This is a genomic window from Bacteroides sp. LFL-34, assembly GCF_027257075.1.
GTDB classification, from domain to species: domain Bacteria; phylum Bacteroidota; class Bacteroidia; order Bacteroidales; family Bacteroidaceae; genus Bacteroides; species Bacteroides ovatus.
The window spans coordinates 115,344-173,014 of the sequence record NZ_JAPQKZ010000007.1; the positions used below are offsets into that span (position 1 = coordinate 115,344).

46 protein-coding genes and 1 pseudogene (1 of these 47 only partly in view) are annotated in these 57,671 nt (G+C 41.9%); 20 read left to right on the forward strand and 27 right to left on the reverse strand.

Annotation, left to right across the window (positions count from 1 at the left end; translation table 11 throughout):
• Positions 1-1,170, forward strand: the 3' portion of a protein-coding gene (locus N5O98_RS06050) for a transglycosylase domain-containing protein (protein ID WP_004311960.1). The gene continues 780 nt to the left of window position 1, outside the view; 1,170 of the gene's 1,950 nt are visible here — the last part of the coding sequence; the start codon falls outside the window, past its left edge; its stop codon occupies positions 1,168-1,170.
• Between the two features lie 30 nt (positions 1,171-1,200).
• Here the strand turns inward: N5O98_RS06050 and N5O98_RS06055 are convergent, their stop codons facing one another.
• The 4 genes from N5O98_RS06055 to N5O98_RS06070 all read right to left on the reverse strand — a co-directional run bounded on the left by N5O98_RS06055 (position 1,201) and on the right by N5O98_RS06070 (position 4,898).
• Positions 1,201-2,547, reverse strand: a complete 1,347-nt coding sequence (locus tag N5O98_RS06055) for a hypothetical protein (protein ID WP_022200088.1) — start codon at positions 2,545-2,547, stop codon at positions 1,201-1,203.
• Between the two features lie 14 nt (positions 2,548-2,561).
• Entirely contained in the window at positions 2,562-3,245 is a 684-nt protein-coding gene (locus N5O98_RS06060; protein WP_004306992.1) for a DUF4476 domain-containing protein, read from the reverse strand.
• A gap of 26 nt (positions 3,246-3,271) precedes the next feature.
• Positions 3,272-3,943 (reverse strand): DUF4476 domain-containing protein, encoded by a 672-nt coding sequence (locus tag N5O98_RS06065; RefSeq protein WP_022200089.1) that lies wholly within the window; start codon positions 3,941-3,943, stop codon positions 3,272-3,274.
• A gap of 115 nt (positions 3,944-4,058) precedes the next feature.
• Positions 4,059-4,898, reverse strand: coding sequence for a CvfB family protein (locus N5O98_RS06070; RefSeq protein ID WP_004311957.1), 840 nt, complete (start codon positions 4,896-4,898; stop codon positions 4,059-4,061).
• A 185-nt stretch (positions 4,899-5,083) separates the two neighbouring features.
• Here N5O98_RS06070 and N5O98_RS06075 point away from each other — a divergent pair, with 185 nt between their 5' ends.
• Entirely contained in the window at positions 5,084-6,085 is a 1,002-nt protein-coding gene (locus N5O98_RS06075) for a malate dehydrogenase (protein WP_004296217.1), read from the forward strand.
• Positions 6,086-6,374: 289 nt separating this feature from the next.
• On the opposite strand, the gene N5O98_RS06080 is transcribed toward N5O98_RS06075, so the two are convergent.
• The 8 genes from N5O98_RS06080 to rpoN all read right to left on the reverse strand — a co-directional run bounded on the left by N5O98_RS06080 (position 6,375) and on the right by rpoN (position 16,309).
• Positions 6,375-6,797 carry a Fur family transcriptional regulator gene (locus N5O98_RS06080; protein WP_004296218.1) on the reverse strand — a complete coding sequence of 141 codons (423 nt, stop codon included), beginning with the start codon at positions 6,795-6,797 and terminating at the stop codon, positions 6,375-6,377.
• Positions 6,798-6,804: 7 nt separating this feature from the next.
• Positions 6,805-8,751: a heavy metal translocating P-type ATPase gene (locus tag N5O98_RS06085; protein WP_004311956.1), complete on the reverse strand. Its 1,947-nt coding sequence runs from the start codon at positions 8,749-8,751 to the stop codon at positions 6,805-6,807.
• Between the two features lie 66 nt (positions 8,752-8,817).
• A complete protein-coding gene (locus tag N5O98_RS06090; RefSeq protein WP_004306987.1) occupies positions 8,818-9,453 on the reverse strand; it encodes a porin family protein in 636 nt (211 codons plus the stop codon).
• 1,780 nt (positions 9,454-11,233) lie between these two features.
• Entirely contained in the window at positions 11,234-13,075 is a 1,842-nt protein-coding gene (locus tag N5O98_RS06095; protein WP_004311955.1) for a 4-hydroxy-3-methylbut-2-en-1-yl diphosphate synthase, read from the reverse strand.
• A complete protein-coding gene (gene purE, locus N5O98_RS06100; RefSeq protein WP_004296231.1) occupies positions 13,075-13,584 on the reverse strand; it encodes a 5-(carboxyamino)imidazole ribonucleotide mutase in 510 nt (169 codons plus the stop codon). Before purE ends, N5O98_RS06095 begins: the two co-directional genes overlap by 1 nt.
• Before the next feature lie 91 nt (positions 13,585-13,675).
• On the reverse strand, positions 13,676-14,056 hold the full coding sequence (gene gcvH, locus N5O98_RS06105; RefSeq protein WP_004296232.1) for a glycine cleavage system protein GcvH: 381 nt from the start codon (positions 14,054-14,056) through the stop codon (positions 13,676-13,678).
• Between the two features lie 29 nt (positions 14,057-14,085).
• Positions 14,086-14,757 carry a phosphatase PAP2 family protein gene (locus N5O98_RS06110; RefSeq protein ID WP_004296233.1) on the reverse strand — a complete coding sequence of 224 codons (672 nt, stop codon included), beginning with the start codon at positions 14,755-14,757 and terminating at the stop codon, positions 14,086-14,088.
• Positions 14,758-14,821: 64 nt separating this feature from the next.
• Positions 14,822-16,309 (reverse strand): RNA polymerase factor sigma-54, encoded by a 1,488-nt coding sequence (gene rpoN / locus N5O98_RS06115; protein ID WP_004296234.1) that lies wholly within the window; start codon positions 16,307-16,309, stop codon positions 14,822-14,824.
• A 138-nt stretch (positions 16,310-16,447) separates the two neighbouring features.
• Here rpoN and N5O98_RS06120 point away from each other — a divergent pair, with 138 nt between their 5' ends.
• Positions 16,448-17,821, forward strand: coding sequence for an aminopeptidase P family protein (locus N5O98_RS06120; protein WP_118161254.1), 1,374 nt, complete (start codon positions 16,448-16,450; stop codon positions 17,819-17,821).
• A gap of 218 nt (positions 17,822-18,039) precedes the next feature.
• Positions 18,040-19,350 carry an acetylxylan esterase gene (locus N5O98_RS06125; protein WP_004311952.1) on the forward strand — a complete coding sequence of 437 codons (1,311 nt, stop codon included), beginning with the start codon at positions 18,040-18,042 and terminating at the stop codon, positions 19,348-19,350.
• A 4-nt stretch (positions 19,351-19,354) separates the two neighbouring features.
• Here the strand turns inward: N5O98_RS06125 and N5O98_RS06130 are convergent, their stop codons facing one another.
• Together N5O98_RS06130 and N5O98_RS06135 are read right to left on the reverse strand one after the other, a co-directional pair.
• Positions 19,355-19,756: a hypothetical protein gene (locus N5O98_RS06130; RefSeq protein ID WP_004306977.1), complete on the reverse strand. Its 402-nt coding sequence runs from the start codon at positions 19,754-19,756 to the stop codon at positions 19,355-19,357.
• A gap of 217 nt (positions 19,757-19,973) precedes the next feature.
• Positions 19,974-21,647: a nucleoside kinase gene (locus tag N5O98_RS06135; protein ID WP_004296239.1), complete on the reverse strand. Its 1,674-nt coding sequence runs from the start codon at positions 21,645-21,647 to the stop codon at positions 19,974-19,976.
• A gap of 82 nt (positions 21,648-21,729) precedes the next feature.
• Between N5O98_RS06135 and N5O98_RS06140 the strand changes: the two genes are divergently transcribed.
• A complete protein-coding gene (locus tag N5O98_RS06140; protein ID WP_004296240.1) occupies positions 21,730-23,427 on the forward strand; it encodes a Na/Pi cotransporter family protein in 1,698 nt (565 codons plus the stop codon).
• A gap of 89 nt (positions 23,428-23,516) precedes the next feature.
• On the opposite strand, the gene N5O98_RS06145 is transcribed toward N5O98_RS06140, so the two are convergent.
• Positions 23,517-24,239, reverse strand: coding sequence for a hypothetical protein (locus N5O98_RS06145; RefSeq protein ID WP_022200092.1), 723 nt, complete (start codon positions 24,237-24,239; stop codon positions 23,517-23,519).
• Positions 24,240-24,354: 115 nt separating this feature from the next.
• Positions 24,355-24,519, reverse strand: coding sequence for a rubredoxin (gene rd, locus N5O98_RS06150; RefSeq protein ID WP_004306971.1), 165 nt, complete (start codon positions 24,517-24,519; stop codon positions 24,355-24,357).
• 222 nt (positions 24,520-24,741) lie between these two features.
• On the opposite strand from rd, the pseudogene N5O98_RS06155 reads away from it, so the two are divergent.
• The 5 genes and pseudogenes from N5O98_RS06155 (at position 24,742) to N5O98_RS06175 (ending at position 31,167) form a co-directional block, all read left to right on the forward strand.
• Positions 24,742-25,918, forward strand: a pseudogene (locus N5O98_RS06155) (sensor histidine kinase).
• Between the two features lie 90 nt (positions 25,919-26,008).
• Entirely contained in the window at positions 26,009-28,714 is a 2,706-nt protein-coding gene (locus N5O98_RS06160; RefSeq protein WP_004311947.1) for a calcium-translocating P-type ATPase, PMCA-type, read from the forward strand.
• Positions 28,704-29,327: an HAD family hydrolase gene (locus N5O98_RS06165; RefSeq protein ID WP_004296245.1), complete on the forward strand. Its 624-nt coding sequence runs from the start codon at positions 28,704-28,706 to the stop codon at positions 29,325-29,327. The genes N5O98_RS06160 and N5O98_RS06165 overlap by 11 nt, the downstream gene beginning before the upstream one ends.
• 10 nt (positions 29,328-29,337) lie before the next feature.
• Entirely contained in the window at positions 29,338-30,285 is a 948-nt protein-coding gene (locus tag N5O98_RS06170) for a bifunctional riboflavin kinase/FAD synthetase (RefSeq protein ID WP_004311946.1), read from the forward strand.
• A 102-nt stretch (positions 30,286-30,387) separates the two neighbouring features.
• Complete coding sequence (locus N5O98_RS06175) at positions 30,388-31,167, forward strand: CPBP family intramembrane glutamic endopeptidase (protein WP_004311945.1); 780 nt, start codon at positions 30,388-30,390, stop codon at positions 31,165-31,167.
• A 13-nt stretch (positions 31,168-31,180) separates the two neighbouring features.
• On the opposite strand, the gene N5O98_RS06180 is transcribed toward N5O98_RS06175, so the two are convergent.
• The 4 genes from N5O98_RS06180 to N5O98_RS06195 all read right to left on the reverse strand — a co-directional run bounded on the left by N5O98_RS06180 (position 31,181) and on the right by N5O98_RS06195 (position 34,502).
• Entirely contained in the window at positions 31,181-31,606 is a 426-nt protein-coding gene (locus N5O98_RS06180; RefSeq protein ID WP_004296248.1) for a SufE family protein, read from the reverse strand.
• 109 nt (positions 31,607-31,715) lie between these two features.
• Positions 31,716-32,711 (reverse strand): M20 family metallopeptidase, encoded by a 996-nt coding sequence (locus N5O98_RS06185; protein ID WP_004311944.1) that lies wholly within the window; start codon positions 32,709-32,711, stop codon positions 31,716-31,718.
• 70 nt (positions 32,712-32,781) lie between these two features.
• Positions 32,782-33,690 carry a S66 peptidase family protein gene (locus tag N5O98_RS06190; protein WP_004311943.1) on the reverse strand — a complete coding sequence of 303 codons (909 nt, stop codon included), beginning with the start codon at positions 33,688-33,690 and terminating at the stop codon, positions 32,782-32,784.
• A gap of 8 nt (positions 33,691-33,698) precedes the next feature.
• Entirely contained in the window at positions 33,699-34,502 is an 804-nt protein-coding gene (locus N5O98_RS06195; RefSeq protein WP_004311942.1) for a glycoside hydrolase family 16 protein, read from the reverse strand.
• Between the two features lie 179 nt (positions 34,503-34,681).
• Here N5O98_RS06195 and N5O98_RS06200 point away from each other — a divergent pair, with 179 nt between their 5' ends.
• The 3 genes from N5O98_RS06200 to N5O98_RS06210 all read left to right on the forward strand — a co-directional run bounded on the left by N5O98_RS06200 (position 34,682) and on the right by N5O98_RS06210 (position 39,427).
• Positions 34,682-35,641 carry a phosphate acyltransferase gene (locus tag N5O98_RS06200; protein WP_004296252.1) on the forward strand — a complete coding sequence of 320 codons (960 nt, stop codon included), beginning with the start codon at positions 34,682-34,684 and terminating at the stop codon, positions 35,639-35,641.
• 25 nt (positions 35,642-35,666) lie between these two features.
• Complete coding sequence (gene buk / locus N5O98_RS06205; RefSeq protein WP_004306947.1) at positions 35,667-36,728, forward strand: butyrate kinase; 1,062 nt, start codon at positions 35,667-35,669, stop codon at positions 36,726-36,728.
• A gap of 416 nt (positions 36,729-37,144) precedes the next feature.
• Positions 37,145-39,427 carry a GH92 family glycosyl hydrolase gene (locus tag N5O98_RS06210; protein ID WP_022200093.1) on the forward strand — a complete coding sequence of 761 codons (2,283 nt, stop codon included), beginning with the start codon at positions 37,145-37,147 and terminating at the stop codon, positions 39,425-39,427.
• A 215-nt stretch (positions 39,428-39,642) separates the two neighbouring features.
• On the opposite strand, the gene N5O98_RS06215 is transcribed toward N5O98_RS06210, so the two are convergent.
• Positions 39,643-41,400, reverse strand: a complete 1,758-nt coding sequence (locus N5O98_RS06215) for an ATP-binding protein (RefSeq protein ID WP_022200094.1) — start codon at positions 41,398-41,400, stop codon at positions 39,643-39,645.
• A 29-nt stretch (positions 41,401-41,429) separates the two neighbouring features.
• Positions 41,430-41,903 (reverse strand): helix-turn-helix domain-containing protein, encoded by a 474-nt coding sequence (locus N5O98_RS06220; protein ID WP_004296256.1) that lies wholly within the window; start codon positions 41,901-41,903, stop codon positions 41,430-41,432.
• 219 nt (positions 41,904-42,122) lie between these two features.
• Here N5O98_RS06220 and N5O98_RS06225 point away from each other — a divergent pair, with 219 nt between their 5' ends.
• Positions 42,123-42,386 (forward strand): hypothetical protein, encoded by a 264-nt coding sequence (locus N5O98_RS06225; protein ID WP_008644935.1) that lies wholly within the window; start codon positions 42,123-42,125, stop codon positions 42,384-42,386.
• Between the two features lie 698 nt (positions 42,387-43,084).
• Here the strand turns inward: N5O98_RS06225 and pnp are convergent.
• A complete protein-coding gene (gene pnp / locus N5O98_RS06230; RefSeq protein WP_004311937.1) occupies positions 43,085-45,211 on the reverse strand; it encodes a polyribonucleotide nucleotidyltransferase in 2,127 nt (708 codons plus the stop codon).
• A 196-nt stretch (positions 45,212-45,407) separates the two neighbouring features.
• Here pnp and N5O98_RS06235 point away from each other — a divergent pair, with 196 nt between their 5' ends.
• The 3 genes from N5O98_RS06235 to N5O98_RS06245 all read left to right on the forward strand — a co-directional run bounded on the left by N5O98_RS06235 (position 45,408) and on the right by N5O98_RS06245 (position 47,649).
• Positions 45,408-46,559 (forward strand): TlpA disulfide reductase family protein, encoded by a 1,152-nt coding sequence (locus N5O98_RS06235; RefSeq protein ID WP_004306934.1) that lies wholly within the window; start codon positions 45,408-45,410, stop codon positions 46,557-46,559.
• A gap of 181 nt (positions 46,560-46,740) precedes the next feature.
• On the forward strand, positions 46,741-47,205 hold the full coding sequence (gene greA / locus N5O98_RS06240; RefSeq protein WP_032844195.1) for a transcription elongation factor GreA: 465 nt from the start codon (positions 46,741-46,743) through the stop codon (positions 47,203-47,205).
• Positions 47,206-47,256: 51 nt separating this feature from the next.
• Positions 47,257-47,649 carry an HIT family protein gene (locus tag N5O98_RS06245; protein ID WP_004311936.1) on the forward strand — a complete coding sequence of 131 codons (393 nt, stop codon included), beginning with the start codon at positions 47,257-47,259 and terminating at the stop codon, positions 47,647-47,649.
• A 52-nt stretch (positions 47,650-47,701) separates the two neighbouring features.
• Here N5O98_RS06245 and N5O98_RS06250 read toward each other — a convergent pair whose 3' ends face one another.
• Positions 47,702-48,601, reverse strand: a complete 900-nt coding sequence (locus N5O98_RS06250; RefSeq protein ID WP_004296266.1) for a DMT family transporter — start codon at positions 48,599-48,601, stop codon at positions 47,702-47,704.
• Between the two features lie 3 nt (positions 48,602-48,604).
• Positions 48,605-49,861 (reverse strand): MFS transporter, encoded by a 1,257-nt coding sequence (locus N5O98_RS06255; RefSeq protein ID WP_004311935.1) that lies wholly within the window; start codon positions 49,859-49,861, stop codon positions 48,605-48,607.
• A gap of 595 nt (positions 49,862-50,456) precedes the next feature.
• Between N5O98_RS06255 and N5O98_RS06260 the strand changes: the two genes are divergently transcribed.
• Positions 50,457-51,899, forward strand: coding sequence for a glutamate decarboxylase (locus tag N5O98_RS06260; protein WP_004311934.1), 1,443 nt, complete (start codon positions 50,457-50,459; stop codon positions 51,897-51,899).
• An 8-nt stretch (positions 51,900-51,907) separates the two neighbouring features.
• Entirely contained in the window at positions 51,908-52,873 is a 966-nt protein-coding gene (glsA, locus tag N5O98_RS06265; RefSeq protein ID WP_004311933.1) for a glutaminase A, read from the forward strand.
• Between the two features lie 410 nt (positions 52,874-53,283).
• On the opposite strand, the gene N5O98_RS06270 is transcribed toward glsA, so the two are convergent.
• Positions 53,284-54,066, reverse strand: coding sequence for a potassium channel family protein (locus N5O98_RS06270; RefSeq protein WP_004311932.1), 783 nt, complete (start codon positions 54,064-54,066; stop codon positions 53,284-53,286).
• A 216-nt stretch (positions 54,067-54,282) separates the two neighbouring features.
• On the opposite strand from N5O98_RS06270, the gene gadC reads away from it, so the two are divergent.
• Positions 54,283-56,010, forward strand: coding sequence for a putative glutamine/gamma-aminobutyrate antiporter GadC (gene gadC / locus N5O98_RS06275; RefSeq protein WP_004296275.1), 1,728 nt, complete (start codon positions 54,283-54,285; stop codon positions 56,008-56,010).
• Positions 56,011-56,240: 230 nt separating this feature from the next.
• Here gadC and N5O98_RS06280 read toward each other — a convergent pair whose 3' ends face one another.
• Positions 56,241-57,509, reverse strand: coding sequence for a sensor histidine kinase (locus N5O98_RS06280; RefSeq protein WP_004311931.1), 1,269 nt, complete (start codon positions 57,507-57,509; stop codon positions 56,241-56,243).
• Positions 57,510-57,671 lie beyond the last annotated feature (162 nt).

Genomic DNA, 57,671 nt, shown 5'->3' on the forward strand with positions numbered 1-57,671 from the left:
CGTGCATCCAATCAACTGCTCCTCAAAGGAAAAGCGAGAGTGAACGGACTTGACGTATTTCATAAAGCTCTCTCTCCTGAAGTAATTCATCTCAATCGTGGACAACTCTGTTACGAGATGAACATAAGCGGGCACTCACTCGAGCTGGATAGCACGACCATTGTTGATTTCAACAAACTCCAGTTTCATCCTTATTTGCGAGCCGAGAAAGAGAAAGGAAACTGGCATTTCACTGCTGCGGTCAACAAATCCTGGTTTCCGGCAGATGATCTGTTCAGCTCTCTCCCCAAAGGATTATTCAGCAATCTGGAAGGCATCAAGACAAGTGGCGAGTTGACCTATCATTTTCTATTAGATATTGATTTTGCACAACTAGATAGTCTCAAACTGGAATCCGAACTGAAAGAGAAAGACTTCCGCATCACAAGCTATGGAGCCACTTCACTCTCCAAAATGTCCGGCGAGTTCATTTATACAGCTTATGAGAATGGAATACCGGTGCGGACTTTTCCTATTGGTCCCTCGTGCAAACACTTTACACCATTGGATAGCATTTCACCCATCCTAAGAATGTCCGTTATGCAAAGTGAAGACGGAGCATTCTTTTACCATCGCGGTTTCCTGCCCGACGCCCTACGGGAAGCATTGATTTACGACCTGCAAGTGAAACGCTTTGCACGTGGAGGAAGCACGATCACCATGCAACTCGTAAAGAATGTATTCCTGAACCGTAATAAGAACTTTGCACGTAAATTGGAAGAGGCATTGATTGTATGGCTAATAGAAAATGAAAGATTAACTTCTAAAGAACGCATGTACGAAGTATATCTGAACATTGTTGAATGGGGACCGCTCGTTTATGGTATTCAGGAAGCTTCTGCTTATTATTTCAATAAACGCCCTTCACAACTGAACACGGAAGAAAGTATTTTCCTGGCTTCCATTATCCCGAAGCCCAAGCATTTCCGCAGCTCTTTTGCTGAAGGCGGACAGTTAAAGGAGAATATGGAAGGCTATTATAAGTTGATAGCCAAGCGGCTTGCACAGAAAGGAGTAATAAGTGAAATCGAGGCGGATAGTATCCGCCCCGATATCCAAGTTACGGGCGCTGCCCGGAATAGTCTAGCCGGTGAAAACCCGGAGTCTAGTTCTCCTTCCGCTGAGGAGTAATGAGATTGATATAAATAATAAAGGAATAGGTTATCTTCTTGAACTGCTGCTGTTTCTTTCAGAGGAACGGGAAGAACTTTGAGTGCTATTGCTTCTCGTACTTCCGGAAGAAGAGCGTCTTTCTGTTTGTCCACTAGAAACATTGCTCCGGGTAGAGCTACCGCCGCTTCGAGTAGAGCTCGAGCTACCGCTACTCCGGTTAGAAGTGGTACTGCTGCTACGACTAGTAGTACTACCGCTACTGCGACTGGAGCTACTACGACTGGAACTACCGCGACTGGAACCGGAAGAGCTATTATTTCTCTCGGAACTGTTATTTCTATTATAGGAACCACTATCGTTTCGTTTACTTGAACTTTCTCTCGAACTGCTACTTGTTTTTCCACTTTCACGATTGGAGGAACTGGAACCAGTTGAACTTCCGCTTGTTGGTCTGCGATTAGAGCTTGAAGAACCGGAACCTGTTTCCGGACGACGACCAGAATTACGATCACTTTCTACTCTATTCGTATTCCCATTTTTATCAGGAGCAACATTGTTACCAGGTCTCCCACTTCCGGACGGTGTAGATGGTCTGACAGAAGTCGAAGGCCGATCTCCTCCAGATTCCGGACGGGGACGTGTTGACGTACCAGGTCTTGTTGTCGTTCCGGGACGAGTAGAAGTATCAGGACGAGTAGAGGTACTTGGGCGAGACGTACCAGGACGCGTTGTCGATGAACCCGGACGGGAAGAATTACCCGGACGTGTCGGTGCATTATGCGGACGAGTGGAAGTATTCGGACGGAACCGGACAGAACCGAAATCCGAACGACGATAAGAGTGGAATACTCGCTGATCTCTCACCCGATGCGGTGTAGAATAATGGTTGAAATTAGTATATCTGCCCCGATAATAACTCACATGGTGAAAGTGTGGACGATAATGTGCTCCACAATAAGTACGGTAATGGTAAGGCACACCAAAATAAAACAAACTGCGATTCGGGTAATTAACATAAACCCTGAAACTCCATTTCCCTCCGGTTACATAGATTGGCCGATAGAAATACTCGGCACCGAGGAACCGGCGATACTGTGCATCACTCAATATCCAGCGAAGATCGTCATTACGGATATCCAACGCTTCATAATAATCATCCAATGCCCATTCGTAACCACGTGCTACGTAATCCATGATATTACGGACAGAATAAATAAAGTCGTAATTAATTTCATACGCATCATTATATTGCTGTGTACTCAAGCTCAATTCATATGCCATCTTATCGGTAAGAAAACGCGTCTCCTTACGTACCTTGCTAGTGCTCATTCCAGCCATTACGGTCATATTGGCAGTCAGACCGACAGCAAAGAGTAAAAACAGTATTCGTTTCATAATTCAATCTCCTATCATTTATTATTCTGATGATATTCCTCAATAAACTTACGCATCTCATCTTTATATGCATTAGAAAATAAAATATCGATCACCTTATTAAAATTTCTTTTATCCCTTACATAAGGATACAGCTTCTTCATCATCTCCACCTGGTCAGGAGTATACGAAATCTCCTTCACTATTTTCACACATTGATTTGAAGTGACATCATACGTTCTCAACATCCGATCGACAAGCTTCTTCTGGTCTTCATTCATAACCGTTATTTTAAGCTTATTGATAAATTCATCAAACTCCGGATCAGTCATCAAACGAGCTTCTTCCACTTGTTCATGATTAGGAAAGACTTCAACGGTAGTGTTCACAGCAGGCGGTACTACAACGGAATGCATTGGTGCAGGTCTGCCATAACCTTTGAACGTATCCATACTAACCACCTCTCTATTTACAAACTGAACGATTATCGTCACAGGTTCCGAAGTAAGTACAGGCGTACCGTTATCACGATGGAATTCCCATTCTTCCATATCACCGTCAAAACGCCGGAAATCAGGTTTTCCTAAAACGGACTCTACCTGCGATTGAGTCATTCCCTGATATATACCCATCATCTGTTTGGTAGATACATAGCTGGTAAAACAGCCACTGACCAATATTCCCAATGCCAAACACAGCATAATATGTATCTTTTTCATAACCGTATCGTTTTTAGTTAATAGTATCAACGTTTACCGTACCCTATGATAAAATCCTTCATCTTTTCCTTACTGGAGCTAAATGTCAGGGTATTAATCACCGTAAAGAAAGCTTCCTTATCTACAATCCGGGGATACATGATCTTCATAATCTCCATCCGGTCATCATCGAATGTATATAGTTTGGTCAGTTGGAGACATTGGACAGATGTGAAATCAGAACCAGCCAATGCAGCATTGAGCAACTTCATACGGTCATCTTTAAAAGGCTCATTCTTCATCTCTTTATAAAACGTTTGGAAGAGCTGATCGTTCATCACCCTGTTGTAACCATATCCCGGACGATGTTCTCCCTGTTCGGGACGGCTGGGTCTTTCCGGGCGCATGTTATCACGTCCGTCTACCCATATTTCTGTCACTCCTCTCCCATCAAAATAAACGAGATCTTTATATAATTTTTCTCCTTTCCATACTCGCTCTCCCGCACGGGTAAAGCGGGTGGCAAACACTTCAACAGTATAATGTCCGGGATTTAAATTGGCTATAAAGCAGGTAGTAGTAGGTAAACATATCTGGTTCCCTCCCAGGTAAACAAGAATCGGAGTATTCCCGCCATCGATACGGATTCCGTTAACAGACTGCGCTTGTAAGGAGAGGGCAGCGAACAGGATGCAGAAACTTATTATAATCTTACGCATAGCTTATCTAGTTTTTATTATTTATATCTTTAATCTGATAGCACAAAAATAGGGTGAGGAAACTCCCCACCCCAATGATTCTCTCTATTCGTATGTAGGGAAATCCCTATTCTGTTTAGGAATCCGCCAAAGCAATGCCATCCTCATGCAAGGTAATCAGACGTTTCTTATACAAGTCGCCCACTCCTTTCTTAAAGGTTTTCTTGCTAACACCAAACGTGTCATAAATATCTTCCGCAGGACTTTTATCATTCAAGTTGATCCGTCCTCCATGCGCTTTGATATAGTCGAGCAGCGTTTTCGAAAAATCGTCAATCTTTTCAAAACCGGGTTTCTGAAGAATCAGGTCTACCTTACCATCTTCACGCACCTGTTTCACAAAAGCTTTCATCTCCATTCCTGTTTCCAACGGACAGAATATTTCATTTTCATACAGCAAACCGCTATACTTATTATCTATAATCGCTTTAAAGCCCAAATCCGTCTTCTGCCAGATAAGGATATTCACTTCTGCTTCCGGAGTATATTCCGGCTTTTCTTTCAACAGATAACGTTCCACCTTTGCTGAAGCCACAATACGATAACTCTCTTCATCCAAATGCGCATGGACCACATATTTCCGCCCAACCTGCATTTTCATCTTCTGCTCACTGAACGGAACGAACAGGTCTTTCATCAATCCCCAGTTCAGGAAAGCTCCGTATTGATTCACCCAGGAGACTTCCAGACAGGCAAACTGACCTACCTGCACCAACGGAGTCAGCGTCGTAGCAATCAGTCTTTCATCCATATCCAGATAAAGAAACACGTTCAAAAAATCTCCTATCTTACAGTCTTCGGGCACATAGCGGGTAGGCAACAAAATCTCACCTTCTTCCCCACCATCGAGATATACGCCGAAATCTACTTCTTTCACGACTTCAAGCTGATTGAACTTTCCTAATTCGATGCTCATATTCTTATCTATTTATTGTAATAAGACACAAAGATAATCTATTTTGAATAGATCTCTCAAACAGTCAGCCATAACTTTTCGTTATCGGGCAAAACTATTTGCAATGAACAATCTGCTTTCTAATATGTTAACTTTGTAGCGACAAAAAGAAAAAGTAAATTATTCACCTTTAAACATATAAACTTATGGAATTTCTAACCAACGAGAAACTTACGATTGTAGGAGCTGCCGGAATGATCGGCTCCAATATGGCACAAACAGCCATGATGATGAGACTCACTCCGAATATTTGCCTGTATGATCCATTTGCCCCGGCTCTGGAAGGAGTAGCTGAAGAATTGTATCACTGCGGTTTTGAAGGTGTCAACCTTACATTTACTTCCGATATCAAAGAAGCGCTGACAGGAGCTTCTTACATTGTCTCTTCCGGTGGAGCTGCCCGTAAAGCAGGTATGACCCGCGAAGATTTGCTGAAGGGAAATGCAGAAATTGCCGCTCAATTCGGTAAAGATGTTCATCAATATTGCCCAAACGTAAAACATATCGTTGTGATCTTTAATCCTGCAGACATCACCGGATTGATTACTTTGTTGTATTCAGGTTTGAAACCCTCTCAAGTTTCTACACTGGCTGCCTTGGACAGCACCCGTCTGCAAAACGAACTAGTGAAATTCTTCCATATCCCGGCTTCCGACATTCAGAATTGCCGTACGTATGGTGGTCATGGCGAACAAATGGCTGTATTCGCATCTACAACCAAAATAAAAGGAGAGCCTTTGACCGATTTCATCGGCACTACCCGTCTTCCATTGGCAGATTGGGAAGCACTGAAAGTACGTGTCATCCAGGGTGGTAAGCATATTATCGACCTGCGCGGTCGTTCTTCTTTCCAAAGCCCGGCTTATCTTTCTATCGAAATGATTGCCGCTGCTATGGGTGGACAACCTTTCCGCTGGCCTGCCGGAACGTATGTTTCTAACAGTAAGTTCGACCATATCATGATGGCGATGGAAACTTCAATAACTAAAGACGGCGTCACTTATAAAGAAGTAGCCGGAACTCCTGCCGAACAGGAAGAATTGGAAAAAAGCTACGAGCATTTATGCAAACTTCGTGATGAAGTGATTGAAATGGGGATCATCCCAGCTATTAAAGACTGGCACGCATTGAATCCCAATATTGACTAATCAAACAATATTAGCAAAAAGCCGAAAAAGAGAAAATACATCTCTTTTTCGGCTTTTATTCCAATTACTTACATATCACATATACCCCCCACTTAGTCTATAAATCTTTCAAGACTCCAATTCAAATGACTATGCAAAGTTGGGGATAATTCGTCAATTAAAAAAATAGACAAAATGGGGAAAGTACCTAAACTGAAGTTACAGGTACTCAAAGTGCGAAATATAGTGATTATCCTATCCAAATTAGTGAATGGAATAAAACTGCGCATCGAAGTTTATAAAATATCTGTCATTTTTGAGAAGTACATTCGGAACAAACTCCTTTTAGTACATAGTTTATACTATGCAAAGTAAATCCTTTAGGCAAATCAATCACCGGGATATGTGTACCTTCCAGGCAGAATGTACGATGACATTTCTCACAATAAAAATGCGAATGTAAATCCTGTACCACACAATTGCAGGAGTTGTCGCAAACGGCATACTTCAACGAGCCGCTCCCATCGTCTATGCTATGTATGAGGTGATGAGACAAGAAGAGAGCGATGGTACGGGATATAGTCGATTTATCGACTGTATCGAGCAGTGTTTCCAAATCGAGCAATGACACCGCACGCTCTGCCTGCATCATCGCTTTTATCACCAGAAGCCTTATGGCAGTTGGCTTGATACCTCTTCTATCCAACTTATCCAAATAAATATCTTCTTCCATCTTTCTCCTATTTTATCATTTTCTGTATTCTGACAGCATTCATAATGGCAAGTAGCGCAACACCCACATCTGCAAAGACAGCTTCCCAAAGAGTAGCAATTCCACCGGCTCCCAAAATCAATACAAGTAATTTCACTCCAAATGCCAGTGATACATTCTGCCAAATAATTCTTCGTGTCAGTTTTCCTACTTTGATAGCTTCGGCTACCTTCGACGGCTGGTCTGTCTGTATCACGACATCGGCTGTTTCAATAGCCGCATCACTACCCAGTCCTCCCATAGCAATGCCAACATGACTTAGAGCGAGCACCGGTGCATCGTTCATTCCATCACCGACAAATGCGATCCGGTTTGCCTCATCCTGCCGCAGCTCTTCCAGATGATTCACTTTTCCTTCCGGCAACAGGTCACCATAAGCTTTCGATATACCGAGCTTTTCTGCAAAGTTAGTAACAATACTCTGTTTATCACCGGATAGTATCTGGATGTTTTCAATATTTAAAGCTTTTAAATTGTCAATAGCTACCTTTGCGTCCTCTTTCAGGGCATCAGCCAGCAGCAGATAACCTGCATAACGGTTTCCAACAGCACAGACCACGATGGTATCCGTTATTTCCAGCAGTTCTTTTGGATAGGATATATCAAACTTAGACAGTAACCGGCAATTACCGACCAGAACCATAGCCCCGTCTATCGTTGCTTCCAAACCATAGCCGGCAAATTCTTTTGTACCGGTAACAGCTACACATTCAATGTTTTGTTCTTTCGCATAATTCACAACAGCCTTGGCAATCGGATGAGTACTATCACTTTCTACCGAAGCAACCAGTTTCACTAATTCTTCTTCCGAAACCTCGCCTGCACTTTTACAGGCCTGTACTTCAAAGGTTCCTTTTGTCAGGGTTCCAGTTTTATCGAATACCACTGTATTGATCTTAGTGATAGCATCCAGATAATTACCACCCTTGAATAAAATTCCCAACCGGGATGCCGCTCCAATTCCCCCAAAGTAGCCCAACGGAATACTAACCACCAACGCACAGGGACACGAAATCACCAGAAAGACCAAAGCTCTGTATAGCCAATCATTAAATGCAAATACAAATGGAGGATTAATAAGTGAATAAACAAATGGACACAAAACAATTAACACTGCAAGCGCTATAACAATAGGTGTATAAATGCGCGCAAACTTACGAATAAACAATTCAGCCGGAGCCTTACGTTCGGAAGCATTCTGAACAAGCTCCAATATTCGGGCAAGTGCACTCTTATCAAAAGGTCTCGTTACCTCGAGCCGGATAACCTTATCGGTTACAATCATTCCGGCAAGTACTTCTTCACCTTTCCGAATATTACGAGGAACGCTTTCACCTGTTAATGCGGCTGTATTGAAGGCAGCCACTTCATTCTGCATAGTTCCATCCAATGGCACCCGTTCGCCTGCCTTTATTTCTATGATTTCACCGACTTTTATCTTTTTAGGGCTTTCAATAACAAGATTGCCTTCCCGGAGCACTAATGCTTTCTCGGGTCTTACATCCAATAAGGCTCCAATATTACGTTTGGCTTTATCTACCGCTTTATCCTGAAACAGTTCTCCTACTGTATAGAATAACATCACGGCTACTCCTTCCGGATATTCACCAATATAGAAAGCTCCCAAAGTAGCTATAATCATTAGAGTGAACTCACTGAAATAGTCTTTTTCCCTGATACTTTCCCAGGCTTCTTTCATCACTGGAATTCCTACCGGAAGATAGGCCACGATATACCATATCAAGGCAACAGATCCTTCACGGAAGAATGCTAAATCGAGAGCATTCATAATTATTCCACTTGTCAGAAGCAGGAGAGAGAATATCACTTTCCCATATTCATGGAATACCGAAACCTTTGCATCAACCTTTTTTTCTGCTGCGCATGAATGAGCGCCACAACTACAATGTCCCATAACTTTCATCATTTAGTTGATGCAAAGGTAGCAAATGATTTATGCAACAAAGTTGCAAAACCGGTTTTAGAACATATATCCCAACGAGATCATCAGGTTTCTGTTCTTCATTCCTACTTCTTTGATTACCTCAACAAGTCCGAAATCATAGCTTATGGCAACTTGATATTTCTTACTGAACTCAACCCCGGCTTTTAGTCCAAGACCGAAGTCGAATCGTTTTAGACCATCGTCTCCAAATATATCTTCGGACATCGAGTTACCTCCTAATTCCGCAATATCTGCAATATCACCGTCCACTTTCAATTTTGCTTTTCCAAACAGCCCAACAGCCATATAAGGACCTACACTACCAAATAATGAAAAATCATCATTGACGGCATATTTATACCCGACACGTACCGGCACTTCCAGATAGTATGGATTAAATTTTATGCTCGCAAGTGATCCTCCATCAATTTTAGCACCTTTCAATGTAAGCAATGCAGCGAAGTCCATATAGGCACCACTACCATTCGCATCCTGCGACAATCCCAACTCTGCTTTAACACCTGCGTGAAAACCTATCCTGCTATCAAAACCTGTAATGGTGTATTTACTAACATTCATACCTGCCATCACACCCCATTTCAGATTGTCTTGAGCATTGATACTCACCGCACTTATCGCTACCAAAGCGAATAATAATAAGGCCTTTTTCATACGAATAAATAATTTAATTATTGTTTAGAAATTATGTGAGGCAAAAATAACAATAATTCGCATAACTCCGAGAGATTTAGTAAAAATATAAAAAATAAACGATATGAATCTTATGAGGTATAGTCATAGCAAAAGAACCGGACTATTTCAAACGATTTTACGAGATATAGAACAAAAACACTCTGTACAGAGAAAAAACAAAGAATGAAAGACTGTATAACTTAATTAATTGTTATCTTTGCACAATCAGTCGTAGCACGACTGTATTGTTTGTTTTAAGAAAAAAAGCGTTTAGCTGATTTCTGTGCCAGTGAAAAGTCCAAATAAAATCAACGCACATGAAACAGATAAATGCTCCTTGCAATATGCGGGGAGTGTTTCCTGTTTGTGCGTTAGGGCTTGGACTCCCTCACTGGCGGATAGGCAAATGCTCTCCGCTTTTTTTGTGCCTATAAATTTGCAATAGATACAAACGACAAATTAGTAATAATCACAAAGGCAAGTCAATTCGGGTGGAGCGGCCCCCGAACGACTACAGAGTCGAAAACGTAACATTTAGATGTTACTACTTGCCTTTGAAAATATAAGAAACAGAGGCTAGCTACACCTGCAAGGGGAACAAATGGATTCATCCAGGAGTTCCCCTCTATTTTTGTGAAGATGTGTACTATTGGAAAGACAGATATTAGATCTACATATAAATTTGATGATTCTTATTGTCAACCAAAGCTTTTCCCAAATAGTATAATGATTATCATCGGTTTACATGCTGACAATAAGCCATGACAATAGGCTGACAATAAAAAATTATAACTTCTATTGTCAGCCTGTTCTTTAATCCCTTTGGAGCAAGATTATAAGATTCGTTCCAATGTGTCGATATACTCTGACTTAATTCCCTGCTTGATCCATGTTATAAACTACTGAAGACTATCATTGTCTACAGTAACAATACCATCGACATAAAAAACACATACGCTTTATAAAATGAGTATGCCCCTGTTAAATGAATGCTACATAACCGGTATCTTTCACTTACCAAGCAGGTATTGTTCCATTAAAGTGTCGGTGTTGTTAACTCCCCACGGCCGTGACGAGATCTTCCCACGGCTGTGGTAGGAATTCATCACGGCTGTGGGAAGAAGTCACCACGGCCGTGGAGAATTAAAGATACCGGTGCTTTAGTGGAACAATACTGATACCCTAGAGGAACTATACTGGCGTGTTAGCGGAACTATATAGGTATATTAATGAAAAGATATCACTTTGGAAAGCTGTTATAAAAATGCGGCATTACTTCGAAACATGTTCATAAAGCTATTGTTTATCAGGTTATTAAAAGGATCATAAGAGATAAAAATAAGGCTGACAGTAAAAGTAGATATCTTTTATTATCAGCCTATTATCAGCATCTATTGTCAGGTGATATAGTATTGATATTCATATACTTAAATACCATTCTGACAGTTTGACAATAAAACAGGTACAAATCAATAGAAACGATCATAAAGTTTTTACTAGGGAAGAAGAACTAAAGGAACTAAAACGAATTCAACAATTGGCATTTGAGTCGAAGAAGGAAAAATTTGTTGATAGAAGAATTTGGAAAAATTATGGAACCTACTTTTCTATTTTAAGCGCAATTGCGGAGGTAAAAATACAGCAACACCAGGAGAAAAAAACGTAGGTGACTATCTGAAACAGTACTTAGTCAGGCACGGATTACAGATTTTCTATGAGCTTAGTACCCCATCACCTGTATTCCGTGCCCAATATAATATCATTGTCGGTTTTCTTCCCGGTCTGTCCGGATAAACTCCAGAAGTCGTTCTACCGCTTCTTCTTCAGGAATATTTTTCTCCACACACACCTTGCCTTTATAGAGACTGATTTTCCCCCGTCCTGCTCCTACATAGCCGTAGTCTGCATCTGCCATCTCACCGGGACCATTTACGATGCATCCCATGATGCCGATCTTCAGCCCTTTCAAATGTGAAGTGGCTGCCTTGATACGGGCAATAGTCTTTTCCAAGTCGTAAAGTGTACGGCCGCAACCGGGACAAGATATATATTCTGTTTTGGAGGTGCGGGTACGTCCGGCCTGCAAGATTCCGAAAGCAGTAGCATCAACGACGGCATGGCTCAAGTTACCCTGATTGAACAGGAAGATGCCATCACAAAGACCGTCAAAAATCAAGGCTCCCATATCGGCTGCGGACTTTATCTGCAAATTCTCCGCATCATCTTCCGAATAATGCTGGAAGAAGACAACCGGATTTTGTAAACCTTCCGTCAGTAGTTGATGTACCAGTGCACGGTGCTCACCCAAACGGTTCGGATGATTGCTTTGGGAAACAATCACTACCTCCGGATGATGTTTCAGACAGGCTATCACTTCATCCGTTTGTGCCATGTAGGGCATAAACAGGAATTTAAGTTCTGCATTGCATTCTCCCATTAAAGGCAGCTGTGCATGATTGAATGCAGGCCAGGTTCCGTCTTCTCCCTGCCATACATCCGCATCAAGAATATATTCTACTCCGTCTTCCCGTTGATCGGGCAAGGTTCTTCCGGCGTAAATATAGTCCGGTGTGAATTGCGGGTTTACCTCTGTCTTCCCGTCCATGCGGTCGGCAATAACCACAGGTACATGTTCACCTCCGATATTACAGACGGCTTTTGTCTTGCGACGTTCGGGAGACAGATAATTGAATTCCGGTGCTTCCAATCCCGGGATATAAGGATGATCCTGCCTCAACAGAACATAATCCACCAGTTTACGAGCCACCGGGATTTCAGCTTCAGGAGCTTCGCTCAAAGATACCCGAATAGTATCTCCCAATCCGTCACTCAACAGCGCACCGATGCCAAGGGCGGACTTGATACGTCCGTCTTCTCCATCTCCGGCTTCTGTCACCCCGAGGTGTAATGGGAAAGCCATCCCTTCTTTTTCCATGACGTCTACCAACAGGCGGACAGTTTTTACCATGACCACCGTATTAGAAGCCTTGATGGAAATCACCACATCCGTGAAGTTTTCCTCTACACAGATACGGAGAAACTCCATGCAGGACTCTACCATTCCTGCGGGGGTATCGCCATAACGGGACATGATACGATCGGACAGAGAGCCATGATTTACTCCAATCCGGATAGCCGTGTGATTCTCTTTACAGATATTCAGGAACGGGACAAACCGGTCATGGATTTTCTGTATTTCCTGCGCATACTCCTCGTCTGTATATTCCAGTTTTTTAAAAGTACGCGCAGCATCTACATAATTTCCCGGATTGATTCGCACCTTTTCTGCGTATTGAGCAGCCACGTCTGCCACTTTCGGATTGAAATGCACATCGGCAACCAACGGAACCATATATCCCTGGCTACGCAGTCCGATATTAATGTTCATCAAGTTTTCGGCTTCTTTGATGCCCTGGGTTGTGAGGCGGACATACTCTCCACCTGCATCAACAATACGTTTCGCCTGTTCCACACAAGCCTGTGTATCCTGCGTAGACGTGTTCGTCATCGACTGGACACGAATAGAATTGGGGCCGCCCAACGGCACAGCCCCAATATTTACTTCTGTGGTTTCTCTTCGAAAATAATTGAATAGATCCATTAGTTCGTTTTATATTCAAACTTCACTTCTTTCAGTTCTTCGTTTGCTTTTACGATTTTCTTTTTCAGTCCTTCCTTGTAAGCAGCAAAAGCTTCTGCCAGTTTCTCATCGCTCAATGCCAGCATCTGGATGGCAAGGATAGCGGCATTCATCGCTCCGTTGATGGCAACCGTTGCTACAGGAATGCCCGGAGGCATCTGAATGATAGAATAAAGTGCGTCCACACCATCGAGCACGGAACCTTTTACAGGTACTCCGATCACCGGCAATGTAGTGTTAGCCGCAATTACACCGGGAAGGGCGGCAGCCATTCCGGCAGCAGCGATAATTACTTTAATGCCACGGTTGCGGGCATTCTTCGCAAACTCTTCCACAGCTTCGGGCGTGCGGTGAGCAGAAAGAGCGTTCATTTCGAACGGTACATGCATATCATTCAGTAGCTGTGCAGCCTTCTCCATAACAGGAAGGTCGGACGTGCTGCCCATGATAATACTTACAATTGGAGTCATAGAATAAAAATTAAAAGCCTCTTCACAGCCCTTTCACGAAGAGAGGGGGTTCAGCTACATTCAACTTATATTAGTTATATTTCTGTTTGCACTATCCGTTTACCACGGCTTTATACGCTTCGGCATCCAGTAGATCTTCCACCGCTTTTACATCCGCCGGCTTCACTTTAATCAACCAACCTTCGCCATAGGGATCTTTATTAACCAGTTCCGGGTTTTCTTCCAATGCTTCATTTTGTTCGAGCACCTCACCTGCTATCGGCAGGAAAAGATCGGAAATAGTTTTCACTACTTCAATCGTTCCGAAAGTTTCACCGGCTTCCAACGTTTCACCAACAGTCGGGATATCTACGAACACAATATCGCCCAATTGTTCCTGTGCATAATCGGTGATACCAACGTATGCAATGTCTCCGTCAACGCGAATCCATTCGTGTTCGTTCGTGTACTTCAAATTCTGTGGAAAGTTCATAATGATTAGTTTTTAGGATTTATACTGTTTTAAAATAAAAATACTCGAAATAAGATGTTACTCACCGGATGAAGTACCAAAAGGGCACATATCAGACCGACAGCAAAACCGGAAAGCACCTCACCCAGCGTGTGATGTCCCAGAACAATGCGTGCAGAACCCAATATACCGGCAATCAAAATAAACAGGCATAGCCATCCGACCGGATTGTAACCGAACAAGGCACTGAAAGAAATCAAGCCTCCGATCACCCCACCCATTCCTGCCATGTGTTCGCTCAACTTCCATTTCAGGTTTACTGCAATGCAAATGATAGACACTACCAGGGAAGCAAGAATGATACCAGTCATATACCACGGGATATTCAGCCTACGCATCATCAGCAGGCAGAACACATACGAGATGATGGTCAGCAGAATAGGTACATAACGCTTCTTACGTTCACTCAACTCCTGACGGGCAAACCCATTGATTTTACGAAACAAGAAAATTGTAATAGTAGGTGTCAGTATGGTGAAGCAGTAAACGATTCCCAACACTATCAACTTATATTGTATCGGCATGATACGAAGATAAGAAAACAGGAATAACACCAGAAACGATAAAAACGGAATAGAAAATGGAGTAAAGACCATCGAAGTGACTCTCGCCACCTGCAACATCGTCTTATCCGCTATGATATGTTCTCTCTCTCTGTCCACTCTTCTTTGATTACTAGTTACTAATTATAAATTACAATTCTCATTCTTCATTGTCAATTATCCATTATTTCCGCAGTCTTGCCACGGGGATATTCAGTTGTTGACGGTATTTGGCTACTGTCCTGCGGGCAATGGGATAACCTTTCTCCTTTAATATATCCGCCAATTCATCATCGGTCAGGGGTTTCTTCTTGTCCTCGCCTTCAATACACTCTTTCAGGATCTTACGAATCTCACGGACAGACATCTCTTCGCCATCTTCTGTGGTATATCCGTCGCTGAAAAAGTATTTGAGCGGATAGATACCGTAATTCGTCTGTACATATTTACTGTTACTCACACGGGAGATTGTCGAAATATCCAATCCCGTACGTTCCGCCACGTCTTTCAGAATCATCGGTTTCAATAGCGATTCATCTCCTTCCAAGAAGAAAGGACGTTGCAGGTCGATAATCGCCTGCATGGTAACCATCAAGGTATTCTGACGCTGACGGACAGCATCGATAAATCCTTGTGCCGCATCCATTTTCTGTTTCAGAAACATCATCGCTTCTTTAGATTCCTTAGACTGGTTAGCCCTGTTTTTTGTATGCTCCTCCACCATTTCCGTGAAGTCACGACTCATACGGAGTTCGGGAACATTGCGGTTATTGAGACTTACATTGATGGTTCCGTCATCATACGTTTCCACAATAAAGTCAGGAACTATTTGTTGGAGATTTCTGCCAATTGCTTCTCCTAAAGAAGCACCCGGACGTGGATTCAGTTTGGTTATTTCAGTAATGGTTTCCTGGAAAGTCTCTTCATCAATATCCAGTTTCTTTATAATCTTCTCCCAATGTTTACGGGTGAATTCTTCGTAACATTCTCTGATAATCCTTTCTTCCAGATTCAAGATAGGACTGGGAGTTTTCTCTTCTTCTTTTTTCCGGCGAATCTGTATCAACAGACATTCCTGAAGACTACGCGCACCGATACCTGCCGGATCGAAGTCCTGTAAGATGTTCAATGCTTCTTCCAGTTCTTCTTCGGTCGATTCGATACCGGCATAAATCGCCAGTTCGTCGCAGATACTTTCCAAAGATTTGCGAAGCAATCCGTCATCATCCAATGAACCGATCAGGTATTCCACCAAGTCACACTGGTGCTCTGTCAGGTTGCGTTCACGCAACTGTTCTTTCAGGATTTCATAAAAAGAGGTGGAGTCGGAAAATGGAATATCCTCCGCTTGTTCATCTTTCGAACGGTTGTTCTCTTGCAATTTATAATCGGGAATATCGTCTTCTGTCAGATAGTCACTCAAAGAATCATAGTCATTGGCATCGCTATCCATGCCATCCTCTGCATTCTCGGTATCGGAATATTCATTATCCGTAGCATTCTCTTCTTTACCTTCTTCAAGTGCCGGATTTTCAAGCAGTTCAGCATGGATACGGTCTTCCAACTCTACTGCGGGAAGCTCCAACAGTTTCACGACCAGAATCTGCTGGGGCGAGAGCGTCTGTACCTGCTGTTGCGCCTGAGATTGTATTTGACGGGAACCTTGTGCCATATTCGTTTTTGCTTTCTACTGTTTCTCGCTACAAAAGTAACTTTTTAACGAGAGATTACACAGATTAGGGAGATAATTTTTAATCCTATAACACAAAATTCGTTATCTTTGTTGCACGAACTTAAAAACTAGGACAATATGTTTGCCAAAGAAACGTATATGCAGCGGAGAGCCCTGCTAAAAAAGAACTTAGGCTCCGGAGTGTTGTTATTTCTCGGAAATGACGAGTGCGGACTGAATTACGAAGATAACACATTCCGTTATCGTCAGGATTCCACTTTCCTTTATTATTTCGGACTTTCATGTGCCGGACTTTCGGCTATTATCGATATAGATGAAGACAAAGAAATTATCTTTGGTGATGAGTTGTCTATCGACGCAATCGTATGGATGGGATCACAGCCGACGTTGCACGAAAAATGCGAACGTGTAGGCGTAAAAAATCTGATGCCGTCTGCTGACATTGTAAGCGACCTCCATCAGTGTGTACAGAAAGGGAAAGCAATTCACTATCTGCCTCCTTACCGCCCTGAACATAAACTGAAACTGATGGACTGGCTGGGTATTCCTCCCGCACATCAGGAAGGTTCTGTTCCATTCATCCGTGCCGTGATCGCTCAACGCAACTATAAATCTGCAGAAGAAATCGTAGAAATAGAAAAGGCTTGCGATGTAACTGCCGATATGCATATTACAGCTATGAAAGTACTTCGTCCGAGTATGTACGAATATGAAGTGGTAGCTGAAATGAACCGGGTGGCCGAATCTAATAACTGCCAGCTATCATTCGCTACAATTGCCACTATCAACGGGCAGACTCTGCACAATCATTATCACGGAAATAAAGTGAAGCCGGGTGATTTGTTCTTAATCGATGCCGGTGCAGAAGTAGAGTCAGGTTATGCGGGTGATATGTCGTCTACCATTCCTGCCGATAAGAAGTTCACCACCCGTCAGCGTGAAGTATACGAGATTCAGAACGCCATGCATCTGGAATCCGTAAAGGCTCTCCGTCCGGGTATTCCTTATATGGACGTATACGAACTGTCAGCCCGCGTCATGGTGGACGGTATGAAGACGCTCGGATTGATGAAAGGAAATACCGAGGATGCTGTACGCGAAGGTGCCCATGCGTTGTTCTATCCGCACGGACTAGGTCACATGATGGGATTGGATGTACATGATATGGAGAATCTGGGAGAGATATGGGTAGGTTACAACGGTCAACCGAAGAGCACACAGTTCGGTCGCAAATCGCAACGCCTCGCTATTCCATTGGAACCGGGTTTTGTACACACGGTAGAACCGGGTATTTATTTTATTCCGGAACTGATCGACATGTGGAAAGCAGAAAAGAAATTTACCGATTTTATCAACTACGAGATAGTGGAGACTTATAAGGACTTCGGTGGTATCCGCAATGAGGAAGATTATCTGATTACAGAAACCGGTGCCCGCCGATTAGGCAAGAAGATTCCTTTGACACCGGAAGAGGTGGAAGCTTTAAGATAAAAAGCCTCATCAAAATAAAAGAAGAACCTTTCTTCTATTCAAAATCAATAGCGGAAGCTTTTCATCCGGATGAAAAACTTCCGCTATTTTTGTCAAAGTACCAAATAGTCCATCTAAAATCACATTTTTTCTACCCTTCTTTTCCCGAATCTTGCGTAATATTGCAACAGAATTAAAATAATTCACTTTTTAATGATATAAAAACAATGAATAACACCATGAAGAGACTACTTTTATCTGTATGGCTATTGTCACTTTCCTTACTGTCCGCCGTAGCTGAAAACTATCCTTATAAAAGCGATGTGCTTTGGGTCACCGTACCCAATCATGCCGACTGGCTTTATAAAACCGGAGAAAAAGTAACTGTAGAAGTACAATTCTATAAATACGGCATCCCCAGGGATAATGTAACCGTCACTTATGAAATTGGCGGTGATATGATGCCTGTTGCCGATACAAAAGGAAGTATAACTTTAAAGAATGGCAGGGGGGTGATTCCTGTGGGCACAATGAAAGAGCCGGGATTCCGCGACTGCCGCCTGAAAGCAACCGTAGATGGAAAGACCTATTCACATCATATCAAAGTAGGATTTTCACCGGAGAAACTTCGCCCATATACAACCATGCCTTCCGATTTCAAGGAATTTTGGGAAAAGGCTAAAGCGGAACAAAAGGAGTTTCCCCTAACGTATACCAAAGAACATGTCGAAAAATATTCCACTGATAAAATAGACTGTTATCTCGTAAAATTGCAACTGAACAAACGTGGACAATGCGTCTACGGATATTTATTCTATCCGAAAAAAGAAGGAAAGTTCCCGGTTGTCTTATGCCCTCCGGGAGCAGGAATCAAAACCATCAAAGAACCTCTACGCCATAAATATTATGCGGAACAAGGATGCATCCGTTTTGAATTCGAGATACACGGCCTCAACCCGGAAATGAGTGAAGAAGAATTCAAAGAAATCAGCAACGCTTTCAATGGCAGAGAAAACGGCTACCTGACCAATGGGCTCGACAGTCGTGATAATTATTATATGAAACGGGTATATCTGGCCTGTGTGCGTGGCATCGACTTTTTAACATCCCTACCGGAATGGGATGGCAAAAATGTAATTGCACAAGGAGGTAGCCAGGGAGGCGCCCTGGCGTTGATCGCTGCCGGACTGGATGAACGGGTGACAGCCTGTGTCGCCAATCATCCAGCATTAAGCGATATGGCAGGCTATAAAGCCGGACGTGCCGGTGGCTATCCTCATTTCTTTAGAAATTCGGTGGATATGGATACCCCCGAAAAAATAAAGACAATGGCCTATTATGATGTAGTGAACTTTGCTAAATTGATAAAAGCAGACACCTATATAACATGGGGATTCAATGATGACACCTGTCCTCCGACAACCAGCTACATCGTATACAATGTACTAAACTGTCCGAAAGAAGCACTGATTACTCCCATTAATGAGCATTGGACTTCCAACGATACCGAGTATGGACATCTGCTTTGGATAAAGAAGCATTTAAAGTGAAGTTTTAATCATTCCATCTGGATGCGGGCAATTCTTTTTTCCCGTAACCTTTTTTCCAGGCATACGCTTTCCTCTTCCTGAGATAAAGCGTATCGCCGCAATGTTTCATCGCCTCCCAATTAAAGATAGAATGGTGACAGATGATCTTTTCAAACCAATAAAGTATGTGATAAGTCACGAATGGTAACACCATCCACCACCATGAAAACAGTAACGATAAAATAAGTGCTGGTATCAGGGTTAAAGAAAAACATTCCCAATACTGTCTGGCATGAATTCGGAGTTCCATATCTTCCCAGACTTCCAGATATTTATAGCGGGTAAAGAAAAACCAGCCTAACATAAAATAGTGCTTCTTCCCTTTTCCTAAGAACCACTTTGCTAAAAGACTATTATAAAAAATCATATTCACATTTTTTTTGTTGCATGTAGTCCCTTCTTAACAGCAAAAGTAATTAAAGGTTCAATATTTTAAAGTTTTGCATAACAACCATAACATTCTTTCCCTAAATATCACTCAAATATTGTTTATTTTTGTGTTCCCTTGCTTCACTACAACAAAAGGTTTATTTGTATTTTCTGCAAAGGAAACACAATTCACGAATATATCCTAATTTTTCTGCTTAATATTTAAAGCTGCTTCCTCCTAAAAATTCACGCAACAAAGAAGTAGGCGGAATTTCTTTATCCTGTACCGGAACAAAATATTTGATAAACTTCAACAATCGGTAGGCTTCACAATATTCAGGACAGTTACGCGGAACACCCATCAGAATAGGCTCAGCGTGTAAACGAAGTACGGCAAACTCAAAAAGTAGCGCTGAATTAAACATGACATCAGCATTTTCCTGATAAGGGAATATCCATTTGTCTTCACCGGCACGTACACTAGGCCAGCGTGATATGGTTTCACGTGCAGAATATCCCCGATAATTAAAGTCGCGGATGATGCGACGCAACAAACGGTTGTCAGTAGTTGGAATCCAGTTATGGTCATCCAACGAAATAGTAGTCAATGCTGAAACATAAATCTTGAATTTCCGTTCGGCTGGTATATGCGGTGTCAGTTCCGGATTTAAGGCATGAATACCTTCCAGAATCAGAATTGTATTATCTTCTATTTTCAGTTTATCACCTTTATATTCCTTTTTGCCAAGAGAGAAATTAAAACGTGGTAATTCCACCTCCTCGCCACGAAGAAGCGCCTGCAGCTGTTGATTAAACAATTCCAGATCGAGCGCATAAAGTGATTCATAATCATAGTTTCCGTTTTCATCCAAAGGGGTTTCTTCACGGTCTACGAAATAATTATCCAAAGAGATCGGGAATGGCTTCAAGCCATTTGTCATCAGCTGAATAGAAAGCCGTTTGCTGAATGTTGTCTTTCCCGAAGAAGACGGGCCGGCAATCAATACCAGTTTTACCCGGTTACCGTTCTCGCCACGATGGAAGATAGTATCGGCTATCTGCGCTATCTTTTTCTCCTGCAATGCTTCCGCCACATTAATCAAGTCAGTGGCATGTCCTTCTTCACAGGCAAGATTAAAATCTCCGGCATTATTAAGCCCCATGATATAACTCCAATTCAGATATTCCTTAAAAACATCCAGCATCTTCTCCTGCTTCACAACTTCTTCGAGCATACTTGGGTTTTCACGACTCGGAATCCGGAGTAGCAACCCATCATAATACTTCACGATATCGAACAATTTAAGATATCCGGTGCTGGGAAGCAGATTACCATAATAATAATCAATTGTATCACCCAATGTATAATAATAGGTATAAAGAGAACCGGAAGTTTCAAGTAATCTCACTTTATCATTCATCCCCCGCTCGCTGAAAACCCGTACCGCTTCCGCCGTATGACATTCAATGCGGTGATAAGGAATATTTTCCGCAATGATCTCCTGCATCCGTTGCTTGATACGCGTCACATCTTCGAGTTCAATGGGGCGTCCAATCCGCAAATTGCAGAAATAACCTTTTGAAACAGGATGTTCCACAAACAATTTTCCCTCGGGAAAGAGTTCCGTGACAGCCTTAAACAAGACAAAACAAAGCGAACGGACATAAGTACGCATACCGGACTGATCTCTCACATCCAGAAACTCTACATCCTTATTATTATATACTCTGAAATTAAGTCCCTCGGAGCGATTATTGACCTTGGCACTCACTACTTGATAAGGAAAATTAAGATTAAAACCGTAATAAATATCCAAAAGTGAGCTTCCGATAGGGAATTCTTTGGAATTATTGTTATTTTTGCAACATATTTGTAACATCTGTTTCATCGAGTTCGTTAAAAGGTGAATAATTTGGGACTAATATACTTATAATCAGATTGAGAACAAATAACCATTAAAAATATTATAGATGGAATATTCTTTTTATGATTTTTTAAAGCTCATAGGCTCATTGGGACTCTTCCTCTACGGAATGAAAATCATGAGCGAGGGCTTACAAAAGGTCGCGGGTGATAGATTGCGAAGTATTCTAACGGCAATGACCACCAACCGGGTAACGGGAGTTCTAACAGGAGTGTTGATTACAGCCCTTATCCAGTCTTCTTCAGCAACGACGGTGATGGTCGTTAGTTTCGTGAATGCCGGGTTACTTACACTTGCCGAATCCATCAGCGTTATTATGGGTGCCAACATCGGTACTACTGTAACTGCTTGGATCATTTCAATTTTCGGATTTAAGGTCGATATGGCTGCTTTCGCTCTTCCCCTCTTAGCCATTGCCCTCCCGCTCATCTTTTCTGGAAAAAGCAACCGCAAGTCCATCGGTGAATTCATTTTTGGTTTTTCTTTCCTTTTCATGGGGCTCTCTTATCTGAAAGCAAACGCCCCCGACCTGAATGCCAATCCGGAAATGCTTGCCTTCGTACAGAACTACACGGATATGGGATTCTTTTCCATTATTCTGTTCTTGCTCATCGGTACAATATTGACCATGATTGTGCAAGCCTCTGCAGCTACCATGGCAATCACATTAATTATGTGTGCCAACGGCTGGATCAGCCTGGAACTGGGAGCAGCACTCGTATTGGGAGAAAACATCGGAACGACTATCACGGCCAATCTTGCCGCACTTACAGCCAACACACAGGCTAAGCGGGCAGCATTGGCCCATTTTGTTTTTAACGTGTTTGGGGTCATTTGGGTATTGATTGTCTTCCATCCTTTCATGGATCTAGTAAACTGGGTAGTAGACACCTTCTTTCAAAGCAGTAATCCAGAGGTTGCTATTTCCTACAAGCTATCTGCTTTCCACTCTATCTTCAATATCTGTAACGTATGTATCTTGATATGGGCTGTAAAACTGATTGAACGTACCGTATGCGCTTTAATCCACCCCAAAGAAGAGGACGAAGAACCTCGCCTGCGGTTTATCACTGGTGGTATGCTTTCCACTGCTGAACTTTCCATCCTTCAGGCACGTAAGGAAATCCATCTTTTCGCAGAACGTACCCACCGGATGTTTGGCATGGTGCAGGATCTGTTGCATACGGAAAAGGATGACGATTTCAATAAGCTGTTCAGCCGGATAGAGAAATATGAAAATATCAGCGACAATATGGAACTTGAAATAGCCAACTACCTGAATCAGGTATCCGAAGGCCGTTTGAGTTCTGAAAGTAAGTTACAGATACGCGCCATGTTGCGTGAAGTGACAGAAATTGAAAGTATTGGCGACAGCTGCTATAATCTGGCACGTACCATCAACCGGAAACGTCAGACTAATCAAGACTTTACCGAGAAACAATATGAGCATATTCATTTCATGATGAAGCTGACTAACGATGCACTTGCCCAAATGATTGTGGTAGTAGAAAAACCGGAGCATCAGAGCATTGACATCAACAAATCCTTCAACATTGAAAACGAAATTAATAATTATCGTAATCAACTGAAGAATCAGAATATTCTGGATGTGAACAACAAAGAATATGATTATCAGATGGGAGTTTACTACATGGATATTATCGCCGAGTGCGAGAAACTTGGCGACTACGTAGTGAATGTAGTAGAAGCCAGCAGTGATGTGAAAGAGAAAAGAGCTTCTTAACAGATAAAATAAAGAATAAAAAAGGAGAATCAGTAGTATCAATACATACCTGATTCTCCTTTTTATATCTAATAGTATCTTTTATAAAATCAATTATATACGTATGATTCAGCCAAACGCCAGAACAATGTAGATTCCGGAACAGTAGTTGTACGAAGCACTTTTGCAGTCCCGCCTTCTGAGGCCGGATTTATATTGGCAAAAATATTCCATCCCTTATTAAAAGAGCAGTTACTATAATAGTATGATTTGTCACTGCCTGTCAATGTAAAAGAACGGTCGGCATACTGATAACTCACCAATGTAGCTTTTCCGGCAGAAGACCCTTTACCCGACCAGTTGGAAATAGCAATTCGCCCCACCCTTTTATTTCCATTAAAAACAAAGAAATCTCCTAACGTCGCCACAAGAGCGTCCGCATCATCTGAGGTTCCGGTCCAGTAACCACCCATACCATTACGCCGGTCTACTGTCTGAAGCTTTTCCGAAGGAAAACTAGTGGGAAGTGTCATTACTATTTGCCCGTTCTCATAAGGAAAGCTAAGAGTCTCAATCACTTGCCAATCAACACCCGTCACTTTCACCTCAACCCGGTCAAATGTGAAGTCCGCAGGTATATTCTGTATATCTTTTACTACAAGCGTGCTATAATCCGGAACATCCAGAGCAGGAGGTTGCTCTTCATTCTCATCGTCGCTACAACCAGCCATCAAAAGGCTGAATATCAATAATACAAAGATTACAGGGTATGATAGATACCTTAGATCGGTTATGACGGTTGCTCTATTATACATAACTTCCGATTTTTGCATCAAAGATATCACATTTATAATCAGCAGAATAATTTCCAACCATAAAAATAAAAAATGACCGGGTATATATTTATACACCCAGTCATTCTCCTCTTAATAATTCTCTCTCTTGGTTTTATCCTTCGTACGGTTCAAAGTCTTCTTTTCCGACTCCACATAATGGACAAGTCCAATCATCAGGAATATCTTCAAATGCTGTTCCTGGTTCAATTCCACTTTCCGGATCTCCTTGTTCGGGGTCGTAAATATATTCACAGACCGTGCAAATGTACTTTTTCATAACGTTCGTATTTTTAATTGGTTTTCTAAATAATATAACACAAATAGCAAGATATTTGTTCAACACTATTTTTAAACTAAAGAAAAAAACTATCTTTGTAGTCATATTATCAAGCTAAAACAACAATATTATACTATGCTTATAGCACTATTGTCTACCTTAATAGTTTTATGCGCAGTCCTACTAATCAGTTTTTTATTGGAACGTAGGAAATGTCTGCGGATGCAACAACGATTGTTCCGTGAATCCAGAAAGTTGGAACGCACCAGCCATATTGCCGGCGCCATCTTGAAAAATGTGCATGCCTTTATCCTATTAATAGACAATGATTTCAAGGTACTGAAGACTAACTATTACCAAAAAACCGGAACCAGAAAAGGAACAGAAGAGAAAAGAGTGGGCGACTTGTTGCAATGTCGCAATGCATTGGCAGCCGAAGGAGGTTGCGGCACACATAGTTTCTGCGGCTCTTGCCCGATACGTACCGCCATACGACAAGCCTTCGAACAGAGACGAAACTTCACGGATCTTGAAGCCACTTTATCCATAGTTACATCTGATAATACTACCGTGGAATGTGATGCAGTAATATCCGGTTCTTACTTCCTTCTGAATGAAGAAGAGAACATGGTAATCACCGTACACGATGTTACCCGCCGAAAACAAGCTGAAAAGGAGTTACGGCTAGCCAAAGAAAAAGCAGAAAAAGCCGATATTTCAAAATCTGCCTTTTTAGCCAACATGAGCCATGAAATCCGTACCCCTCTCAATGCTATTACCGGATTTGCAGAGGTATTAGGCAGTGCAACTACAGAAGAGGAAAAGGCCCAATATCAAGAAATCATAAAAATGAATGCCGACCTCCTGATGCAACTGGTCAACGACATTCTCGATATGTCAAAAATCGAAGCCGGAACATTGGAATTTGTGCAGACAACAGTTGACTGTCAATCAGTTACTTTCAGATTTACAACAACTTTTTCAAATGAGAGTCGATGACGCCGGAGGAAATATACAAATTATAGCGGAATCATCCCGTTCTTCCTGCATGATTCAAACAGATCGGAACCGGGTGGCACAAGTGCTTTCAAACTTTGCCGGCAACGCCATTAAGTTCACCCATAAAGGTAGCATCCGCCTCGGCTATGAAACTAGAGATACCGAGCTTTACTTTTATGTCAAGGATACCGGAACCGGAATTCCAGCAGAGAAATTACCGGATGTATTCGAGCGTTTCGTGAAACTGAATAAAGATAAAAAAGGAGCCGGACTGGGACTTTCCATATCTCAAACTATTGTCGCCAAACTTGGCGGTCAAATCGGAGCGGATTCCGTAGAAGGTGAAGGCTCTACATTCTGGTTTACAATTCCTTATCGGTCATGTGGTAAACCACGCTAACAAATTCGACTTCATAAAAAGTTTTAATTAAACATTCTATCACAATTTTATGTTGTATTTTTGCGGTTCAAACTAAACGCATGTATCTGCATGAGTACAAATAAAAATGACTATTATCATTTAGGACTTACTGATGACGAAGTCCTACAAAGCAGGGAGAAAAATGGTATTAACCTGTTAACGCCCCCCAAGCGTCCTTCTCTCTGGAAACTTTATCTGGAAAAATTTGAAGACCCGGTTGTCCGTGTATTATTAGTAGCAGCCGCTTTCTCATTAATTATCTCCATCATCGAAAACGAATATGCCGAAACAATCGGAATCATAGCCGCTATCTTATTGGCTACCGGAATCGGTTTCTTCTTCGAATATGATGCCAGTAAGAAGTTCGATCTGCTGAATGCAGTCAATGAAGAAACTCTGGTAAAAGTGGTCCGAAACGGACGCGTACAGGAAATCCCTCGTAAAGACATAGTGGTAGGTGATATCGTCATTCTGGAAACAGGTGAAGAAATTCCCGCTGATGGAGAGTTGCTGGAAGCTATTTCTCTGCAAGTGAACGAATCCAATCTGACGGGAGAGCCTGTTATTAATAAAACTACTGTAGAAGCTGATTTTGATGAAGAAGCGACTTATGCCTCCAATCTGGTGATGCGTGGCACTACAGTGGTGGATGGACATGGTACCATGCGCGTGCTGCATGTGGGAGATGCTACTGAAATCGGAAAAGTAGCCCGGCAGAGTACAGAGGATAACCTCGAACCCACCCCGCTGAACATACAGCTCACCAAACTCGCAAATCTAATCGGAAAGATAGGTTTCACCGTTGCCGGTCTGGCTTTCCTTATTTTCTTCGTGAAGGATGTAGTGCTATATTTTGATTTCGGTTCGCTGAACGGATGGCATGAGTGGCTTCCGGTTTTCGAACGGACACTGAAATATTTTATGATGGCAGTTACGCTGATTGTAGTAGCTGTGCCTGAAGGATTGCCAATGAGTGTCACGCTTAGTCTGGCATTGAACATGCGTCGTATGCTTTCCACCAACAATCTGGTGCGGAAAATGCATGCTTGCGAAACAATGGGAGCCATCACCGTGATTTGTACGGATAAAACCGGTACACTGACTCAAAATCTGATGCAAGTGCACGAACCCAATTTCTATGGTATAAAAAATGGCAGTGACTTGTCTGATGACGATATTAGCGCACTTATCGCAGAAGGAATCAGCGCCAATTCAACAGCTTTCCTTGAAGAATCAACCAATGGAGAAAAACCCAAAGGCGTAGGAAATCCAACCGAAGTGGCTTTATTACTCTGGCTAAACAAACAGGGAAGAGATTACCTGCAACTCCGCGAACAAGCTCATGTTCTCGATCAACTCACCTTCTCTACCGAACGGAAATTCATGGCAACTCTTGTTGAATCTCCATTGATCGGCAAAAAAATACTTTATATAAAAGGAGCTCCTGAAATTGTTTTGGGTAAGTGTAAAGAAGTTGTTCTGGATGGACGGCAAGTGGATGCGGTAGAGTATCGTTCTACAGTGGAAGCACAACTGTTGAACTATCAGAATATGGCTATGCGTACACTTGGATTTGCATTCAAGATTGTCGGAGAAAATGAACCGAACGATTGCACGGAACTAGTTTCAGCCAACGACCTCAATTTCTTGGGAGTAGTTGCCATCTCCGACCCGATTCGTCCGGATGTACCTGCTGCGGTTGCAAAATGTCAGTCTGCAGGTATCGGCATCAAGATCGTGACCGGTGACACTCCGGGAACTGCCACAGAAATCGCACGCCAGATAGGTCTTTGGAACCCTGAAACTGATACGGAACGAAATCGAATCACCGGTGTCGCATTTGCCGAATTGAGCGATGAAGAAGCACTGGACAGAGTGATGGACTTAAAAATCATGTCCCGCGCCCGTCCGACAGACAAACAACGTCTGGTACAACTGCTTCAACAAAAAGGAGCAGTGGTAGCTGTAACCGGAGACGGAACGAATGACGCTCCGGCTTTGAATCATGCCCAAGTAGGTTTATCGATGGGTACAGGTACTTCTGTAGCCAAAGAGGCTAGTGATATTACATTGCTCGACGACTCTTTCAACAGTATCGGAACCGCTGTTATGTGGGGACGTTCACTGTATAAGAATATCCAGCGTTTCATCGTTTTCCAGCTAACGATTAACTTTGTGGCATTGCTTATCGTTCTGCTAGGCTCCGTAATCGGTACGGAACTTCCGCTGACTGTAACACAAATGTTATGGGTGAACCTGATTATGGATACTTTTGCCGCTTTGGCTCTTGCCTCTATTCCACCCAGCGAAACGGTGATGCTTGAGAAACCTCGTCGCAGTACCGATTTTATTATCAGTAAGGCAATGCGGTCTAATATAATAGGTGTGGGCTCTATCTTCCTCATCGTATTGCTCGGAATGATTTATTATTTCGACCACAGTACGCAAGGAATGAATGTACACAACCTGACTATTTTCTTCACCTTCTTTGTCATGCTGCAATTCTGGAATCTGTTCAATGCCCGTGTATTCGGTACTACCGATTCGGCATTCAAGGGACTTTCCAAATCGTATGGGATGGAGCTTATTGTACTGGCTATTCTTGCCGGACAATTCCTCATCGTACAATTCGGTGGAGCCGTATTCCGCACGGAACCGCTCGACTGGCAAACCTGGCTTCTTATTATAGGCGTTTCGTCCACGGTGTTATGGGTTGGAGAACTTGTTCGCCTTGTTCAACGTATTATTCACAAAAAAGACAGAAATGAAAAGTAAAGGAATAAAAAACCTTCTTATTGATTTGGGTGGTGTACTTATCAATCTCGACCGCCAACGTTGCATTGAGCACTTTCAGAAGTTAGGGCTCCAAAACGTGGATGCATTGCTGGATATCCAGAACCAGGACGGACTCCTGATGCAACAGGAAAAAGGATTGATAACACCTGCCGAATTCCGTGACGGAGTTCGTAAAATGATAGGCAAAGCAGTTAGCGACAAACAAATAGATGCAGCCTGGAATAGTTTCCTGGTAGATATACCCACACAAAAACTGGATTTATTATTAAAATTACGTGAGAAATATGTCGTCTATTTATTGAGCAATACCAACCAAATTCATTGGGAATGGACATGTGCTCATTTGTTTCCTTACCGCACCTTTAAGGTGGAAGATTATTTTGAAAAAACGTACCTCTCTTTTGAAATGAAAATGGCCAAGCCCGAACCGGAGATATTCAAGGCAATCATAGAGGATGCCGGTATCGAGCCGAAAGAAACGCTTTTTATTGATGACTCTGAAATGAACTGTAAGACAGCCCAAAATTTAGGAATTTCTACCTATACAGCGAAAGTAGGCGAAGACTGGAGCCATCTTTTCAACCTCAAATAATTTTAGAGATATGCAGATTATACGTGACACATCGGCAATTACCCCGGAACCCTGCGTAGCTACCATCGGTTTCTTTGATGGAGTACATGCAGGACATCGCTATCTGATTCAGCAAGTGAAAGAGATAGCCGCCGCCAAAGGTCTACGCTCTGCATTGGTTACTTTTCCCGTTCATCCCCGAAAAGTGATGAATGTGGAGTATCATCCGGAACTTCTGACTACCCCCGAAGAAAAAATAAGTCTGCTTGCAGACATCGGGGTAGACTACTGCCTGATGCTTGATTTCACTCCGGAAATTTCCCGGCTCACTGCCCGGGAGTTTATGACACAGTTGCTAAAAGAGCGTTATCAGGTAAAATACCTGGTTATCGGCTATGACCATCGTTTCGGACATAACCGCAGCGAAGGTTTCGAGGATTATGTACGTTATGGAAAAGAAATTGGCATAGAAGTAATTCGCGCCAAAGCGTATACCAGCAATATAGAAATAGGGAACGAACCCAACATTCCGGTGAGCTCTTCCCTGATCCGCAAACTTCTTCATGAAGGAGAAGTTAGCCTGGCCGCCCATTGTCTGAAATATGAATATTTCCTTGACGGGATCGTAGTAGGCGGCTATCAGGTAGGCAGAAAGATAGGTTTCCCAACGGCCAATTTACGGGTGGATGATCCCGATAAACTGATTCCTGCCGATGGCGTATATGCCGTATGGGTAACATTTGACGGGAAAACGTATATGGGGATGCTGAATATAGGTGTCCGCCCGACGATTGACAATGGTCCGAACCGGACGATTGAGGTGAATATCCTCCACTTCCATTCTGACATATATGATAAATTCATCCGGCTTACTTTTGTTAAACGGACACGTCCCGAACTGAAATTCTCCAGTATCGACGAGTTAATAACACAGCTCCATAAGGATGCTGAAGAGACAGAAACAATTCTTAAAAAATAGATTCTTATGCAAAAGTCATTTATGAGCATCTCTTTGGTGGTAATAGCTATATCCATGTTAGCTATGTTTATCTATAGTTTCTTTACCACTAAATAAAAAACCATGAAAACGGCTATCAAATTAGTATTAATAGACCTTCTCATTGCACAGATTGTCGCCCCTATCCTGATTATGATTCCCTGTACGATCTATTTGTTCGTCACCACGGGAAATCTGGATAAAGTCACTCTGACGCAAATGATTATGATCCCGGCACAACTAGCCGGACAGATTATGATGGGTATTTATCTATGGAAAGCCGGTTATATCAGTAAAAAGAAGACAACATGGTCACCCGTATCAGCTCCATTCCTAATTTGTAGCGGACTAGCTATTCTCACCGGTGGTTTTCTGGTATCCGCACTGATGGGACTGCTAGACTGGATACCCAACATCATGGAGCAATCTTTCGACATTCTCCAATCCGGTTGGGGCGGTATTCTTGCAATAGCTATCATCGGTCCTGTACTTGAAGAACTGTTGTTCCGCGGAGCCATTACCAAAGCTTTGCTGCAACAATACAACCCGACGAAAGGCATCCTCATTTCAGCACTTCTATTCGGTGTCTTTCACATCAATCCGGCCCAGATACTTCCGGCATTTCTGATTGGTATCCTGCTGGCATGGACATACTATAAAACCGGCAGTCTGATTCCCTGTATACTCATGCATATATTGAATAACTCCTTAGCAGTATATCTTAGTATCAAATACCCCGAAGCAGAAAATATGGACGACCTGATTAACGGTACCCCGTATCTCATCGTCCTATTCGGGTCAATCCTCCTGTTTATCGGTATCATACTGACCATGAACCACCTGACTTCCCAAAAGCAGCAATAAAAAAGGGAAGTTTTTACTTCCCCTCTTTCGCTTTGAATGCTAATGCATACATTCGTATTTGTTTTACCATCGACAGCAAACCGTTGCTACGCGTTGGCGATAGATGCTCTTTCAGTCCGATCTTGTCTATAAAATAAAGATCTGCATTTAAGATTTCATCAGGAGTATGTCCGGAAAAGACTTTAATCAACAAGGCAATAATCCCCTTTACAATCAAAGCATCGCTTTCTGCTTTAAAAACGATTTTACCATCCACATCATCCGCTTGAAGCCATACCCTGCTCTGGCATCCTTCAATCAGATTTTGTTCCGTCTTATATTTTTCTTCAAGTGGTTCCTGCTCATTCCCCAGATCAATAAGTAATTGATAACGGTCCATCCAATCGTCGAAGTCACTGAATTCCGCAATCACTTCATCTTGTAGTTCATTAATTGACATTATAGTAATTATTTAATTAGACAATATACCAATGTGCGAATAGCAGATGCCGTATTTAAAACCGGCATATCAATCTATCAACACCTTATTATATTATTTCTCAATTCTATTATTTCTCATTATAAATCACTTCCAATACCGTCTGACCGACTGCTTTCAACGTATTCTTATCAATATGTTCCATATTGTCATTGACAGTATGCCATGTCGGGGTAAAATCACCTTCCTGATTGTAGGGAATGATATCGATCGTTTTAATACGTGCCAGACGATTTATGAACAGATGGTCGTCTGTTACAAATCCTCCGTTTCCATCCATGAAAGTCTTTCCGTAACCCGCTTTCTTTGCCGCTTTCCAAACCTTCTTATTTATGTCCGGAGCAAATTCTTCCGAATACCCTTCTTTCATAAACACACTGCCTTCACCTCCTACCATATCGAGCAGGATACCAAAACGTGCATTATATCCTTGTACATGAGGATTACGTGCCCAATACTGCGATCCCAGACACCAGAATTCCTCCTTATGCTTTCCTGTATAAAACTGTGGCGCACCATAGTCCTCTGCATCCAACAGAATGATATCAATCCCCAATTCCGGTTGTTGCTGATTGACCAGACGAGCTATTTCGAGCAAAGCTCCTACCCCACTGGCACCATCATTTGCACCCAGAATCGGAGTTTTATGGTTCTTCTCGTCAGGATCGTTATCAGCCCATGGGCGTGTATCCCAATGTGCAAACAAAGCGATTCTCTTTTTACTTTCCGGCTTATAAGAACCGATAATGTTTCTCGCTTTCAACAGCGTACCGTCATAAGCAATCAAATCAGCATATTGATTAGTCACTTGAGCACCGAAAGCCTCTAATTGACTGGCAAGGTAATTGCCACAGGCAACATGTTCTTTAGTGTTAGGAACACGAGGTCCGAAATCTACCTGATTCTTTACATACAAATAAGCACTATCCGCATCAAACTGAGGTACATTCACAACTGTCTTTTCGTCTTGTTCACTCGTACTATTTGCCTTGTTACCTCCACCGCAAGAGAATGCTGATAATAACAAAAAGGCACTCATTAATACTATCATAGTTTTCTTTTTCATCGTCCTTTTATCTATTAAAGCCTCAAAATTAGTCATTTTCACCACAGCATCGTTCAGATGGAATGGATTATTAACATATAAACTTTAGTTCCACATTTTTCTTTCCCACCACAAGCTCTACTTTTGCACCGTTGATAAGCGGGAGATTATGAGTCACATGCCCCACCGGGAAATTGAAACAGACGGGATAATCATACTCTTTTACTAAATCTGCCAAAGTAGCATACAGTTCCTTGCCCAACGAACAGTCTTCTTCATATTCTGTAAATTGACCGATAATCAATCCGGACAGTTTTTCTAACACGCCCCCCAGTTTCAAATTATACATCATACGTTCGATGGCATGCGGACGTTCGCTAACATCTTCAATAAACAGTATAGTGCCTTCCGCCGGAATATCATAAGGAGTGCCACGCAAACCGTAGGCTACCGCCATGTTACCGCCATGCAAAACGCCTTGTGCCGTCCCCTGCTTGTTCAGTTTATGCTTCTCGCACATGTAAGAAGGAATATTTCCCAATAGAATATCCTTCAGATAGTTCGCACAAAGATCGTCTTCCGGTTCCACCGTAAGATGACGTGCCATCAATGAATGAAGGGAAGCATATCCATTTTTCTGAAACAGATTGTGCAAAGCGGTTATATCGCTAAAGCCCAGTAACCATTTCGGATGTTCACAAAAGGCCGTAAAATCAATTTTATCGATCAAATGTACCGCCCCGTACCCTCCACGGCTGCAAAGAATAGCCTTCACTTTAGGGTCGTCCATCGCATCCTGCAAATCTTTCAGCCGCTGCTTGATTGTCCCGGCATATCTTCCGGATGAACTTCCGGCATGCTTTCCTATAGCCACTTTCAAGCCCCATGATTCCATCCGTTTCTTGGCTCCTTTTAGGAATTGTTGGTCTATCTTACTCGAAGGTGATACAATAACCACTTTATCACCTTTCTGCAAAAAGGGAGGAAATTGAATATCCATATATGTTCTTATTTTATTGACTTTCGTTGATAAAAACGCACCCAGTCCACTTCCATTTCTACCGGAAGATCCTCGGGAGAGACTGCTCCCACCCACGAACCTCCCAACTGCATATCAATCAGCAGATAAAAGGGCTGAGTAAAAGGGAATTGTCCTTCTTCTTTCGTTTGTATGCGGGGGTAAGTAAACGTATGTACATCATTGACATAAAATGAAAGACTGTCCGGATACATTTCGACTGCAAAAATATTGTAGCGGTCAGGGTGAATCACTCCCGTAGAATGTGATACCGGATGATCCTTGATCCCCAGCGTATAAGTGTAATGGGAATGAACTGTCTGATAAGCAATAGAATCGTTATTCAAACGTTCCATGATATCAATCTCACCGCCGGATGGCCATGCCGCTCCTTCAGGCAACATCCAGATGGCAGGCCATGCTCCTCCCGCCGCATTCAACTTGGCACAAATCTCAATACGCCCGTTCGTAAAAGCCTTTTTGCCTTTTGTATACACACCGCCTGTCAAATAAGGGGCAGTGTCATTGCGTTGGGTATGATTGGCAATACCTCTCAACACCAGTTTGCCTTTACGCATGGCATAGCAGGAATCAAAGTCTGTCATATAGTTATTCCAGTCTGACTTACCTCGTGGAATCTTGCTCCAGACCTGTGAATCGAAACTCTTTTTCTGATTAAAGTTCTCTTCCCAGATCAAAGACCAACCGGAAGACGTCTTGCTGCTTTTACAGGAAACAAGCGTCCAACAAAGGAGAATTAAGCTAAGAAATAATAGATTTTTAAACTGTTTCATGGTGCTTTTATTTTATTGGGGGATTTATTTGCAAAAATACAGGAAAAAACGGTTCCATGCACATCCAACAGCCAAAACAAATAAAATATAGCAAAATGTTACATAATGGATGTAATTTTTCGGGTTATAATCATTATTTTTCCAATCATTTTTCTGATATTTGCTAAAAATCTAACGTTATGGAACCTATTCTAAATTTTGCCCAGTTAACGGCTCATCTTAAAAAACTAAACCATAGAAAACGAATTGCCGTGGTCTGTGCGAACGATCCTAACACTGAATATGCCATCTCCCGTGCTTTGGAAGAAGGGATTGCAGAATTTCTGATGATTGGAGATTCTACCATTCTGAAGAAATATCCCACGCTCAAACAATATCCTGAATACGTAAAAACCATCCACATAGAAAATCCGGATGAAGCGGCGCGCGAAGCTGTCCGCATTGTGCGTGAAGGAGGAGCGGATATTTTGATGAAAGGGATTATCAATACGGACAACTTACTGCATGCCATACTCGACAAAGAAAAAGGTTTGTTACCGAAAGGGAAAATCCTCACGCATCTGGCAGTAATGGAAATTCCTACTTACCATAAACTGCTTTTCTTCTCGGATGCCGCCGTCATTCCGCGTCCTACTTTACAGCAACGTATAGAAATGATTTGGTATGCTATCTGCACCTGCCGTCACTTTGGTATCGAACAACCGCGTGTCGCATTGATTCACTGCACAGAAAAAGTGAGTGCCAAGTTCCCTCATTCACTAGATTATGTGAATATCGTAGAACTTGCCGAAGCGGGAGAATTCGGAAATGTGATTATTGACGGCCCGCTGGATGTACGTACTGCCTGCGAACAAGCAAGTGGTGATATTAAAGGGATTGTATCTCCTATCAACGGACAGGCAGATGTCTTGATATTCCCGAACATTGAATCGGGTAATGCATTCTACAAATCCGTCTCTTTGTTTGCACAGGCAGAAATGGCAGGATTGCTGCAAGGTCCTATTTGCCCTGTAGTACTTCCATCGCGTAGTGATTCCGGCTTGTCCAAATATTACAGCATTGCAATGGCATGCTTACAAGTGTCAGGAGATTGCAAATGCAGAAAACAAGTCAGCCAAGTCACCGGCTCATCATTCTAAATTCACCACTAAAAGCCTACTATTCATGAAAATTCTGGTTATCAATCCCGGTTCTACTTCTACTAAAATAGCAGTTTACGAAAATGAAACTCCGCTGTTTGTCAGTAATATAAAACATTCTGTAGAAGAACTATCCGCTTTTCCCGAGGTGATAGACCAGTTTGAATTCCGGAAAAACCTGGTGTTACAAGAATTGGAAAACAATAAGATACCTTTTTCTTTTGATGCAATCATCGGACGCGGCGGTTTAGTGAAACCGATACCGGGCGGAGTGTATGAGGTAAATGAGGCCATGAAACGTGATACAGTGCATGCTATGCGTACCCATGCTTGTAACTTAGGAGGATTGATTGCCAGCGAACTGGCCTCCACATTACCCGACTGTCCGGCTTTCATTGCTGATCCGGGAGTGGTGGATGAACTGGAAGATATAGCACGCATTACAGGTTCTCCCTTAATGCCGAAGATCACCATCTGGCATGCATTAAACCAGAAAGCAATCGCCCGCCGCTTTGCCAAAGAGCAGGGAACCCAATACGAAAATCTGGATTTAATTATCTGCCATCTGGGAGGTGGCATCTCTGTCGCAGTCCATCACCACGGACGAGCCATTGACGCCAACAATGCATTGGACGGTGAAGGTCCTTTCTCACCGGAACGTGCCGGTACACTTCCCGCCGGTCAACTGATCGACCTATGTTTTAGCGGTCAACTCACCAAAGACGAATTGAAAAAACGTATCTCCGGACGCGCCGGACTGACCGCCCATCTAGGTACAACCGATGTTCCCGCCATTATACAATCTATCGAAGAAGGAGATAAAAAAGCGGAACTGATACTGGATGCCATGATTTACAATGTTGCAAAAGCGATAGGAGCCAGTGCCACCGTACTTTGTGGGAAGATAGATGCCATCCTTCTGACAGGAGGTATCGCCTATTCGGACTATGTGATTTCAAGACTGAAAAAAAGAATCTCTTTCCTGGCTCCCATCTATGTTTATCCCGGAGAGAATGAAATGGAGTCGTTAGCATTTAATGCCATAGGAGCACTAAAGGGGGAATTGCCGATACAAATCTATAAATAGGCGGGCGCACAAAAAGGCTATTCAGTTACCAATCACCAAGCAATCTGATAGTTTCTGTTTCTAATTGGAAACGGCTAACTGTACAGCATCATTCACAATGCCTGCTAATATAAAGTCTTGAGCACATAAATGGTTCGACCAAAAAGAACACTAATACAAATAATAACAGTAAGGTATATTTGTCTATTTCACATAGATAGTTGAATAACATAGTAAAAAAGTACTTTTGCGATAGTTTCTTTAGCGGGGTTAATAAAAAAAGCGCCTATTAGCCATCGCATTAACCACGATTTTAACCACGACCTTAACCACGAAGCTATACCTTTGCCATGTCTCAACCCGTTGGAACATTCAACATTGGCAACACATGAAAACGCTGTGATTACTTCGCAAGCTATAAACTCAAAAAGAAAATTATGAAGAAATGTTGGTTATTATTTTTAGTGCTTAGCTGCACGCTTCTTGCCCAGTCCAAAGACTGGACACAATACGTTAATCCGTTAATGGGAACACAATCATCTTTTGAATTATCAACAGGTAACACCTACCCTGCCATTGCCCGCCCTTGGGGAATGAATTTCTGGACGCCACAGACCGGAAAAATGGGAGACGGATGGCAATATGTCTATACAGCCAATAAAATCCGTGGATTCAAACAAACTCATCAGCCCAGCCCATGGATAAACGATTACGGACAGTTCTCCATTATGCCGATGGTGGGTAAACCTGAATTCGACGAAGAAAAGCGGGCTAGCTGGTTCGGACACAAAGGAGAAGAAGCAACTCCTTATTACTACAAGGTGTATCTGGCCGAATACGATATTGTCACGGAGATGTCTCCGACCAAACGTGCTGTTCTCTTCCGGTTCACTTTCCCGGAAAACGCACATTCGTATATCGCAGTCGATGCATTTGACAAAGGTTCTTTTATTCAGATTATCCCAGAAGAAAACAAAATTATCGGTTATAGTACACGCAATAGCGGAGGAGTTCCCGAAAACTTCAAGAACTATTTTATTATTCAATTCAATAAGCCTTTCACCTATAAAGCCACTGTAAATAATGGAAATATTCAAGAAAATGCAACCGAACAGACAACTGACCATGCAGGAGCCATTATAGGTTTTAAAACTCAACGTGGAGAACAAGTACATGCACGCATCGCCTCTTACTTTATCAGCTTCGAACAGGCTGCAAGAAATATGAAAGAATTAGGAAATGACAATCTGGAGCAGATAAAACAAAAGGGACAGAAAGCATGGAACCAAGTACTGGGAAAAATCGAAGTGGAAGGAGGAAACCTCGATCAATACCGCACTTTCTACTCCTGCTTATACCGTTCGTTACTTTTCCCCCGAAAATTCTACGAACTGGACGAAGCCGGAAAACCTGTTCATTACAGCCCTTATAACGGGCAAGTTCTACCGGGATATATGTTTACCGACACCGGATTTTGGGATACCTTCCGGTGTCTTTTCCCATTACTGAATCTGATGTATCCGTCGATGAATAAAGAAATGCAGGAAGGGCTCATCAATACCTACAAAGAAAGCGGATTCTTCCCCGAATGGGCCAGCCCCGGACACAGAGACTGCATGATAGGAAATAATTCGGCTTCCGTACTGGCAGATGCTTATTTAAAAGGTATTAAAGTAGAAGATGTGAAAACTTTGTACGAAGGGTTAATACACGGAACAAAGAACGTACATCCCACCGTATCTTCCACAGGAAGACGCGGATACGAATATTATAATAAGTTAGGCTATGTCCCTTATGACGTAAAAATCAATGAAAACACAGCCAGAACTTTGGAATATGCCTACAATGACTGGTGTATCTATCAATTAGCCAAAGAATTAAAGCGACCGGAAAAAGAAATACAGCTCTTTGCCAAACGGGCGATGAACTATAAGAATGTATTCGATAAAGACTCCAAGCTCATGCGAGGAAAAAATGAAGATGGAACATTCCAATCTCCATTCTCACCATTGAAATGGGGAGATGCATTTACCGAAGGAAACAGCTGGCACTACTCATGGTCTGTATTCCACGATCCACAAGGATTAATTGACTTAATGGGAGGAAAAGATATGTTTATCACTATGCTGGATTCTGTATTTTCCGTACCTCCTGTCTTTGATGAGAGTTATTACGGGCAGGTTATTCATGAGATTCGTGAAATGACAATCATGAATATGGGGAATTACGCGCATGGCAACCAACCAATCCAACACATGATCTACCTATACAACTATGCCGGTCAACCCTGGAAAGCGCAGTATTGGCTACGCCAGGTCATGGATAGAATGTACACACCGGGCCCTGACGGATATTGTGGAGATGAAGATAATGGGCAGACTTCGGCATGGTATGTTTTCTCCGCATTAGGTTTTTACCCCGTATGTCCGGGAACCGACGAATACGTCGTTGGAGCTCCTCTTTTTAAAAAAGCAACCTTACATCTTGAAAACGGTAACAGCCTCATCATCCGTGCAACCGATAACAACAAGAAGAATATGTATATTCAAACAATGAATCTGAACGGCACAGAATATAAAAAGAACTATCTACGCCATGAAGACTTATTAAAAGGAGGAAACATTAACTTCCAAATGGGAAGCCAGCCCAATTTAAACAGAGGAACGGAAGAGGAAAGCTTTCCTTACTCCTTCTCTAAAGTCCTAAAAAAGATTCGTTAAATTCATAAAAAACAAGAGACTGTTTAACTAAGTCTCATGTTGATAAGTTTGCCTCTATTATGGGAATCCATAGCAGAGGCAAATTTTATTCTTCAAGACTTATTAGGGATATTCATTAAAAGGAAAAAGTGATCTCCTTATTCATCAACGTTTCAAAAATCAGAAAAAGATAGAGGAGCCACACACCTTATAGCAACATGTATGCTACTTGTCTCTTAAGAAAGAGTTACCTCCTCCAATAAAGCAAGCTCCCAACTACGCCAAACAATAGTAATTAACTTCAACTCACCTTTCGCCCTGGCTTCTGCCACTAGTTCGTCTTCACTATAACGAAGCAACTGACCACGTGCCTCATCGGCAAGGATACGTATTTCTTTTTCCGAAGCACCGGCTTTTGCATATTTCACCTCAAGCAGATAGGTGAAAGGAGGCAGTACAGGAACCGACGGACTAGGTTTGAAGAAGAAATCTGCAAAACCCTTATTCAATTCGTATTCCGGATAGAGCTGATAATAACGATACATTCCTAAATAGGCAAGCAAGAAGCCTTTAATGTGCGCTTCACCTTCAATATATTCACGGATACGACTTTGCTCACGAACAGCATTGGCGATAAAATCGAACAAAGGTTTCCAGTCTCCCCTGAAAGCCATATTCTCAAATAAAGCACTCATCCTGTTCATGTCAATTTTAAAGATATCATGCTTGATGTAGCCTTGTATCAAGAAATTAAACAGTTGTTCTCTTACAACCAAATTCGGTACATGTAAAATGGGTCTTCCCACCATGTCCACACCTTTGATGGAAAGAAGTCCGAAATAGAATAATAAAGACTTGAAATTACTGGGGTCCGTCATCTCCAATGCAGAGAAATGAGTAACGATGTCAGTAGTGATTTCTCCTTGCTCGGCTATTTCCTTTATAACGGAAAAATTCTCTCCCAACCCGTGATCTAGCTTTATCAAGTATGCCAACTTGTTAAAGTCAGTGCGAATATTGGGATCTACGATTTCTTCAGGCTTTTCCCCATGCAAAACAAAAGACTTCATAAAATAAAGTACCATATCAGAATTAAACATACAGTCCACCAATCTACTTCTACTAAAGCAATAATTGTCATAATTAGGTTTCATCATGACAACAGTTTCATCTACAGATTGCATCAACACTCCTTGTTCTTTATAATAAGTCAGCATTTCACGCAATTCTTTCTCACTAAAACCAACTAAATCATTAAACCAAGGATCAGTCGTTATATTGGTTCCGATGTTAAAGCCACTAGTCACATCATCCATCGTCACCGGACTCACTCCGGTAATAAACAACCGTTCAAGAGCGGCTCCGGTTCCGGTAGTGGCAGATTTTATCACGTTAAAGAAGCCACGAATAAAACCTTCGCCATGCGTTGCTTTCCTATAAAATTCCGTACCGTAAGTCGAAAGAATGGTATTGGTGAAATTATCATATTCATCAATGAGTAAATAAATACGAATATTTTTCTTACGGGTAGCATAGGAATTAATCGCAGACAGAAAAGCACCGGGTTCTTCTTGTATTTTCTCATCAAGAACATCCCAAATTTCTTTTCCTAACAAATCTTCATACTTAAAGACAAAATCTTTAAGTTTGCTACAACAATGCAGCTTAAACGATAGTTCTACTTCATTGACATTGGAACTCACTTCCGAAAAATTAAATCGCATGATGAGAAACTGATTGTGGAGCTTCGTCGGATGCCGACCTATGTATAGCTGACCAAACAACTCGTCAAACTGTTCAGCATGATTTACGTCATAATAGGCCTCTAACATAGCCAAAGTCAGACTCTTCCCAAATCTACGGGGACGTATCAGAAACAGATAAGGCGGTTGCATCTCTATTTTTTCAATGAACATTGTCTTATCTACATAATAATAATTCTCTTTCTGAATTCGGCTAAAATCAGTTATTCCGTAAGGTATTTGTTTCATCATATTGCGATTCCTTTCAATTTATCTGTCTCTTATTTCTGCAGACTTTTTTCAATATTCTGCAAACGGCGTTCTAATGCTGCATACTTTTCATCCTTTTCTTTTAAAAGACGCTCGTAGAGTTCAGTGATTTTGTCGATAGGATTGAAGTTGTTAACTCGACTATCATTAATACTATCTTCGGTATCAGACTTAACTATACCCATGCTGATGTTTGCCCCACCTGCACTTTGTTCTGAATTATTCACCGTATTATTTTCAAACACCACCGTCTGTGCATCCTCCTCCAAAGTCTTGAGATAATCGAAAGGGACATTCAATGCACGTGCAAAACGTTGCAACATCTCATCATCAATCACTTTCATCTTCTCATATTTAGAAACAGCAGGTTGTGAGAGATGTACTAATTCACTCAAACCCTCCTGGTTCATATCCTTTTCAATACGGGTACGACGTATATTGCGTCCGTGATGGACTCTCCCAATTGTCAATTCTTCTGTTTCCATTTTTATTTTCTTTCTTTTTAAAATCCAACAAATATACAAATGAAAAGTTTCGCTCGAAGCAAATATACGAAAAAAACGAATAGATGTGATAATATGGATAAAAGGAATATTACAACCTGACAAATAGAATAAAATGAATACTTCAAACAGCGCATAATGTGTTAAATTATCACGAACTTTACCGCACGAAAGGGCAACAAAACAAAAGAGCAAGTGAAGATGAAAAGAATATTGACAAGCAAAGAATACAGGTTCATAAAAGGGCTCAAAGAATTGATGACTAAATACAATGCAGTGATCTCTACAGATGCACAAGGAAAAATTGAGATTGTTGTGAATGAAGACGACGAATCATTTGATTTTGAAACAGAAAGCACGATCTATTTAGGAGAATGTTTTTCGGATGATGAGCTAAATGAATTACTGGAAAAGAACTTAGCACACATAATACGAATAAAAGAGGAGTATAAAACAAACTTGTAAACGGATTTATATAATTGAAAAATCATTAATCCAAATTTCTATATAAACACCCCACCAGATTTCTTTAGAACCAACGGCCTCTTCCTTTTAAAGGAAGGGGTCGTTCCTTTAAAAGGAGTGAAGCTTTGGTTTTAAAGCAAGAAAAACGACCTTATTAACTGGTATATTTGCCTGTATCATAAACTTTTTAAATAAAAAAGCTCTTTCAAAGAAATTTTTCTCATATCTTTGCGACGTGTTAAGTTAATAAATTGATTAAGGTCGATTTTTGACTGTTTCGAATCGGGAAGTATGGGGGTACTTTCCGATTCTTTTTTGGGGAGGATATAATAAGGTGTCTTTCATCTTTTTAAAGGTTTTAATAAACTGAATAAATCTAATATATACTAACTCTATATATAAAACAGTTCAGCTCCGGATGATACTAATAAGAAATCTTATTTTTTAAGATATACAGAAATCATCTCCTGTAAAACCTAGTTTTAGGCGGAAACCTCATTCTTGTTTCATAAACGAACTATTTCACCACAGAGGACACGGAGGACATAGAGTTTTCAGAGTTCTAGTTTAGAGATAATTATAGCCTCTGCGTCCTCTGTGGTGAAAAGGCTAAAAGAAGTATGCTGATAGAAAAAAAGAAGGCTGTTTCAAAATTAAATTTGAAACAGCCTTCATTATATATAGAAGCTATCGCTTTCTTACTTCTTTTCCGGTCTTGGCAACAAAACCTTTCTTGAAAGTTTGAATTTGCCAGTTTTCGGATCGATATCAATCAGTTTTACCTCGATTTCATCACCTTCTTTGATTCCGGCTTCTTCTACTGTTTCCAGACGTTTCCAGTCAATTTCGGAGATGTGCAGCAAACCATCCTTGCCCGGCAAGAATTCGATAAATGCACCATAAGGCATAATAGAACGAACTTTACCTTTATAAACTTCGCCTACTTCAGGAACAGCAACGATTGCTTTAATCATGCGCATTGCATCATCAATACATTTCTTGTTTGTTCCGGAAACTTCGATGCGTCCCATACCATCAATTTCTTCGATAGTAATCACAGCACCAGTTTCTTCCTGCATACCTTGGATGATCTTTCCACCAGGGCCGATCACAGCACCGATGAATTCTTTAGGAATTGTCATCGTTTCGATACGTGGAGCATGTTCTTTCAGGTCGGCACGTGGTTCAGCAATTGTTTCAGTAATCTTATTAAGGATATGCATACGTCCTTCTTTAGCCTGGTTCAAAGCACGTTCCAGAATGTCATAAGACAGACCGTCTACCTTGATATCCATCTGTGTAGCAGTGATACCGTCTTTTGTTCCGGTCACCTTGAAGTCCATATCTCCCAAGTGGTCTTCGTCACCCAGGATATCAGACAATACAGCATATTTTTCTTCGCCCGGATTCTTAATCAATCCCATAGCGATACCCGATACCGGTTTCTTGATCTTCACACCTGCATCCATCAATGCCAATGTGCCGGCACATACGGTAGCCATAGAAGAAGAACCGTTAGATTCGAGGATATCTGAAACCACACGTACTACATACGGATAGTCAGCAGGAATCTGTCCTTTCAAAGCACGCCAAGCCAAGTGACCGTGACCGATTTCACGACGACCTACACCACGTTGTGCTTTTGCTTCGCCTGTAGAGAAAGGAGGGAAGTTATAGTGTAACAAGAAACGTTCTTTTCCGTGTTCCAAAACATCGTCGATAATCTTCTCATCCAGTTTTGTACCCAGAGTAACAGAAGTCAATGACTGTGTTTCACCACGAGTAAAGATAGCAGATCCGTGAGGGCCAGGCAGAGGACCTACTTCACACCAGATCGGGCGGATTTCGGTAGTCTTACGACCATCCAGACGCTTACCTTCGTCAAGGATAGAACGGCGCATGGCCTCTTTTTCTACATCGTGGTAGTAACGATCGATCAATGCAGCCTTTTCGTCCAATTCTTCTTCAGAGAATTGAGCTTTGAATTCTTCGCGGATCGCTTCGAAAGCAGCAAAACGTTCGTGTTTGTTATTGTTTCCGGAAGCAGCAACTGCGTAAGCCTTGTCGTAACATGCTTCGCGAACAGCCTTGCGCAAGTCTTCGTCGTTTACTTCGTGGTTGTATTCACGTTTTACAGTTTTTCCAACCTCTTCAGTCAACTCCATCTGCGCTTTGCAATGAATCTTGATAGCTTCGTGAGCCACTTTCATTGCTTCCAGCAATTCAGCTTCAGATACTTCATGCATTTCACCTTCTACCATCATGATGTTCTCATAAGTAGCGGCTACCATCAAGTCCATGTCAGCTTTTTCCAGTTGTTCAAAAGTAGGATTGATAACGAACTGACCGTCGATACGTGCTACACGCACTTCAGAGATCGGTCCGTTGAAAGGAATATCTGAAACGGCAAGTGCTGCAGAAGCGGCAAGTCCTGCCAATGCATCCGGCATATCCACACCATCAGCAGAAAAGAGGATGATGTTCACATATACCTCTGCGTGATAATTATCGGGGAATAAAGGACGGAGAGCACGGTCGACAAGACGGCAAGTGAGAATCTCATAATCAGAAGCTCTACCTTCTCGCTTGGTGAAACCACCGGGAAAACGGCCGAATGCCGCAAATTTTTCTTTGTACTCTACCTGTAAAGGCATAAAATCTGTTCCGGGAACTGCATCTTTAGCGGCACAAACAGTAGCTAACAACATGGTGTTTCCCATGCGGAGCATTACAGAACCGTCTGCCTGTTTTGCCAACTTTCCCGTCTCGAGCGTGATGGTTCTTCCATCAGGTAACTCGATTGTCTTAACAATTGGGTTAATCATAAAAATTGTTTTATCTATACTTTTTCTTTCAAAATTCCTGCAAAGATATACATTTATCGTGGTAATTAGGTGGAAATGAGGTAAAAAGTTAGTGGCGAACTGATTTTTTTTCAAAATTAGGATGAAGAACACAGCAAAATGCTTTGACTAATCTCGAAAAGAAGTATATTTGCATCTCGTTAATAACACACACTATATGAAAAAGGTTACTTTTGCAGCGCTCGCCGCACTTACTATTACTGCTTGTAGTTCCGGCCCTAAATTCCAGGTGAACGGGGATGTATCAGGAGCCGACGGTAAAATGCTTTATCTCGAAGCTTCCGGTCTGGAAGGTATTGTTCCGCTCGATTCAGTGAAGCTGAAAGGGGAAGGTACATTCAGTTTTAAGCAGCCTCGTCCCGAGTCACCCGAATTTTACCGTTTGCGGATTGACGACAAAATCATCAATTTTTCTGTAGATTCTATCGAAACAATTCAAATCAAAGCTCCGTATGTGGATTTCTCTACTACTTATACGGTGGAAGGTTCGGAAAACAGCAATAAGATAAAAGAACTGACGTTGAAGCAGATTCGCCTTCAAAAAGAGGTGGACAATTTACTGGCATCTCTGCGCAGCAACGGAATAGGGCATGATGTATTTGAAGACAGCCTGGCAACATTGCTCAACAACTATAAGGAAGATGTCAAAGTGAACTATATTTTTGCTGCTCCCAACACGGCTGCAGCTTACTTTGCCCTGTTCCAGAAGCTCAATAATTATCTGATATTCGATCCGTTGAACAATAAAGACGATGTGAAATGTTTCGCAGCTGTTGCTACGAGCCTCAACAATGCGTTTCCTCATGCGGTACGTTCCAAGAACCTTTATAATATTGTAATCAAAGGAATGAAGAACACGCGTCAGCCGCAAACAAAAGCTCTGGAAATTCCACAGGACAAAATCGTAGAAACCGGTATTATCGACATTGCCTTGCGTGATGTGAAAGGAAATGTGCGCAAGCTGACCGACCTGAAAGGCAAAGTCGTTTTGCTCGATTTCTCTGTATTCCAGTCGCCTGCCGGAGCTCCTCACAACCTGATGCTTCGCGAACTATATAATGAATACGCAAAACAAGGACTGGAAATATACCAAGTATCTCTCGACGCGGACGAACACTACTGGAAAACAGCGGCAGATAATCTTCCATGGGTCTGTGTGCGCGATGGAAACGGAGTTTACTCTACCAACGTAGCCGTATATAATGTTCGTCAGGTTCCATCTATCTTTTTGATTAATCGTAACAACGAATTGAAGCTTCGTGGCGAAGACATTAAGGATTTGGAAGCAGCTGTCAAGTCATTGCTCTAAGTTGTTATAATTTAGCATATTTCATTTAAATATGTTACATAGCATCTTTTTTCACTTGACACGTATCACTTAAAAGGCTATCTTTGCAAAGAAATAATGAAAAGAGGGTTCCAACATGGCTCATGTTGGAATTCTTTTTTGTTTATATGACCATTTAAAACAATTAAAGGAGGAAAACATCATGGCTTATATGTCAGAAGAAGGTTACAAGAAACTGATGGCGGAACTGAAGGAACTGGAAACTGTGGAACGCCCGAAGATCTCTGCGGCAATAGCCGAAGCCAGAGATAAAGGAGACTTGTCGGAAAATGCAGAATACGATGCCGCCAAAGAGGCGCAGGGTATGCTTGAAATGCGCATCAACAAATTGAAAGCTACCATTGCAGATGCCAAAATCATCGATGAATCTAAATTGAAAACAGATTCCGTACAGATTTTAAATAAGGTGGAACTGAAGAATGTAAAGAATGGCATGAAGATGATTTATACCATCGTTTCAGAAAGTGAAGCTAACCTGAAGGAAGGGAAGATTTCCGTTAATACCCCGATTGCACAAGGTCTGCTTGGCAAGAAGGTGGGTGATGTAGCAGAAATTACTGTTCCACAAGGTAAAATTGCACTGGAAGTAGTAAACATATCAATTTAACGTAAAGGCAGGTCTCCATGTGAGGCTTGCCTTAATTTATCAATAAAAGTTATGGCAACAATATTCAGTAGAATCATCGCAGGAGAAATCCCCTGCTACAAGGTGGCAGAAAACGAAAAGTTTTTTGCTTTTCTCGATATCAATCCATTGGTAAAGGGACATACATTGGTAGTGCCCAAACAGGAAGTAGACTATATTTTCGATTTGAGCGATGAAGACCTGGCTGCTATGCACGTGTTTGCAAAGCAAGTAGCCTGTGCCATTAAAAAAGCATTCCCTTGCCAAAAGGTAGGCGAAGCTGTTATCGGACTGGAAGTACCCCATGCACATATTCATTTAATTCCTATTCAAAAGGAATCGGATATGTTGTTTTCGAATCCGAAACTGAAATTGTCGGATGAAGAATTCAAGTCCATAGCGCAAGCAATCAACTCCTCTCTATAAAACATGATGATGAAATAATGAAAGGCATTCCGTGATGGAATGCCTTTTTTCTTTACTTTTCTTTACTTTCGGCCACTTCAACCAGGTAAACTCCAATACAGATAAAAATGATTGCAAATGTCTGCGTCCAGCTAAAACGATCTTGTCCTAGAGCAAGGGAAGCAATGGTCGCCACAATCAGAATCAAATAACCATAGATAGCGACTACCGTCGTCTTCAGATATTTCAAACCGACAGGCAGCAGCATATAACTGATAGTGGTCGGGAAAATCAATACGAACATCAGAATAAGGAAAGGCGTCCAATGAAATGGCATGGAGAATACCGGGGCATCAAATCCTGTAATAAACGTGACTATAATGGCAGACACGGCAGCACCGGAAAAGGTATATCGCAACATCGTTATTGCTCCAATGGCCGTGAGGATGCGTTGGCTAAGAATCAGATAGACAGCATACACCACAGAACTTAGAAGACAAAGCATATTCCCCGTAAAAGCATCAGAGGCTAAATCATCGCTTTGCTGGGTTAGGATGCAAACCAACGCTCCTATCAGACCGATAGAAATTCCTATTATTTTTTTAGCGCCCGCCTTCTCCTTATAAAAGAATATCATGATAAGAAAAACCCAAATAGGCTGGAGACTGGTAAATATGGAACTGGAGACAGGAGTTGTTTTACTCAATCCGGCCAGATAGAGAAACATAAAACCGTAAAGCCCCAAAGCCCCCAACAGAAAGAGGAGCCATTTATCTCTGGTTGACGATTTCTCCGGAGGCATAAACCACCCGATCACCCAAAAAGCAGCTGCTGCAAATGTGCAACGAAGCGTGGCTCCTGTCAATGGACTCATCCACAAAGGCAGAAGATACTTTAAGGCATTCATATTTAAACCGCTAAATACTTTCGAGACAGCCATGCTAAGATTGGCTTCCAGTTTCTTATTCTTCATTTTCTATTTTAATTGGTCGTTAAACAAAAAGGTATTACGGCGCCGATATGCCCAGAAAAGAGTAACAATAGTTATCAGAAGATTAAAAATAAAAGGAAACTCCTGTGATTGGGTATGGAATATCCACTGGAAAAAATCGACAATAAAGGGATAAAGCAAGATAGCCAGATAATTCATCATCATCACAAACGCCAAAGCCAATGTGGTCTTTTGCGGCAGTGCGGTCTGGGTGGTCTTATCATAAAGCATAGGTTGAATAATGCCATATCCCAAACCAACCAGGATACATCCGGGAATAATCAGCCATTCGATCGGAGCTATCCAGATTAACAACAATCCCAATGCCATCGACAGCAGGCTGTATGCTTTTGTACGTCCTTTCAGCAGGGCTACAATCTTGTCCAGGCAAAAACCCGGAGCGGTGATGGCCAGAAAGAAAAGCGAAATCATCAATCCGGAATTGCCACTGGAAAAGTGATGCTTTTCCATTAAGAAAGGTAGATTGAAGATCACTACTACCACGATATATGTTATCACGCCATAGAAGAGCATCAACTCTATCAGATGTTTGATGTGAATACCGTATTTGCTGCCTCCTATATCTATGGAAGTAGATTGTTCGGAGGCTTCGTTGTCTTTTGTAGTATCTGCAGAAGAGGAAGGAGAGGGTGTAAAAGCGACTTCTCCCGTCCGGTCTTCTTTCAAATGTCCTACCAGCAGAATGGAAATCAATGGGAGGAGATAGACCAGGAAAGGCAGATGCCAGCTGACTTCTGCAAGATAGCCCGTTACGGCAGTTGCTATCACTAATGTGAAATTAGTAATAGCGGAGCTTAATCCGAACTGTTTCACCCGATAGATTCCTACAAAGTATCTGGAAACCAACCCAGTAGATAAAGGGATAATCAGACCGGAACCGATACCGAGCAAAGCACTTACCACAATTAATTGCCACATTCGATTGGAAATCAGATACAAAATACCGCTCGCGGCAAAAAGCCAGAGTCCGACCTTTAATACACGGACATAATCGACTTTCTCTGTCAGTTTACCACCCAGCAATATAAAAGGAATAATGAGCAGTGATGGCAGCGAAGTCAACATCTGTATGTCCAGATCCGTAGCTTTCGGAAATATCTTCGTAAGATCACCCAATATAGGTGAAACAGCCAGTCCCGGCAATGAAGTCAATGCCGAAATAGACCAGATGGCAATTAAAGTAATAAGAGGAATTGTTCCCCGTCCCGTCTGTATCTTCATAATGCTTATTCGTTAAAAGTTTAGGTTTGAAGAAAACAATAGTTGCTTTATAAAGTTCAAATATGCACCGAAATGAGCCAAATGAACATTTATTGAAACGCAGATTAACGCAGATTTTCGCAAAGAATAAAAAAGTTCTCAAACATGGCGCAGCCTTCTAATAATCTGCGAAAATCTGCGTTAATCTGCGTTTCAATACTTATTTGCTAAAATATCAATTGATTCATAACCGTGTGGGAATGAACTAATCTTAGTTCTTCTAAAATTTAATTGGTAATATGCGATGATTTAATATTCATCATACATAAATTTATTCGTCTGACAGCTGCCAGACGAATAAAATTATGTATCATTAGCCATAAACCCATTAGGCATCAAAAATAAATCTGCACAAGCTCGAAATTAGTTCAAAACTAGTACGATCATAAGCTTTTCCGCTAAATCACAAAAGCTCCGCTTCAATAAGGGCGTCCTCCTCCTTAATAAACGCCAAATAATGTAAAACCGGGAAACTTTCAAACCTATCTGCTGTTGTTGTGGGAAATTCGACGGGGAAAATCCCCATCGCCCTAAACCTTTAAAAAAACAAATTAGTATGGAAGATTTAAATTTCAGAAAAGGTGATGCAAAAACCGATGTATTTGGTTCAGACAGAATGTTACAACCCTCTCCGGTAGAGAAAATACCTGATGGACCTACTACTCCTGAAGTCGCCTATCAAATGGTGAAAGATGAAACATTTGCTCAAACTCAGCCCCGTTTGAATCTGGCTACTTTCGTTACCACTTATATGGACGAATATGCAACCAAGCTGATGAATGAGGCCATCAACATCAACTACATTGATGAAACAGAATATCCGCGTATCGCTGTGATGAACGGTAAATGTATCAACATCGTTGCCAACTTGTGGAACTCTCCTGAAAAAGATACCTGGAAAACAGGTGCTTTGGCTATCGGTTCTTCAGAAGCATGTATGTTGGGTGGTGTAGCTGCCTGGTTGCGTTGGCGTAAGAAAAGACAAGCACAGGGCAAACCATTTGATAAACCAAACTTTGTTATTTCTACAGGTTTCCAGGTTGTTTGGGAAAAGTTTGCACAGTTGTGGCAGATTGAAATGCGTGAAGTGCCTTTGACGCTTGAAAAAACCACTCTTGACCCCGAAGAAGCTTTGAAAATGTGTGATGAAAACACCATCTGTATCGTACCGATTCAAGGTGTTACATGGACTGGACTGAATGATGATGTCGAAGCATTGGATAAAGCTCTGGATGCTTACAATGCCAAGACCGGTTATGACATTCCTATCCACGTAGATGCCGCCAGTGGTGGTTTCATCCTTCCGTTCCTGTATCCGGAAAAGAAATGGGACTTCCGTTTGAAATGGGTACTTTCTATCAGCGTATCCGGCCACAAGTTTGGTTTGGTATATCCGGGACTCGGATGGGTTTGTTGGAAAGGCAAAGAATATCTGCCCGAAGAAATGTCATTCAGCGTCAACTATCTGGGCGCCAACATTACACAGGTAGGTTTGAACTTCTCTCGTCCGGCCGCACAAATTCTGGGACAATATTATCAATTCATCCGCTTAGGATTCCAGGGTTACAAAGAAGTGCAGTACAACTCCCTGCAAATTGCCAAATATATCCATAGTGAAATAGCCAAGATGGTTCCGTTCGTTAACTACTCAGAAGATGTTGTGAACCCGCTATTCATCTGGTATCTGAAACCGGAATATGCAAAGAGCGCCAAATGGACTTTGTATGATTTGCAAGACAAACTATCTCAACATGGTTGGATGGTTCCTGCTTATACATTGCCTTCTAAACTGGAAGATTATGTAGTGATGCGTGTCGTTGTTCGTCAGGGATTCAGCCGTGACATGGCAGATATGCTTCTGGGCGACATCAACAATGCCATCGCCGAACTGGAAAAACTGGAATATCCAACTCCTACCCGTATGGCTCAAGAAAAGAATCTTCCGGTAGAAGCCAAGATGTTCAACCACGGTGGTCGTCGTAAAACCGTAAAAAAATAAAATGATCTATGGATAAAAAAGTAACACTCGCTCAATTGAAAGAAGTGGTACAGGAGGCATACGATCAGGTAAAGGCCAATACCGGCGGCAAGAATGCCGACTATATTCCTTATCTGGCAAATGTCAACAAGGATCTCTTTGGAATCAGTGTCTGCCTGCTCAACGGGCAGACCATCCATGTGGGAGATACTGACTATCGCTTCGGTATAGAATCCGTATCCAAAGTACATACGGCTATCCTGGCACTGCGTCAATACGGTGCTAAAGAGATTCTGGACAAGATTGGAGCCGACGCAACAGGCTTGCCCTTCAATTCAATCATCGCTATCTTGTTGGAGAACGATCATCCGTCTACCCCACTGGTAAATGCCGGAGCCATCTCCGCCTGTAGTATGGTACAACCTATCGGTGACTCTGCCAAGAAATGGGATGCCATCGTAGGAAATGTGACAGACCTATGCGGCAGTGCCCCGCAACTGATTGATGAATTGTACAAGTCGGAATCGGACACCAACTTCAACAACCGTTCTATCGCATGGCTATTGAAGAATTACAACCGGATTTATGATGACCCGGATATGTCATTAGACCTTTACACCCGCCAGTGTTCATTGGGAGTTACCGCATTGCAGCTTTCCATCGCAGCCGGTACAATCGCCAACGGTGGTGTGAACCCTGTGACTAAAAAAGAAGTTTTTGATGCCGTCCTGGCTCCTAAAATCACTGCCATGATTGCCGCCGTAGGTTTCTACGAACATACCGGCGACTGGATGTACACTTCCGGTATTCCTGCAAAAACAGGTGTAGGTGGCGGTGTGATGGGCGTACTGCCCGGACAGTTCGGTATTGCCGCATTTGCTCCTCCTTTGGATGGTTCGGGCAACTCCGTGAAAGCGCAGTTAGCTATTCAATACATCATGAACAAGCTGGAATTGAATGTATTTAGCAACAACCATATCACCGTTGTTGACTAAAATTCTCTCAATCTCTTTTATAAGAAAGGTAAAGGTTACTATCTATTGATAGTAACCTTTTTCTATTCCCCTTACCCTCTTGATTTCCCGCCAATGTTTCAATACAAACGGCATCATTTTTCAAATGCTACAAATTGAACTTACCCCTGAACAACTCTAGTTATTAAAATGAGATAGCTGTTATTAACCCGGATAAGGTAAAGTTTGATTCATTCAATAACGGTTATAACAGCGTCGTGTCTTATCTCTTCTCAACAAAGATAGAAAGTAATACCTCTTTTCCACCCCTTTTCCTTCGCCGCTTATAAAGAAAAGTAATTATAGTATTAAGAAAAGTAATTCATCTTTGGTTTTCAACACTTTACCGTCATCATCACTTCATCTGTTTTTTCATCTTATCCGCAAGCACATTATGATGTGCTTGCTTTCTGTACGGCTGCTTTTTCTGCCAATTCTTTTTTCTCGGAAGCCTTTTTCTCTAGTTCCTCCTCTTCGTAATATTGTTTTCTACGTTTGTTAGATTGCTGAATCAGATTTGTGATATAAACTGTAAAGATAGGGAACATCATCATACCCAGGGCAGCCAACAAAACGGAAAGTACACGTCCGGTCACCGTCTGCGCTATGATATTCGAACCGACGGTAGTGACATCCATAAAAGCCCACCACAAAGCATCTCCATAACCATTCACCAAGGGATTCACCCGATGCTCAAGCACAAAAAATGCCAGACTGGAAAAATAGACCGTTGCCAACAACATCGTCAGATAAGAGACAAACAAACTCGAAGCACGATTGTAGGTCAACCAGCCGACCACAATGGCAAGCGCATATCCTCCTCTCAATAAAGGTATGAAACGGAGAAGATAGGTGATCTCATCCGAAAATGTCCACCCATAATAGGCGATAATATTCTGATAAGGAATCGCCACCAATAAAAAGATAAAATGCGTCCGCAAATAACGTCCCTTATGTTTTGCCAGAAAGAACTCCAATACAAAATCAAAAAGAAACCAAAGACAGATACATAGCTGTACTTTCATATACGAAGACTGTGTATAGAAAGGAATTCCCTTAAAAGTATCTACCGAGATACTAATAACCAGGAATAGGGACATTACTAATATAATAATGTGAAGAATACCATAGATTCCCTTTTTCCCGGAAATAAAATCTGAAAGCGCTGATTTCATAACTACTTAATTTATAATAAAATGATTCATTTATAATTTAGATTGCTTAAAAACAATTGGAGAAAGCGATTGTTTCGGAAGAAGTAAATCCGGGGTTACAATCTCCCATTTCGGGGATGTTAATTAACGAACTTTGAAAGAGATTGCGGAAACATCTCACGCAAAATGTTGTTATAACACTGACTTTAAAATATTTTTCACTTAAAACCTTAACTTATGGCGAATATTAAAAATGCAGTGAAGCTGGGTGTGTTTACCCTGGCTATCATGAATGTTACGGCAGTAGTATCCTTGCGTGGACTACCAGCCGAGGCCGTATATGGAATGAGTTCGGCCTTCTATTATCTTTTTGCAGCTATTGTCTTTCTAATCCCTACATCGCTCGTTGCAGCAGAGTTGGCGGCGATGTTTCAGGATAAGCAGGGTGGTGTGTTCCGGTGGGTAGGCGAAGCCTACGGCAAAAAACTGGGATTCCTCGCCATTTGGGTACAATGGATCGAAAGTACGATCTGGTATCCGACAGTGTTAACGTTTGGTGCCGTATCTATCGCTTTCATCGGGATGAATGACGTACATGACATGTCACTGGCAAACAATAAGTATTATACGCTCGTCGTAGTGCTTATCATCTACTGGCTGGCTACTTTCATTTCCCTGAAAGGTATGAGCTGGGTAGGTAAGGTTGCTAAAATCGGTGGTATGGTCGGTACAATTATCCCGGCTGCCCTGTTGATTATCTTGGGAATCATTTATCTGGCAAGCGGCGGACATTCCAATATGGATTTCAACAGCAGCTTCTTCCCCGACTTTACCAACTTTGATAATGTTGTTCTTGCTGCCAGTATCTTCTTGTTTTATGCCGGTATGGAAATGGGTGGTATCCACGTAAAAGACGTAGAGAACCCTTCCAAAAACTATCCGAAAGCCGTATTCATCGGTGCACTTATCACAGTGTTGATCTTCGTTTTGGGTACTTTTGCATTAGGTGTGATTATCCCTGCAAAAGATATCAACCTGACTCAAAGTCTACTCGTCGGCTTCGACAACTATTTCAGATATATTCATGCTTCCTGGTTGTCACCAATCATTGCTGTCGCTCTTGCATTTGGTGTACTGGCAGGTGTATTAACATGGGTTGCCGGTCCGTCAAAAGGTATATTTGCCGTAGGTAAAGCGGGGTATATGCCTCCGTTCTTCCAGAAAACAAACAAACTGGGTGTACAGAAGAATATCCTGTTCGTACAAGGTATCGCTGTAACTGTATTAAGTCTGTTGTTCGTCGTTATGCCGTCCGTACAGAGCTTCTATCAGATTCTGTCACAGCTGACAGTTATTCTTTATCTGATTATGTACTTGTTGATGTTCTCCGGAGCTATCGCATTGCGTTATAAGATGAAGAAACTCAACCGTCCGTTCCGTATCGGTAAGTCAGGTAACGGTTTGATGTGGTTTGTTGGCGGTCTTGGTTTCTGCGGATCATTGCTTGCCTTTATCCTCAGCTTCATCCCGCCCAGCCAGATCTCTACAGGTAGCAACACTGTTTGGTTCTCCGTACTGATTATCGGTGCCATTATCGTTGTTATTGCTCCGTTTATTATCTATGCTTCCAAGAAACCGTCTTGGGTAGATCCAAACTCCAATTTCGAACCGTTCCACTGGGAAGTTCAGGCTCAACCTGCCACTGTCAATGTCAGTGCAAGTAACGCTAATGCTGCCCGTCCTACCGCAACTTCTGCACATACAGGAGGAGCAACCGGGGCAAGTACAGCTAAGCCTGGTGCAACCGTTTCTAATGCAGCAGCTCCTGATGCGGCATCCTCTGGTGCCACCGCTTCCGGTGCTACTCCATCAAGCAGCAGTTCTGCTACATCCGGCGGAAATTCTACTTCCGGCAAAGCATCTCCGGGAACCGGAGACAAAGATAAGGATGCACCTAAGTCGTAAAGACTAAGTGTTCATCCTGTTCACAAAAAGTAAGAGGCTATTCAAACAGCTTTGAACTTATAAAATTACCCTCACTACAGTGAAGTGCTCCCCTTTAGTCGGTTATAAAACCTTTGGGATGCACTTCACGGTTGTAGTGAGGGTAATTTATTTTAGAGATTTTTGCAGGCCCTCTTATTTAGAAGTATGCCAATCATCATTTAATAGATACAATACCTAGCGATTGGAGATTACTTTATTGCCTGTGACTTTATTAGTCCCGGTTTTATCACCCGTGGCAACACAAAGCTGAAAGTAGATCCCCGGTTAATTTCCGAATCAAGTTCAAGATTTCCACCCAGATTTTGGATGATCGTTTGCGAAAGAGTCAGTCCAAGTCCTGTCCCCTGCATTTCACGATCAAGTTTTATGAAACGTGAGAATATTTTTTTCTGTTCCTCTTTCGGTATGCCAATGCCTGTATCGGACACAACAAAGCAAACCTCTTCCGTTCCTTTCAGGCTGCAACCCAAACGAATTTCACCCGATTCGGTGAATTTCATTGCATTATGTAACAGGTTGGACAATACCTGAATGATACGTTCCCGTTCCGAATACATCATTATAGGTTGTATGTGTGCCTCACAAACCAATTCCACCGACGAGTTATTCAATTTCGTCTTAAAAATTCCCTCCAACTCTCTTAGCAAATCATTGGCATCAAACTCCGTATAAACAAAATCTACTGTTCCCGATTCTATTTGAGAAAGATCGAAAATATCATTCACCAGGCGCAACAAGCGTTCATTATTCTCTGCAATAACATCAGCATACATTTTTCGTTCCTCTTCACTGGAAGCCGATACCATCAAACCGGAAAATCCGACAATTGCATTTAGCGGTGTACGTACCTCGTGACTCATATTAGCAATAAAGGCAGATTTCAATTTATCAGCAGAAATGGAATGTTCTCTTTCAATAGACAGCAGCCTTTGCGCATTTTTCAGCTCCGTCACATCATAAACAGTCAACACCATATAATCTTCACCATGAATATTCAAATAAGTACCCGATACCGATACATCGCAAGGAGTCACTTTCGTTTCATCCTCACTTAATAACTTCATGGAAGCTTCCAGATTTTTAAAACTTGCTTTCTTGTAAAAAGCTTTTCCGATAGACGCACGGATACAACATAGTTTGCATTGTTCATGCTGACCACATTCACCGGCTGCAATCGCATTTCTACAATGCAGCAAATCCCCGACTCTTTTGGTAACTCCACCTACCTGAATCGGAAGACGGTTTAAAGAATAATAATTGGTGTCACAAACCACAAAATCCTTGTCAATCAATAAGAAGTAAGCATTGATGTTCTGCAAAACCAGAGCCAACTTTTTAAGTTCATTCTCTTTGTTTTCCTTCGAATGCACCTCTTTCTGGAGTGACTGGCACTTTGCCCACATATAGATGAAGGCAGCTAACAAAACTATTATAACAATAATCGCCAGTGATGACATAGTAATAGAGTGTTTATATTGTTTTGATCGTTTCAGTGCGTAAATTTATAAAATATGTCGCATAAATAGCTGTTTATCTACATATTTATTCTAACAAAAATGCATTTATATTTCCACGAGTCAGAAATTGGTAAAAATTTCCCTTTAAGTTATTGCGGTATT

Bases quoted from the DNA above. Each gene is read 5' to 3' on its own strand.
- N5O98_RS06145 (WP_022200092.1), bottom strand. From the start codon at position 24,239: ATGCAAAAATCGGAAGTTATGTATAATAGAGCAACCGTCATAACCGAT.
- N5O98_RS06065 (WP_022200089.1), bottom strand. From the start codon at position 3,943: ATGCGTAAGATTATAATAAGTTTCTGCATCCTGTTCGCTGCCCTCTCC.
- N5O98_RS06220 (WP_004296256.1), bottom strand. From the start codon at position 41,903: ATGGAAACAGAAGAATTGACAATTGGGAGAGTCCATCACGGACGCAAT.
- N5O98_RS06185 (WP_004311944.1), bottom strand. From the start codon at position 32,711: ATGAAAAAGAAAACTATGATAGTATTAATGAGTGCCTTTTTGTTATTA.
- purE (WP_004296231.1), bottom strand. From the start codon at position 13,584: ATGACTCCAATTGTAAGTATTATCATGGGCAGCACGTCCGACCTTCCT.
- glsA (WP_004311933.1), top strand. From the start codon at position 51,908: ATGGATAAAAAAGTAACACTCGCTCAATTGAAAGAAGTGGTACAGGAG.
- N5O98_RS06280 (WP_004311931.1), bottom strand. From the start codon at position 57,509: ATGTCATCACTGGCGATTATTGTTATAATAGTTTTGTTAGCTGCCTTC.
- N5O98_RS06270 (WP_004311932.1), bottom strand. From the start codon at position 54,066: ATGAAATCAGCGCTTTCAGATTTTATTTCCGGGAAAAAGGGAATCTAT.
- buk (WP_004306947.1), top strand. From the start codon at position 35,667: ATGAAAATTCTGGTTATCAATCCCGGTTCTACTTCTACTAAAATAGCA.
- N5O98_RS06190 (WP_004311943.1), bottom strand. From the start codon at position 33,690: ATGGATATTCAATTTCCTCCCTTTTTGCAGAAAGGTGATAAAGTGGTT.
- N5O98_RS06160 (WP_004311947.1), top strand. From the start codon at position 26,009: ATGAGTACAAATAAAAATGACTATTATCATTTAGGACTTACTGATGAC.
- N5O98_RS06090 (WP_004306987.1), bottom strand. From the start codon at position 9,453: ATGAAAAAGGCCTTATTATTATTCGCTTTGGTAGCGATAAGTGCGGTG.
- N5O98_RS06210 (WP_022200093.1), top strand. From the start codon at position 37,145: ATGAAGAAATGTTGGTTATTATTTTTAGTGCTTAGCTGCACGCTTCTT.
- N5O98_RS06125 (WP_004311952.1), top strand. From the start codon at position 18,040: ATGAAGAGACTACTTTTATCTGTATGGCTATTGTCACTTTCCTTACTG.
- N5O98_RS06215 (WP_022200094.1), bottom strand. From the start codon at position 41,400: ATGATGAAACAAATACCTTACGGAATAACTGATTTTAGCCGAATTCAG.
- N5O98_RS06245 (WP_004311936.1), top strand. From the start codon at position 47,257: ATGGCAACAATATTCAGTAGAATCATCGCAGGAGAAATCCCCTGCTAC.
- N5O98_RS06255 (WP_004311935.1), bottom strand. From the start codon at position 49,861: ATGAAGATACAGACGGGACGGGGAACAATTCCTCTTATTACTTTAATT.
- N5O98_RS06235 (WP_004306934.1), top strand. From the start codon at position 45,408: ATGAAAAAGGTTACTTTTGCAGCGCTCGCCGCACTTACTATTACTGCT.
- N5O98_RS06055 (WP_022200088.1), bottom strand. From the start codon at position 2,547: ATGAAACGAATACTGTTTTTACTCTTTGCTGTCGGTCTGACTGCCAAT.
- N5O98_RS06175 (WP_004311945.1), top strand. From the start codon at position 30,388: ATGAAAACGGCTATCAAATTAGTATTAATAGACCTTCTCATTGCACAG.
- N5O98_RS06195 (WP_004311942.1), bottom strand. From the start codon at position 34,502: ATGAAACAGTTTAAAAATCTATTATTTCTTAGCTTAATTCTCCTTTGT.
- greA (WP_032844195.1), top strand. From the start codon at position 46,741: ATGGCTTATATGTCAGAAGAAGGTTACAAGAAACTGATGGCGGAACTG.
- N5O98_RS06225 (WP_008644935.1), top strand. From the start codon at position 42,123: ATGAAAAGAATATTGACAAGCAAAGAATACAGGTTCATAAAAGGGCTC.
- pnp (WP_004311937.1), bottom strand. From the start codon at position 45,211: ATGATTAACCCAATTGTTAAGACAATCGAGTTACCTGATGGAAGAACC.
- rpoN (WP_004296234.1), bottom strand. From the start codon at position 16,309: ATGGCACAAGGTTCCCGTCAAATACAATCTCAGGCGCAACAGCAGGTA.
- gcvH (WP_004296232.1), bottom strand. From the start codon at position 14,056: ATGAACTTTCCACAGAATTTGAAGTACACGAACGAACACGAATGGATT.
- N5O98_RS06095 (WP_004311955.1), bottom strand. From the start codon at position 13,075: ATGGATCTATTCAATTATTTTCGAAGAGAAACCACAGAAGTAAATATT.
- N5O98_RS06180 (WP_004296248.1), bottom strand. From the start codon at position 31,606: ATGTCAATTAATGAACTACAAGATGAAGTGATTGCGGAATTCAGTGAC.
- N5O98_RS06075 (WP_004296217.1), top strand. From the start codon at position 5,084: ATGGAATTTCTAACCAACGAGAAACTTACGATTGTAGGAGCTGCCGGA.
- N5O98_RS06140 (WP_004296240.1), top strand. From the start codon at position 21,730: ATGGAATATTCTTTTTATGATTTTTTAAAGCTCATAGGCTCATTGGGA.
- N5O98_RS06070 (WP_004311957.1), bottom strand. From the start codon at position 4,898: ATGAGCATCGAATTAGGAAAGTTCAATCAGCTTGAAGTCGTGAAAGAA.
- N5O98_RS06165 (WP_004296245.1), top strand. From the start codon at position 28,704: ATGAAAAGTAAAGGAATAAAAAACCTTCTTATTGATTTGGGTGGTGTA.
- N5O98_RS06135 (WP_004296239.1), bottom strand. From the start codon at position 21,647: ATGAAACAGATGTTACAAATATGTTGCAAAAATAACAATAATTCCAAA.
- N5O98_RS06170 (WP_004311946.1), top strand. From the start codon at position 29,338: ATGCAGATTATACGTGACACATCGGCAATTACCCCGGAACCCTGCGTA.
- gadC (WP_004296275.1), top strand. From the start codon at position 54,283: ATGGCGAATATTAAAAATGCAGTGAAGCTGGGTGTGTTTACCCTGGCT.
- N5O98_RS06120 (WP_118161254.1), top strand. From the start codon at position 16,448: ATGTTTGCCAAAGAAACGTATATGCAGCGGAGAGCCCTGCTAAAAAAG.
- N5O98_RS06260 (WP_004311934.1), top strand. From the start codon at position 50,457: ATGGAAGATTTAAATTTCAGAAAAGGTGATGCAAAAACCGATGTATTT.
- N5O98_RS06060 (WP_004306992.1), bottom strand. From the start codon at position 3,245: ATGAAAAAGATACATATTATGCTGTGTTTGGCATTGGGAATATTGGTC.
- N5O98_RS06080 (WP_004296218.1), bottom strand. From the start codon at position 6,797: ATGGAAGAAGATATTTATTTGGATAAGTTGGATAGAAGAGGTATCAAG.
- N5O98_RS06250 (WP_004296266.1), bottom strand. From the start codon at position 48,601: ATGAAGAATAAGAAACTGGAAGCCAATCTTAGCATGGCTGTCTCGAAA.
- N5O98_RS06200 (WP_004296252.1), top strand. From the start codon at position 34,682: ATGGAACCTATTCTAAATTTTGCCCAGTTAACGGCTCATCTTAAAAAA.
- N5O98_RS06130 (WP_004306977.1), bottom strand. From the start codon at position 19,756: ATGATTTTTTATAATAGTCTTTTAGCAAAGTGGTTCTTAGGAAAAGGG.
- rd (WP_004306971.1), bottom strand. From the start codon at position 24,519: ATGAAAAAGTACATTTGCACGGTCTGTGAATATATTTACGACCCCGAA.
- N5O98_RS06085 (WP_004311956.1), bottom strand. From the start codon at position 8,751: ATGGGACATTGTAGTTGTGGCGCTCATTCATGCGCAGCAGAAAAAAAG.